The 57219-nt window shown below is 71.2% G+C and carries 51 protein-coding genes and 2 pseudogenes (1 of these 53 only partly in view); 25 read left to right on the top strand and 28 right to left on the bottom strand.

Going from position 1 to position 57219, the window contains the following annotated elements:
• Positions 1 to 105: 105 nt before the first annotated feature.
• Positions 106 to 2163, bottom strand: coding sequence for a DUF1996 domain-containing protein (locus ABT254_RS41230; protein ID WP_351482522.1), 2058 nt, complete (start codon positions 2161 to 2163; stop codon positions 106 to 108).
• A gap of 171 nt (positions 2164 to 2334) precedes the next feature.
• Between ABT254_RS41230 and ABT254_RS41235 the strand changes: the two genes are divergently transcribed.
• On the top strand, positions 2335 to 3189 hold the full coding sequence (locus ABT254_RS41235; RefSeq protein WP_351482524.1) for a class I SAM-dependent methyltransferase: 855 nt from the start codon (positions 2335 to 2337) through the stop codon (positions 3187 to 3189).
• Between the two features lie 174 nt (positions 3190 to 3363).
• On the opposite strand, the pseudogene ABT254_RS41240 reads toward ABT254_RS41235, so the two are convergent.
• Both ABT254_RS41240 and ABT254_RS41245 read right to left on the bottom strand, forming a co-directional pair.
• Positions 3364 to 3759: pseudogene (locus ABT254_RS41240) on the bottom strand (cytochrome P450); the annotation flags it as partial.
• A gap of 113 nt (positions 3760 to 3872) precedes the next feature.
• Complete coding sequence (locus ABT254_RS41245) at positions 3873 to 4652, bottom strand: maleylpyruvate isomerase family mycothiol-dependent enzyme (RefSeq protein WP_351482526.1); 780 nt, start codon at positions 4650 to 4652, stop codon at positions 3873 to 3875.
• Between the two features lie 47 nt (positions 4653 to 4699).
• Between ABT254_RS41245 and ABT254_RS41250 the strand changes: the two are divergent.
• Positions 4700 to 4909 (top strand): annotated as a pseudogene (locus tag ABT254_RS41250) (ThuA domain-containing protein); the annotation flags it as partial.
• A gap of 116 nt (positions 4910 to 5025) precedes the next feature.
• Complete coding sequence (locus tag ABT254_RS41255) at positions 5026 to 6756, top strand: dolichyl-phosphate-mannose--protein mannosyltransferase (protein WP_351482527.1); 1731 nt, start codon at positions 5026 to 5028, stop codon at positions 6754 to 6756.
• Positions 6757 to 6780: 24 nt separating this feature from the next.
• Here ABT254_RS41255 and ABT254_RS41260 read toward each other — a convergent pair whose 3' ends face one another.
• On the bottom strand, positions 6781 to 7413 hold the full coding sequence (locus ABT254_RS41260; RefSeq protein ID WP_351482528.1) for a GNAT family N-acetyltransferase: 633 nt from the start codon (positions 7411 to 7413) through the stop codon (positions 6781 to 6783).
• A gap of 217 nt (positions 7414 to 7630) precedes the next feature.
• Here ABT254_RS41260 and ABT254_RS41265 point away from each other — a divergent pair, with 217 nt between their 5' ends.
• The 3 genes from ABT254_RS41265 (at position 7631) to ABT254_RS41275 (ending at position 14076) form a co-directional block, all read left to right on the top strand.
• On the top strand, positions 7631 to 10168 hold the full coding sequence (locus ABT254_RS41265) for a PP2C family protein-serine/threonine phosphatase (RefSeq protein WP_351482530.1): 2538 nt from the start codon (positions 7631 to 7633) through the stop codon (positions 10166 to 10168).
• Between the two features lie 103 nt (positions 10169 to 10271).
• Complete coding sequence (locus ABT254_RS41270; protein WP_351482532.1) at positions 10272 to 13076, top strand: SpoIIE family protein phosphatase; 2805 nt, start codon at positions 10272 to 10274, stop codon at positions 13074 to 13076.
• 151 nt (positions 13077 to 13227) lie between these two features.
• Positions 13228 to 14076: a chitosanase gene (locus ABT254_RS41275; protein ID WP_351482533.1), complete on the top strand. Its 849-nt coding sequence runs from the start codon at positions 13228 to 13230 to the stop codon at positions 14074 to 14076.
• A 54-nt stretch (positions 14077 to 14130) separates the two neighbouring features.
• Here ABT254_RS41275 and ABT254_RS41280 read toward each other — a convergent pair whose 3' ends face one another.
• Both ABT254_RS41280 and ABT254_RS41285 read right to left on the bottom strand, forming a co-directional pair.
• Complete coding sequence (locus ABT254_RS41280) at positions 14131 to 15063, bottom strand: CU044_5270 family protein (RefSeq protein ID WP_351482535.1); 933 nt, start codon at positions 15061 to 15063, stop codon at positions 14131 to 14133.
• Positions 15056 to 15700 carry an RNA polymerase sigma factor gene (locus ABT254_RS41285; protein ID WP_450753043.1) on the bottom strand — a complete coding sequence of 215 codons (645 nt, stop codon included), beginning with the start codon at positions 15698 to 15700 and terminating at the stop codon, positions 15056 to 15058. The genes ABT254_RS41280 and ABT254_RS41285 overlap by 8 nt, the downstream gene beginning before the upstream one ends.
• A gap of 204 nt (positions 15701 to 15904) precedes the next feature.
• Between ABT254_RS41285 and ABT254_RS41290 the strand changes: the two genes are divergently transcribed.
• From ABT254_RS41290 to ABT254_RS41305, 4 genes are all read left to right on the top strand, one after another.
• The gene (locus tag ABT254_RS41290) at positions 15905 to 17269 is read left to right on the top strand and encodes an FAD-dependent oxidoreductase (protein ID WP_351482537.1); all 1365 of its coding nucleotides are present in this window, start codon (positions 15905 to 15907) and stop codon (positions 17267 to 17269) included.
• Between the two features lie 136 nt (positions 17270 to 17405).
• Entirely contained in the window at positions 17406 to 18584 is a 1179-nt protein-coding gene (locus tag ABT254_RS41295; protein ID WP_351482539.1) for an FAD-dependent oxidoreductase, read from the top strand.
• Positions 18585 to 18656: 72 nt separating this feature from the next.
• Positions 18657 to 19622 carry a DUF1152 domain-containing protein gene (locus tag ABT254_RS41300; protein WP_351482541.1) on the top strand — a complete coding sequence of 322 codons (966 nt, stop codon included), beginning with the start codon at positions 18657 to 18659 and terminating at the stop codon, positions 19620 to 19622.
• A gap of 112 nt (positions 19623 to 19734) precedes the next feature.
• On the top strand, positions 19735 to 20226 hold the full coding sequence (locus ABT254_RS41305; protein WP_351482542.1) for a lamin tail domain-containing protein: 492 nt from the start codon (positions 19735 to 19737) through the stop codon (positions 20224 to 20226).
• 46 nt (positions 20227 to 20272) lie between these two features.
• Here ABT254_RS41305 and ABT254_RS41310 read toward each other — a convergent pair whose 3' ends face one another.
• On the bottom strand, positions 20273 to 21274 hold the full coding sequence (locus ABT254_RS41310; RefSeq protein WP_351482544.1) for a hypothetical protein: 1002 nt from the start codon (positions 21272 to 21274) through the stop codon (positions 20273 to 20275).
• A complete protein-coding gene (locus ABT254_RS41315; protein WP_351482665.1) occupies positions 21271 to 21636 on the bottom strand; it encodes a PadR family transcriptional regulator in 366 nt (121 codons plus the stop codon). Before ABT254_RS41315 ends, ABT254_RS41310 begins: the two co-directional genes overlap by 4 nt.
• A 304-nt stretch (positions 21637 to 21940) precedes the next feature.
• Here ABT254_RS41315 and ABT254_RS41320 point away from each other — a divergent pair, with 304 nt between their 5' ends.
• Positions 21941 to 23110 carry a hypothetical protein gene (locus ABT254_RS41320; protein WP_351482546.1) on the top strand — a complete coding sequence of 390 codons (1170 nt, stop codon included), beginning with the start codon at positions 21941 to 21943 and terminating at the stop codon, positions 23108 to 23110.
• 119 nt (positions 23111 to 23229) lie between these two features.
• Here the strand turns inward: ABT254_RS41320 and ABT254_RS41325 are convergent, their stop codons facing one another.
• Positions 23230 to 24267: a hypothetical protein gene (locus ABT254_RS41325; RefSeq protein WP_351482548.1), complete on the bottom strand. Its 1038-nt coding sequence runs from the start codon at positions 24265 to 24267 to the stop codon at positions 23230 to 23232.
• Positions 24268 to 24507: 240 nt separating this feature from the next.
• Between ABT254_RS41325 and ABT254_RS41330 the strand changes: the two genes are divergently transcribed.
• The 3 genes from ABT254_RS41330 (at position 24508) to tgmB (ending at position 26132) form a co-directional block, all read left to right on the top strand.
• Positions 24508 to 24798, top strand: a complete 291-nt coding sequence (locus tag ABT254_RS41330) for a YkvA family protein (protein WP_351482550.1) — start codon at positions 24508 to 24510, stop codon at positions 24796 to 24798.
• Positions 24799 to 24930: 132 nt separating this feature from the next.
• Positions 24931 to 25122: a putative ATP-grasp-modified RiPP gene (gene tgmA / locus ABT254_RS41335; RefSeq protein ID WP_099933570.1), complete on the top strand. Its 192-nt coding sequence runs from the start codon at positions 24931 to 24933 to the stop codon at positions 25120 to 25122.
• Between the two features lie 17 nt (positions 25123 to 25139).
• Positions 25140 to 26132, top strand: coding sequence for an ATP-grasp ribosomal peptide maturase (tgmB, locus tag ABT254_RS41340; protein WP_351482553.1), 993 nt, complete (start codon positions 25140 to 25142; stop codon positions 26130 to 26132).
• A gap of 9 nt (positions 26133 to 26141) precedes the next feature.
• Here tgmB and ABT254_RS41345 read toward each other — a convergent pair whose 3' ends face one another.
• Positions 26142 to 26360: a hypothetical protein gene (locus tag ABT254_RS41345; RefSeq protein ID WP_351482667.1), complete on the bottom strand. Its 219-nt coding sequence runs from the start codon at positions 26358 to 26360 to the stop codon at positions 26142 to 26144.
• 150 nt (positions 26361 to 26510) lie between these two features.
• On the bottom strand, positions 26511 to 26750 hold the full coding sequence (locus ABT254_RS41350) for a DUF5133 domain-containing protein (RefSeq protein ID WP_351482555.1): 240 nt from the start codon (positions 26748 to 26750) through the stop codon (positions 26511 to 26513).
• 170 nt (positions 26751 to 26920) lie between these two features.
• Between ABT254_RS41350 and ABT254_RS41355 the strand changes: the two genes are divergently transcribed.
• Positions 26921 to 27256, top strand: coding sequence for a hypothetical protein (locus tag ABT254_RS41355; protein ID WP_351482556.1), 336 nt, complete (start codon positions 26921 to 26923; stop codon positions 27254 to 27256).
• A gap of 137 nt (positions 27257 to 27393) precedes the next feature.
• On the top strand, positions 27394 to 27618 hold the full coding sequence (locus ABT254_RS41360) for a hypothetical protein (protein WP_351482558.1): 225 nt from the start codon (positions 27394 to 27396) through the stop codon (positions 27616 to 27618).
• Positions 27619 to 27631: 13 nt separating this feature from the next.
• Here the strand turns inward: ABT254_RS41360 and ABT254_RS41365 are convergent, their stop codons facing one another.
• On the bottom strand, positions 27632 to 28489 hold the full coding sequence (locus ABT254_RS41365) for an aldo/keto reductase (protein ID WP_351482560.1): 858 nt from the start codon (positions 28487 to 28489) through the stop codon (positions 27632 to 27634).
• A gap of 259 nt (positions 28490 to 28748) precedes the next feature.
• Here ABT254_RS41365 and ABT254_RS41370 point away from each other — a divergent pair, with 259 nt between their 5' ends.
• Positions 28749 to 29642, top strand: a complete 894-nt coding sequence (locus ABT254_RS41370; RefSeq protein ID WP_351482562.1) for a Gfo/Idh/MocA family protein — start codon at positions 28749 to 28751, stop codon at positions 29640 to 29642.
• Positions 29643 to 29893: 251 nt separating this feature from the next.
• Here the strand turns inward: ABT254_RS41370 and ABT254_RS41375 are convergent, their stop codons facing one another.
• Positions 29894 to 30538, bottom strand: coding sequence for an AAA family ATPase (locus tag ABT254_RS41375; RefSeq protein ID WP_351482563.1), 645 nt, complete (start codon positions 30536 to 30538; stop codon positions 29894 to 29896).
• The gene (locus ABT254_RS41380; RefSeq protein WP_351482565.1) at positions 30535 to 30861 is read right to left on the bottom strand and encodes a hypothetical protein; all 327 of its coding nucleotides are present in this window, start codon (positions 30859 to 30861) and stop codon (positions 30535 to 30537) included. Before ABT254_RS41380 ends, ABT254_RS41375 begins: the two co-directional genes overlap by 4 nt.
• A 110-nt stretch (positions 30862 to 30971) precedes the next feature.
• On the opposite strand from ABT254_RS41380, the gene ABT254_RS41385 reads away from it, so the two are divergent.
• Complete coding sequence (locus ABT254_RS41385) at positions 30972 to 32084, top strand: PP2C family protein-serine/threonine phosphatase (protein ID WP_351482567.1); 1113 nt, start codon at positions 30972 to 30974, stop codon at positions 32082 to 32084.
• Here ABT254_RS41385 and ABT254_RS41390 read toward each other — a convergent pair.
• Positions 32056 to 34326: an MMPL family transporter gene (locus tag ABT254_RS41390; protein ID WP_502972141.1), complete on the bottom strand. Its 2271-nt coding sequence runs from the start codon at positions 34324 to 34326 to the stop codon at positions 32056 to 32058. The two genes, ABT254_RS41385 and ABT254_RS41390, sit on opposite strands and share 29 nt — an antisense overlap.
• Before the next feature lie 120 nt (positions 34327 to 34446).
• Between ABT254_RS41390 and ABT254_RS41395 the strand changes: the two genes are divergently transcribed.
• The gene (locus tag ABT254_RS41395) at positions 34447 to 34653 is read left to right on the top strand and encodes a hypothetical protein (RefSeq protein ID WP_115911539.1); all 207 of its coding nucleotides are present in this window, start codon (positions 34447 to 34449) and stop codon (positions 34651 to 34653) included.
• 10 nt (positions 34654 to 34663) lie between these two features.
• Here the strand turns inward: ABT254_RS41395 and ABT254_RS41400 are convergent, their stop codons facing one another.
• The gene (locus tag ABT254_RS41400) at positions 34664 to 35794 is read right to left on the bottom strand and encodes a sulfite oxidase (RefSeq protein WP_351482571.1); all 1131 of its coding nucleotides are present in this window, start codon (positions 35792 to 35794) and stop codon (positions 34664 to 34666) included.
• 233 nt (positions 35795 to 36027) lie between these two features.
• Here ABT254_RS41400 and sthA point away from each other — a divergent pair, with 233 nt between their 5' ends.
• Positions 36028 to 37431, top strand: a complete 1404-nt coding sequence (gene sthA / locus ABT254_RS41405; protein WP_351482573.1) for a Si-specific NAD(P)(+) transhydrogenase — start codon at positions 36028 to 36030, stop codon at positions 37429 to 37431.
• Positions 37432 to 37441: 10 nt separating this feature from the next.
• On the opposite strand, the gene ABT254_RS41410 is transcribed toward sthA, so the two are convergent.
• Positions 37442 to 37945 (bottom strand): DUF5709 domain-containing protein, encoded by a 504-nt coding sequence (locus tag ABT254_RS41410; RefSeq protein ID WP_351482575.1) that lies wholly within the window; start codon positions 37943 to 37945, stop codon positions 37442 to 37444.
• Between the two features lie 347 nt (positions 37946 to 38292).
• On the opposite strand from ABT254_RS41410, the gene ABT254_RS41415 reads away from it, so the two are divergent.
• Both ABT254_RS41415 and ABT254_RS41420 read left to right on the top strand, forming a co-directional pair.
• The gene (locus ABT254_RS41415) at positions 38293 to 39765 is read left to right on the top strand and encodes an APC family permease (RefSeq protein ID WP_351482577.1); all 1473 of its coding nucleotides are present in this window, start codon (positions 38293 to 38295) and stop codon (positions 39763 to 39765) included.
• A gap of 11 nt (positions 39766 to 39776) precedes the next feature.
• Positions 39777 to 40736 (top strand): hypothetical protein, encoded by a 960-nt coding sequence (locus ABT254_RS41420; protein ID WP_351482579.1) that lies wholly within the window; start codon positions 39777 to 39779, stop codon positions 40734 to 40736.
• Between the two features lie 21 nt (positions 40737 to 40757).
• Here the strand turns inward: ABT254_RS41420 and nicT are convergent, their stop codons facing one another.
• From nicT to ABT254_RS41445, 5 genes are all read right to left on the bottom strand, one after another.
• Entirely contained in the window at positions 40758 to 41915 is a 1158-nt protein-coding gene (nicT, locus tag ABT254_RS41425) for a Nickel transporter NicT (RefSeq protein ID WP_351482581.1), read from the bottom strand.
• A gap of 87 nt (positions 41916 to 42002) precedes the next feature.
• Positions 42003 to 42857: a proteasome subunit beta gene (gene prcB, locus ABT254_RS41430; protein ID WP_351482583.1), complete on the bottom strand. Its 855-nt coding sequence runs from the start codon at positions 42855 to 42857 to the stop codon at positions 42003 to 42005.
• Between the two features lie 114 nt (positions 42858 to 42971).
• Positions 42972 to 45308, bottom strand: a complete 2337-nt coding sequence (locus ABT254_RS41435; protein WP_351482584.1) for a glycoside hydrolase family 65 protein — start codon at positions 45306 to 45308, stop codon at positions 42972 to 42974.
• Positions 45305 to 46057 (bottom strand): HAD family hydrolase, encoded by a 753-nt coding sequence (locus tag ABT254_RS41440; RefSeq protein WP_351482585.1) that lies wholly within the window; start codon positions 46055 to 46057, stop codon positions 45305 to 45307. Before ABT254_RS41440 ends, ABT254_RS41435 begins: the two co-directional genes overlap by 4 nt.
• Positions 46058 to 46111: 54 nt before the next feature.
• Positions 46112 to 46507, bottom strand: coding sequence for a YybH family protein (locus ABT254_RS41445; RefSeq protein ID WP_351482587.1), 396 nt, complete (start codon positions 46505 to 46507; stop codon positions 46112 to 46114).
• Positions 46508 to 46611: 104 nt separating this feature from the next.
• On the opposite strand from ABT254_RS41445, the gene ABT254_RS41450 reads away from it, so the two are divergent.
• Positions 46612 to 47265 (top strand): nucleoside/nucleotide kinase family protein, encoded by a 654-nt coding sequence (locus ABT254_RS41450; RefSeq protein ID WP_351482588.1) that lies wholly within the window; start codon positions 46612 to 46614, stop codon positions 47263 to 47265.
• Here ABT254_RS41450 and ABT254_RS41455 read toward each other — a convergent pair.
• From ABT254_RS41455 to ABT254_RS41480, 6 genes are all read right to left on the bottom strand, one after another.
• A complete protein-coding gene (locus ABT254_RS41455) occupies positions 47255 to 49087 on the bottom strand; it encodes a hypothetical protein (RefSeq protein ID WP_351482590.1) in 1833 nt (610 codons plus the stop codon). The two genes, ABT254_RS41450 and ABT254_RS41455, sit on opposite strands and share 11 nt — an antisense overlap.
• 13 nt (positions 49088 to 49100) lie before the next feature.
• Entirely contained in the window at positions 49101 to 50807 is a 1707-nt protein-coding gene (locus tag ABT254_RS41460) for a hypothetical protein (RefSeq protein WP_351482592.1), read from the bottom strand.
• A 2-nt stretch (positions 50808 to 50809) separates the two neighbouring features.
• Positions 50810 to 51712 carry a carbohydrate ABC transporter permease gene (locus tag ABT254_RS41465; RefSeq protein WP_351482594.1) on the bottom strand — a complete coding sequence of 301 codons (903 nt, stop codon included), beginning with the start codon at positions 51710 to 51712 and terminating at the stop codon, positions 50810 to 50812.
• The gene (locus ABT254_RS41470) at positions 51709 to 52620 is read right to left on the bottom strand and encodes a carbohydrate ABC transporter permease (RefSeq protein WP_351482596.1); all 912 of its coding nucleotides are present in this window, start codon (positions 52618 to 52620) and stop codon (positions 51709 to 51711) included. The genes ABT254_RS41465 and ABT254_RS41470 overlap by 4 nt, the downstream gene beginning before the upstream one ends.
• Before the next feature lie 120 nt (positions 52621 to 52740).
• The gene (locus tag ABT254_RS41475; RefSeq protein ID WP_351482598.1) at positions 52741 to 54072 is read right to left on the bottom strand and encodes an extracellular solute-binding protein; all 1332 of its coding nucleotides are present in this window, start codon (positions 54070 to 54072) and stop codon (positions 52741 to 52743) included.
• A gap of 281 nt (positions 54073 to 54353) precedes the next feature.
• A complete protein-coding gene (locus tag ABT254_RS41480; RefSeq protein WP_351482600.1) occupies positions 54354 to 55499 on the bottom strand; it encodes an ROK family transcriptional regulator in 1146 nt (381 codons plus the stop codon).
• A 218-nt stretch (positions 55500 to 55717) separates the two neighbouring features.
• Here ABT254_RS41480 and ABT254_RS41485 point away from each other — a divergent pair, with 218 nt between their 5' ends.
• Together ABT254_RS41485 and ABT254_RS41490 are read left to right on the top strand one after the other, a co-directional pair.
• Positions 55718 to 56617: an N-acetylglucosamine kinase gene (locus ABT254_RS41485; protein ID WP_351482602.1), complete on the top strand. Its 900-nt coding sequence runs from the start codon at positions 55718 to 55720 to the stop codon at positions 56615 to 56617.
• Between the two features lie 328 nt (positions 56618 to 56945).
• Positions 56946 to 57219 carry the 5' portion of a phosphatase PAP2 family protein gene (locus ABT254_RS41490; protein ID WP_351482604.1) on the top strand. 1655 nt of this gene lie beyond the right edge of the window, so the window shows 274 of its 1929 coding nt (coding positions 1-274); its start codon is at positions 56946 to 56948; the stop codon falls past the right edge of the window.

A 57219-nucleotide genomic window follows, 5' to 3' on the forward strand; every position in this document is an offset into this window, starting at 1 on the left:
GGTAGTGTTTTTCAGCTGGTTGACCTTCCTATGGGTGGGGCGGGGGCCGCCGCCGGTCCGGCGGCGGCCCCTGCCGCTCGTGCTGCTGCGCAGCGCCCCCAGACGTCAGCGCAGGTAATTGCGCCGGGTACGGGTCAGCAGGAACAGCCCTGCGAGGAGCAGGACGGTACCGGCCGTGGCGGGCCACAAGGTCGTACCGGTCTCGGCCAGCGCGCCGCTCTGAGCCGCCTGCGGCTCGGTCAGGTTGCCGACCGCGCCGCCGTTCCCACCTGTGCCCTGGGGCTGGGCGGAGGTGTCGCCGGCGTTGGTGCCGCCGTTCGCCGGGGCGGCCGCGGCGCTGTGGGAGGCCTTGGACGTCGCGTAGACCCGCGGTTCCGACGTGCTGGAGATGGTGGGCTTGTCGTCGTTCGCGGGCTGCCCGGTCTCCGCGGCGGTGGTCGTGGGCTGCGCGTTCTGGCCGTCGGATCCGCTGCCGGAGTTCCCCTTGCCGGACCCGTCGCCCGAGTTGCCGTTGTCGTCGCCGGCGGGCGGCGTGGTCGGGTCGTCGGTGGGCTGGGCGGTCGGCTGCTGGGTGGGCTGGTCGGTGGCCGTGGGCTGTTCGGTGGGCTGCTCGCTCGGCTGGTCCGTCGGCTTCTCGGTCGGCTGCTGGGTCGCTCCGCCGCCGGAGCCCGGGTCCTCGCCGGTGCCCGCGCCGCACTCACGGCCGTCGTTGATGCAGGACACGACCTCCTTCATGAGGCCCTCGTCGAAGACGTTGATGAAGTCGCCGTGGTCGGTGACCGGCTTGTGCAGCTGCTCAGGGAAGGAGTCCACCGCGAACAGCGGGGTCGTACGGCCGCCGTCCTGAAGGCTCGGCGCCTTCACGTCGTAGACGATGCGCTGCACCAGTTGCGGGATGGCTTTGAAGCCGTTCTGGCAGTTGCCGGAGGCGTCGGCGAAGGCCACGTGGGTGCGGTGGTTGGCGCTGTCGATGTTGCGTCCGTCCCAGCAGCTCTGGAACCGGAAGGTGCGCACCACGTCGCTGCCCTGCGGGCACAGCGGGTACTTGTCCTTGAGCTGCCGGTCCTCGAAACCGGTGCAGCTCCAGGAGGCGTTGGCGTTGGCCGGTCCGTTCACGAACGCTTTCGCGTCACCGGTGATGATGCGCAGCAGACGGGGCATCTCCGTGACCTGGCTGCGCGGGCTGCCGATGAACGTCATCGTGACCTGCTTGGGCGTCACGATCTGGCCGGCGTTGCCCTCGATGCCGCCGCCGGGCGAGTTCGCGTCCTTGTCCTGGCTGCCGTTCTGCAGCCGCAGCACCGGCCAGTAGTACGTGGACTTGTCGCCCGGGTTCTCGCAGCTGGTCTGGGCGTTCGCGAGGTCGTCGTCGCTGGCGAAGGCATTGTTGGACTGGTTGCCCACGTAGTCGTGGAAGTGGTGGGCGCCATTGGTGACGCCCGGGGCGACGATCACGTTGTCGGAGTTGCGCAGGCCGTTCTCGTTCACACCGCAGCTGGTGGTGAAGGTGCCCTTGGAGACGAAGGACTTGAGGTCCGGCGCCGGGGCGTTGGGCTGCACCGTGTTGATGTCCTGGTAGTCCCCGACGACCGGCCCGTTGCCGGCCTGGCCTCCGTTGCCGGCCTGTTGACCGCCGCCGTTCTGCTGGTCGCCCTGTCCCTGCTGCTGGCCGCCTTCCGAACCCTGGCCGCCGTTCTGGTCGTTCCAGGTGCGCATCGAACAGTCCGCCATGGAGCCGAGCCCGTCGGGACGCCCGCCGGCCTGGTCCATGGCGTTGCCGATGCGGTCGAGGGACTCGCTGCGCTGCTCCTTGAGCGGCTTCATGACCTGTTCGTCGGTGTAGCCGCTGTCCTGGCGCTGTTCCGGCGTCGCGGCCTGCAACCGCTGGTATGCCTCCGCTATCTGCTGGTCCATCGAGGCGAGTTCCTTGTCGACGTCGCCCCGCGCCTGGTCCGGCACCTGCGTCAAATTGCTGCCGACATCAGGGCAGTCGATCGTGCCTGCGGCGGCACTGCGCGTCTGCGCGTCCGTGCCCGAACCGCCCTCCGTCGCGGAGGCGTAGACATTGGCCGCCACCAGCCCGCCTCCGCCCAGCATCAGCGCGAATGCCGCAAAGGTTGCGCGGCGCGGGCCTGTTGGGCGTCTGCGCGTGTTGCGTCCCACGAGAGTTCTCCTACGGATCACGGCGGTCGGGCATGGAAATCCCTCGCCACATACGGACGGCGGAACCGGCGTGTTCAAGCACCCCACAGATTCATACGAACCTCTCAGAAAGCGCGTGCCCCCACATCCCCACACGTGGCACAAACCAGGACAGCACGGCACAGTGGAAGCGTGGCCGGACAGGACTTCGAGGTGTGGACCGCCGGGGACGCGTACGAGCGGTACATGGGGCGGTGGAGCCGTCTGGTGGCCGACGAGTTCGTGGCCTGGCTGGCGTGTGCGCCCGGGGCTCGCTGGCTGGACGTGGGCTGCGGTTCGGGAGCATTGACGTCGACCGTGGCGCGCCGGTGCGGGCCCCGGACGCTGCTCGGGGTGGAACGGTCCGCCGGCTTCGTGGCCGAGGCGCGGGCGCACGGGTCCCCTCCCGCGCTCTTCGCCCGGGCCGACGCACAGGCCCTTCCCGTGGGCGAGGCCGCGGTGGACGTGGTCGTCAGCGGGCTGGTCCTCAACTTCCTCCCCGAGCCCGGTGCAGCGGTCGCCGAAGCCGCGCGCGTGGTGGCGCCCGGCGGGCTGGTCGCCGCGTATGTGTGGGACTACGCCGAAGGCATGGGGTTTCTACGGCACTTCTGGGACGCCGTGACCGTCGTCGACCCGACGTCGGCGGCCGAGTTGGACGAGGGCCGCCGTTTCCCGCTGTGCCGCCCGGCCCCACTGCGGCGGCTGTGGAGCGAGGCGGCGCTGGTCGAGGTGGAGGTCGTGCCCCTCGAAGTCGCCACCCGCTTCGCCGACTTCGCCGACCTGTGGGATCCGTTCCTGTCTGGGCAGGGCCCCGCCCCCGGTTACGTCGCCTCGCTCGCTCCGGCCGCCGAGGAGCAACTGCGGGAAACGCTGCGGGAGCGAGTGCCGACTCGTCCGGACGGCTCGATCGCGCTCCGGGCACGCGCCTGGGGCGTGCGGGGCCGCAAGGCAGGGGCCGCCGGCCGGCGGTCGGCCCGCGATGCCGCTGTTCGCCGCGCGGCTCAGTGACCGGCACGCCGTGGCGCCGCATGTCCCCGATGACAGGGTGCGGCCACGGCGGCGGACCGGCGACGCGTGAACCGTGCGTTCCGGCGCAGGAAAGGGGAGGGCCTGTCCGCGGTGGTCCGTCGTCTCAGCCGGCTTCCCGGGCCGTGCGGTGGCCGGGCCGACGGGGCGGACGATCTGACCCGGCGCCGGCTCCAGCCGCACCCGGCGCAGAATCGTGGCCGGGCTCGTGGTGAGCTCGGTCATCGCGAACCTGTCCCCCAGGCACTTGTGCTTGCCCGCGCCGAAGGGGAGGAAGCCGCCCGGCGGGGGCTTCTGCTTGTCGTCCAGCCACCGGTCCGGATCGACCTTCAGCGGTTCCGGGTAGTACTCCGGGTCACGGTGCAGGGCGTGCCGGCAGTACGCGAGCTCGGTGTCGGCGGGCAGGGTCCACTCGCCGAGCCGGGTCTCGGTGAGCGTGCGCCGGGTCACGATCCACCCCATGTGATGCGGGCTCAGGACCTCCGTGATGACCCGGTTCAGATACGGCAGGCCGGTGAGGTCGTCGAAGGTGATGGGCCGGTCGCCGCGCACCTCGGCCTCATGCTGCCTTCAAGGTGACCAATTCGCCTTCATGTCTGCCCAGCCGCGCACCTGGGGCAATCCGACGTGCCGCATTTCCTCCGCCACGCCCTGGCTGCCCCTTCTCATGCTTCCAGCCAGAACCCGGTGCGCTTCAGCCACAGTTCGAGCAGTTCCTCGTCACCTCCGGTGGTCACGGCCGGTGAGGGGCGGCGGTAGAGGAACAGGAGCAGGTCCGTCACGGGCCCCTTCGCGGTCGCTGCGGCCGCCGCGCGCCCGCTGTGCCACACGGGCCGGTCGCCGCCGAGGTCGACGTGCCACTGCCCGGCCCCGGTGGCCTCGAACTGGAGCGTACGGCCGGGGCCGAGCAGGCCGGGTGCTCCCGCCCGGGGCTCGTACGCCTCGGGGACCGTCGCGAACTCCATCCACTCCTGCACCGCGTCCACGGCCAGATCTTCGTCGAGCGTGAATGCGGCACCGGTCGCCAGCGCGGCATCGGCGCGGTGCACGAGGGTCTCGTGCGTCATCCTCCTGGCCCAGAAGAACGAGGTGTTCCGCTCGTGGGCCGGCGTCCACACCCGCGCATCGGGGCCGGCATCGCGCAGGGTGGCACCGAGTTGCGCGGCCCCCTCGGCGAGCCAGCCGTCCAGTGCGCCGTCGTCCAGCTGGGCGTATGCGGCCGGGTCGTCGACGGGGTCGCCGGGAACGGGTTCGACGGCTCGCGTCCGGACCACCTCCTCCGCCCAGCGGTGATCCCCACCCACGTGCCGCAGCAGCCGACCGAGATCCCAGCCGGGACAAGTGGAGACCGGGGTACTGGTGTCGGCTCCTTTGATGTGTGCTCTGAGCAGCTCGGTCTGGGTGACGATTTCGCGACAGAAACGATCGAAGGTCAGCGAAGTCATCCGCTCATGATGGGCGAACCGGCGCCTGTGCCGCACTCGGATTCCGCGAGAGCTGGTACAGCGGCTACTACCCGATCCTGTGGACGAACACCAAGTACCGGATGCTGTGCGGCAACTTCGGCCACAACGCGACGAACTACGACACCAACACCACCCTGTCGTCGACGTTCGCGAGCGAGACACAGAACCGCCTCCTGCTCGACGGACTGAAGTGGCTGGGCGGTACCGCGAGTTCGCACCTGCGCGCGCACTCCTGAGTCGATGCGCGAAGGGCCCCGACCGCCGCGCCGGTGCGGTCGGGGCCCCGCACCACGCCGCACCGCACCCCCGGGCGCCTAACCCCAACCGCACTGGCGTTCCCTACGATGATCCGGTGACGAGTGACACCCCCACACGGTCCGACGTCGACGAAGACGCCCGCACCACCGCTGTCCCCGAGGCGACCCCCTGGGCCCAGCGGCTGCGGCGGTTCGGGTACGCGGCAGCCCCCCGGACCGACACCCGGACCCGGCTGGTGCCGCCCTTCCCCGAACCGGCCACGAGAGTCTGGGAGTTGGCGGGCCTCGGCCCTCGGACAGCCCGCCGTCTCGCGCACTCCATGCACTGGCTGGGACCGGTTCTCGTCGCCGTGCTGGCGGGCGCACTCCGGTTCTGGCAGCTGGGCCGGCCACGGGCCGTCGTCTTCGACGAGACGTACTACGCCAAGGACGCCTGGGCGATGCTGCGGCTCGGCTACGAGGGCAGCTGGCCGGACCGCAAGATCGCCGACCCGCAGATCCTGGCGCACCCCCAGGTGATCCCGCTCTCCGACACGGGCAGCTTCGTCGCGCACCCGCCGATGGGCAAGTGGGTGATCGCCCTCGGCGAGGGGATGTTCGGACTCGACCCGTTCGGCTGGCGGTTCATGACGGCGGCGCTGGGCACCCTGTCCGTGCTCATGCTGTGCCGAATAGGGCGCCGGCTGTTCCGTTCGACGCTGCTCGGCTGTCTCGCCGGTGCGCTGCTGGCGGTGGACGGCCTGCACCTCGTGATGAGCCGCACCGCCCTGCTCGACCTGATCGTGATGTTCTTCGCGCTGGCGGCGTTCGGCTGCCTGCTGGTCGACCGGGACAAGGCGCGGGCCCGCCTGGCCGCGGCCCTGCCCGTCGGCGACGACGGCTTCGCGCGTCCCGATGCGTACACCGGCGAACAGGTCGGCATGGGCCTGCGTCCCTGGCGGCTCGCGGCCGGCGTCCTCCTGGGGCTGGCCGCCGCGAGCAAGTGGAACGGCCTCTACTTCCTCGTCTTCTTCACGGCCCTGACTCTCCTGTGGGACGTCGGCGCCCGCCGCGTGGCCGGGGCGGGCCACCCCTACCGGGCGGTGCTGCGCAAGGACCTCGGCTTGTCGATGGTCTCCCTGGTGCCGGTCGCCGTGGTGACGTATCTGGCGACCTGGACCGGATGGTTCCTGTCCGACGACGGTTACAACCGGCACTGGGCGGACGGCCGCGGCGGCACCTGGTCCTGGATACCGGCTCCGCTGCGCAGCCTGTGGCACTACGAACACGCCGTGTACGAGTTCAACATCGGCCTCCACGCCCCGCACCGCTACCAGTCCAATCCGTGGAGCTGGCTGGTCCAGGGGCGTCCCGTGGCGTTCTACTACCAGTCGCCCAAGGCCGGGCAGCAGGGCTGTCACGCCGCGACCGGCTGCTCGCAGGAGATCCTGGGCCTGGGCACTCCGCTGCTGTGGTGGGCGGCCTGCGGCGCGCTGCTCTATCTGCTGTTCCGGTGGGCGCTGCGCCGCGACTGGCGTGCGGGCGCGGTCCTGTGCGCGGTCGGCGCCGGATACCTTCCGTGGTTCGACTACCAGGACCGTACGGTCTTCTCCTTCTACGCCGTCGTGTTCGTGCCCTACCTGTGCCTGGCCGTCGCCATGATGGTCGGCGCCCTGCTGGGGCCGTCGGGGGCCGACGAGCGGCGCCGGCTGGTCGGCGCGGTGGGCGCGGGCGTGCTGGTGCTGCTCATCGCTTGGAACTTCATCTACTTCTATCCGCTGTACACGGGCACGACGATCCCGTACGGCGACTGGCGGGCCCGGATGTGGCTGGACACCTGGATCTGAAGCCGTGGCTGACGTGCCCGGTCGTCAGAGGGTGTCCAACTCACCTGTCGAGCGGCCGAGATACGTGACCGGTCCCGGGTCCGGCACGTCGATCCGGTGGAAGCCCAGGCGGTCGTAGAAGGCTCTGGCCGGGGTGTTTGCCGTGACCATGGAGAGGTGTACGGCGGCGACGTCCCGGTCGTGCAGGGCCCGCAGGAAGGTCCGCATCAGCTCGCGGCCATGACCACGGCCCTGCCATGCGGGGAGCAGGTCGATGTGCAGATGGGCGGGGTAGGCGGCGACCTCGGGGACGATCATCCGTTCCGGGTGGTGCAGCAGGGGGATCATGTGGTCGTCCGGGGTCCTCGGCGGTCCGGAGGGCTGCGGGTGACGGTCGGCGACCTGCGGCAGCCACTTCGTGCGGAAGGCCTCGACGAAGCGGGGCGTGTCCGCGGTGCCGAGGATGTAGCCGACCGCCCGGCCGTGCCCGTCGTCCAGGACGAAGGCCGACTCCGGCTCCAGCACGACATAGGGCGCCGCGAAGATCGCCGGGAAGATGGCGGGGTCCGCGTAGACGGGGCGGCTGTCCTGGCCGTTGTGCGCGGTGCGGATGCAGATGTCGTCGAGGGCTTCGCGGTCCTCGCAGCGGTAGGGGCGGATGGCGGGCGTCGCAGTCACCGCAGCATCCTGCACGCTTGGGAGCGCTCCCACAAGGTCCTGTACGGCTCCGCGTCTCTCTCACAGGCGGCGGGGAAGCGGAAGGCCGTCGTGCATGCGGCACCCGGGAGCCATGATTCGTCTGCGAAGACTGGGACCGACCAGGTGCGCCAGACGCCGGTCGTGGCGCATTCTTGCTGTGTCGCCCGCTGGACGGCGTACGGACGAGGTAGGGCCGATGACTCGCGCGCAGTACGCACACCGGACGCCCGGGCAGCTGGCCGCACTGCTGATCGACGCCTCGACGGAGGCGATCGGCGCGGCCGGCGGGCACTCGGGAGCGGTCTATCTGCGCTCCGGCACGCCCGGACTGCTGCGGCTGGCGGTGCTCACGGGGCTGCCCGGCCCGCTGTTCCGGCCCTGGTGGCGGCTGCATGCGGACCGCCCGTTCCCGGTGGCCGACGCCTACCGGCTGGGCGTGCAGGTGGTCCTGCCGAACGCTGCGGAGACGATGCGCCGCTATCCCCAGTTCGCGGCCGGGCTGCCGTTCCAGTTCGGGTCGATGCACGTACCGATCGGCTGCGGATCGACGACCTTCGGTGTGCTGAGCGTGCTGCGGCCCTCCACCACGGACGCCACCGAGCTGCTCCACCACCGCGACCGCATGGTGCGGCTGGCCGAGGACCTGGGCACGGCCCTGCGGCGGCTGGAGGACGGCGGCAGGTCGTCGGTCGCCTGGGACGGGGAGCCCGTGTGCGTACGGCCGCCCGGCGCGCGCCCGCCCGCGGGTCGTGCCGGGGGTTTCGCCTGGGACCCGGTGACGGACGTCGTGACCGTGGACGAGCGTCTGCCCGCCCTGCTGGGGGTGTCGATCGACGCGTTCGCCACCTCCGTGGAGGCGCTGGTGGAGGCCGTGGCGCCGGCCGAGACCCAGCGCGTGCTGGCCGCGCTGCGGGAGACGGCGGCGGGAAGACCGCCGCCCCTGCCGCTGTATGTGCGGGCCGAGGACGGCGCACTGCGCCTGGTGGAGCTGTGGAGCCCGTACGCGGCCCCCGCCCCGCCCGGCACGCCGTCCGGCGCGCATCCGGTCCGTGGTTTCATCGTCGATCCCGGTCCCGGTGCGGCGGCCGACGCCGCCGCCGATCTGCTGCCCGACGGCGTGCTCTGCCTGGACCGGCTGGGGCTGGTCCTCTACGCCAACCCGCGCGCCGGACAGCTGCTGCACTCCTCCCGGACGCAGCTGCTGAGCCGTCCCCTGTGGGAGGCCGTTCCGTGGCTGAACAACCAGCCCGCCTTCGAGGACCATCTGCGCAGTGCGCTGCTCGCCCCTGAGCCGGTGCGCTTCCATGTCGCGCGGCCCGCCACGGACGGCGCGCAGGACGAGGACCCATCGTACGAGGGCGCCTGGCTCGACGTCTGTGTATACCCCGGACCGGACGTGCTGACCTGCACCTTCCGCCCGGCGAACCGCGTGGCGGACGCGGCCGCCGACCTCACCCGGGACCCGGCCGACGCCACCTCGGCCAGGGTCCCGTCGATGGCTCCGCTGTACCGCCCCATCGTGCTCGCCATCGCGCTGACGGAGGCGGTCACCGCACGGCAGGTGGCCGCCGTGGTCATGCGGGAACTGCTGCCCGCGTTCGGCGGCCGCCGCCTCGCCATCTATCTGCTCCAGGACCGGCACCTGTACCTGGCCTGGGAGAACGGCTTCCCCAAAGGGTTCCTCACCCCCTTCGAGGGCGTGAGCCTGGACGCCCATCTGCCCGGGGTCGAGACGCTGACCAGCGGCCGGCCGATCTTCTTCGACTCGATGGAGCAGCTGGCCGCCGCCTATCCGGGCATTCCGCTGGACGCGGACGAGGGGGCCCGCGCCTTCCTGCCGCTGATCGCCTCCGGGCGTCCGGTGGGCTCCTGCATCCTGGGCTTCGACGGTTCACGCAGCTTCAGCACCGAGGAGCGCACGGCGCTCACCGCGCTCGCCGGTCTGATCGCCCACGCCATGGAGAAGGCCAAGCGCTACGAGAGCGAGGCGGCGCTCGCCCGCGGACTGCAGCAGGCCCTGCTCCCCCGCCGGCTCTCGGCCCACCCGCAGGTGGAGACCACCGGCCGCTATCTGCCGGGCACACAGGGCATGGAGGTGGGCGGCGACTGGTACGACGTCGTCGAGGCGGGCGACGGTCTGGCGCTGGTCATCGGCGATGTGCAGGGGCACGGCGTGCAGGCAGCCGCCACCATGGGGCAACTGCGCAGCGCGGTCAGGGCGTTCGCGCTCGGTGACCGGCCGCCCGACGAGGTGATGAGCGGCACCAACCATCTGCTGATCGACCTGGATCCCGGACAGTTCGCGAGCTGCTGCTACATCCGGCTGGACCCGGCCTCGGGCCTCGCGCGGGCGGCCCGCGCCGGACATCCGCCGCCGCTGCTGCGTCACCCGGACGGCCACACCGAGGTGCTTGACCTGCCCGGCGGCGTGGTGCTCGGGGTGGATCCGCACGCCCAGTACCCCGTCGCCGAGCTGTGCATCGAGCCCGGCGCCGTCCTCGCGCTGTACACGGACGGCCTGGTCGAGCGGCCCGGCGTCGACATCGACGAGGGCATCACCGCTCTGCGGGTGGCCCTGGCGAAGGTCGGCGCGCCTGCCGTCCGTCGGGGCCGGCGTCCGCTCGCCGGGGTCGCCGACCGCCTCACCGCGACGGCCAGACACTCCGCGGACCGTCCCGACGACATCGCGCTGCTTCTCGCCACGCGCCGTGCGGTGCACGGGAACCAGCAGTGACACGGCCTCACGCCCGTGCCATCGGCACTCGGACCGGGACGATCTCCGTCACTCGGAGTGACGCCTCTCGCCTCACGCGGCCCGGCAGTGTAGACATGGGCACATGGTCCGACTTCCGGACCGTTCCGGGACCCGGTCGCACCGCCGTCCCGGCGGTCCCCGTGCCCGCCGCGCGACCGATCGCGCCCACGCAGCGCACGGGCGGCACTCGACGCGGACGACGGGCAGCGCGCCCGCCCGGCGGACAGGGCACACGGGCGATACGGAACCGGGCCGCATCACGGCGTTGCGCTCCGCGCTGACCCAGCGCAGCATCGCCCGGCAGGTGTTCGTCCTGCAGGTGGTGATCGTGCTGCTGCTGGTGGTCGCCGCGGTGGGGGCGCTCTATTTGCAGGTCCGGCACGACAGCACACAGGAGGCCCGCAATCGGTCGGTCGCCGTCGCCCAGGCGTTCGCCAATGCGCCGGGCACCCGTGAGGCGCTCGACAGCCCGCACCCCACGGCGATTCTGCAGCCGCGGGCGGAGGCCGCCCGCAAGGCTACCGGCGTCGACTTCATCGTCGTCATGAACACCGACGGCATTCGCTACACGCACCCCAAACCGAACCGCATCGGCAAGAAGTTCGTGGGGACGATCGAGCCCGCCCTGGCCGGCGGAACGGTGGTCGAGGAGATCAACGGGACGATCGGGCGGCTGGTGCAGGCGGTCGTGCCGATCAAGGATCCCGACGGCAAGGTGGTGGGCCTGGTCTCGGCGGGCATCACGACCGCGACCGTGGGCGGCACCGCCGACCGGCAGCTGCCCCTCGTGCTGTTCGCCGCGGCCGGGGGGCTCGCCCTGGCCACGGGCGGCACCGCGCTGGTGAGCAGACGGCTGCTGCGCCAGACGCACGGCCTGGGCCCGCACGAGATGACCCGCATGTACGAGCACCACGACGCGGTGCTGCACGCCGTGCGCGAGGGCGTGCTCATCGTCAGCGGTGAGGGACGGCTGCTGCTCGCCAACGACGAGGCGCACCGACTGCTCGACCTGCCCGCGGACGCCGAGGGCAGGCACGTCCTCGACCTGGGCCTCGCCCCGGACACGGCCGAGTTGCTGGCTTCCGGGCGCGTCGCCACCGACGAGGTGCACCTGGTCAAGGACCGGCTCCTCGCGGTCAACCAGCGGCCCACGGACGTCCAGGGCGGCCCGCCGGGCAGCGTCGCCACGCTGCGCGACTCGACCGAGCTGCGCGCCCTGTCCGGCCGGGCGGAGACGGCGCGGGAACGGCTCAACATGCTGTACGACGCCGGGGTGGGCATCGGCACCAGTCTGGATGTCGCCCGCACCGCGGAGGAGTTGGCGGAGCTCGCCGTGCCGCGGTTCGCCGATTTCGCCACGGTCGACCTGTTCGACGCGGTGCTGGGCGGGGGCCAGCCGGAGGCGGCGACCGCCCTGCGCCGTACCGCGTCGAGCGGGATCCGCGAGGACGCCCCGCTGTACAAGGTGGGCCGGCAGATCAAGTTCGTCGACTCCTCACCGCATGGCCGCAGCCTGCACTCGGGGCAGGCCGTGCTGGAGCCGGACCTCGGCGCGGCGCCGGGCTGGCACGCGCAGGATCTGGAGCGCACCGCGCAGGTCGTCGAGTACGGCATCCACTCGCTGATCACCGTGCCGCTGCGGGCCGGGTCGCTGCTGCTCGGGGTGGTCAGCTTCTGGCGCTCCGAGAAGCCCGAGCCCTTCGACGCGGACGAACTGGCCCTCGCCGAGGAGCTGGTGGCCCGCGCCGCGGTCTCCATCGACAACGCCCGCCGCTACACGCGCGAGCACAGCATGGCCGTGACTTTGCAGCGCAGTCTGCTGCCCCGCCGCCTGCCCGAGCAGAGTGCCCTGGACATCGCCTACCGGTATCTGCCCGCTCAGGCCGGAGTCGGCGGGGACTGGTTCGACGTACTGCCGCTGTCGGGTGCCCGTGTCGCGCTGGTGGTCGGCGACGTCGTCGGGCACGGGCTGCACGCCGCGGCCACGATGGGGCGGCTGCGCACGGCGGTCCACAACTTCTCCGCCCTGGACCTGCCGCCGGACGAACTCCTGGCGCTGCTGGACGAGTTGGTCGGCCGTATCGACCAGGACGAGACGGCGGACGGCGGCAGCGCCCCGGTCACCGGCGCCACCTGCCTGTACGCGATCTACGACCCGGTGTCGCGGACGTGCACCATCGCCCGCGCCGGGCATCCGCCGCCGGCCCTCATCCGGCCCGACGGCGAGGTGGAGTTCCCCGACGTGCCCGCCGGTCCCCCGCTCGGCCTCGGCGGACTGCCGTTCGAGACGGCCGACCTCGTGCTGGAGGAGGGCAGCCGTCTCGTCCTGTACACGGACGGACTGGTCGAGGACCGGGAGCGGGACATCGACGAGGGGCTCGCACTGCTGCGCGGCGCGCTGGAGCGCGCGGGCGAGTCGCCGGAGGACACCTGCCGGGTGGTGCTCGAATCACAGCTGCCGGCCCGGCCGAGCGACGACGTCGCCCTGATCGTGGCCCGTACCCGCGGACTCGACGCCGACCGGATCGCCGAGTGGCAGGTGCGCAACGACCCGGCGGCCGTCGGGGAGGTACGTGCCTCCGTCAGCCGCAGACTCACCGAGTGGGGGCTCGACGAGCTGACGTTCACCACGGAGCTGATCCTGAGCGAGCTGGTGACCAACGCGATCCGCTACGGCGCCGATCCCATCCATGTGCGCGTGCTGTACGACCGCACCCTGATCTGCGAGGTCTTCGACAGCAGCAGCACATCGCCGCACCTTCGGTATGCGGCGATGACGGACGAGGGTGGCCGTGGGCTGTTCCTGGTGGCGCAGCTGGCCGATCGCTGGGGCACCCGGTACACCCCCGAGGGCAAGGTCATCTGGGCGGAACAGCCGCTGCCCTGACTCACCCCCTTTTGGTCCGTACCTGCTTCGTACGTCTCTACGAACTTCTTCCGCGACGGGTGTGCGTCACCCTCCTCCTCTGATAGGAAACCTTCCTATCAGTGTCGAACGCCATCAACTCGCCACCCCCCACCACCACTTGGAGCCCCCCGTGAGGCACCTCTCCAGCGACCCCGCACATCCCGCCCGCATCGCACGCCGCACCGTCCTCGTGGCGGCCGGCGCATCCCTGGCAGCAGCGCCGTTCCTGCGGCCCTCGCACGCCTCGGCCGACCCGGCCGCGGCGGGCTGCGTGGGCCTCGACGACCCGGCGAAGAAGGAGATCGCCATGAAGCTGGTGTCGAGCGCGGAGAACTCCTCGCTCGACTGGAAGGCGCAGTACAAGTACATCGAGGACATCGGCGACGGCCGCGGCTACACCGCCGGGATCATCGGCTTCTGCTCCGGCACCGGCGACATGCTCGACCTCGTCCAGCTCTACACCGACCGCAAGCCCGGCAACGTTCTCGCCAAATACCTTCCTGCGCTGCGTGCGGTGAACGGTTCCGACTCGCACGAGGGGCTGGACCCCAACTTCCCCCGCGACTGGCGCAAGGCGGCCCAGGACAGCGCGTTCCAGCAGGCACAGAACGACGAGCGCGACCGCGTGTACTTCAACCCGGCCGTCCGGCAGGGCAAGGCGGACCGGATCGGGACGCTGGGCCAGTTCGCGTACTACGACGCCATCGTCATGCACGGCGACGGCGACGACCCCACCAGCTTCCGCAACATACGCAAGCGCGCCCTCAACAAGGCCAAGCCGCCGGCGCAGGGCGGCGACGAGGTGGCGTACCTGAACGCCTTCCTCGACGCCCGGGTGTGGGCCATGAAGCAGGAGGAGGCGCACAGCGACACCAGCCGCGTCGACACGGAACAGCGGGTCTTCCTGCGCAACGGCAATCTGTGCCTCGACACCCCGCTGAACTGGAAGGTCTACGGGGACAGTTACCACATCGGCTGACCGGTACGCGGGGCTGCCGTACCGCCCCCCGCGCGGTACGGCAGCCGTCCGGCGCTAGGGGCGCTGGCCGATGCGGTCGACGACGGCCACCTGCTGCAGCCCTCTCATCTCGTGGTACCAGCCGACCTGCCGCCACTCGCCGTCGATCTTCTTCGCGCTGCTCCCCTTCAGCCGGAGCCCCAGGTAGGCGTAGGTCTTCGGGTCGAAGACGAAGGTGAAGGACATCATCGGGTACGAGACCGCGATGCCGTGGCGCCCGAGGGCGTCCACCTCGTGGTAGTCGAGCCTGATGCCCGGGATCTTCGCGACGGCCTCGAACGTGGCGGCCTCCAGGCCCGGTGGCATGACCCGCGGCCCCATCATCAGCATGCAGGCGTTCGCGAACGCCATCCGGTGGGCCTCCGGGGTGTTTTCGGGCCCCATGCCGAGCGCCTTGAGGAGCTTGTCCGGGTCCGTGGGCCACTTCGCCAGCTTGGCGTACTCGGTCGGCGGCCACCTGACCTCGTGCCTGCCCAGCGGCGGATCGTTGTGGATCTTGCCGAACTCCTGCCGCCTGGAGGGTTTGGAGCCGTCCACCGAGAGCCAGCTCTCGTCCGTCCAGGTCTTGGTCCTGCCGCCCTTCACGTAGGTCCGGGTGATGTAGGTCTTGGTGTACAGGTACTGGTCGTTGCGCGGAATCGGCATCCCGGAGCTGTCGGCCCGGGACCGGTCCGCGGCCCGGTGCAGGAGCTGCGCCGCGCTCAGGGTCGTCATCCGCGGGACGTCCGCGCCCCCGTCGTTGCGGGCGGCGACGACGATGCCTCCCGTGACGGCTGCCGCGGCGGTTCCGGCGACGGCGACTCTGATCATCAGCCGGCGGGACAACGGCGTGGGGCGGCGCTCCGCCTCGACGGCGCGCCGGAGCCGGGCGCGGGCGGCCGCGCGGGCCTCGTCGGTCAACGCGGGTACGTCGGCCCGCAGTTCGCGCACTGCGGTGAGGTCATCCACGATCGCTCTCCTCGGTCTCCTCGTGCAGGGCTGTGGGATCCGAACCGCCCAGCTCCCGGCGCAGTGCGGTCCGCGCCCGGTGCAGCCGTGAGCGCACCGTTCCGACCGGCACGCCAAGGGCCTCGGCGGCCTCCGCGTAGTCGAGATCGCCCCAGGCGATCAGCAGCAGCACGTCCCGGTGCCGGGCGGGCAACGCGGCGAGGGCGCCGGCCAGCCGGCCGCGGGAACTCTCGGCGCTGACCTTGGCGGCCACCCGGTCCGCGAGCGGCTCACCCTCGGCCGGGGAGGCGGTGGCGACGCGGGAGAGGGCCTTGAGGCGGCGGGCCTCCGCACGGCGGTGCTGGCCGACGAGGTTGGTGACGATCCCGTACAGCCAGGGGCGTGCCTGCGGCCGCGACACGTCGTAGCGCCGCCGCTGCTGGAAGGCGATCACGAAGGTCTCGGCCATCAGGTCGTCGGCGGTCTCGGTGCCGAGGCGTCTGGCCGCGTACCGGTGGATGTCGTCGGCGTAGCGGTTGAAGAGCACCGCGAACACGTCGGGCTCGTCCCAGGAGCGCTCGATGATCGAGGCGTCGGAGACGGAGTCGTCGGGCGGGCCAAGGGCGGGATGAACTCCGATGCTCGGCAAGGCGGTCACTGGTCGCCTTTCAGGTTCATGGACTTCCCTCGAGGTCGCGGGCAGGGTCGACTCTTGTTGGCCGATGCCCGTGTTCGAGTTCCCGCTTCCCGCTCATAAAATTGATTTATGAGCTCATAGAGCGGACCCGCGTACCGACTTAGGCTTGCCTTAGCTTAGGCTTCCCGTTCGAGTCGCCTGTCCTCGCTCGAAGGGAACCTGATCATGCCGCGCGCCCTGCGGGTAGCCATCGTCGGAGCCGGCCCCGCCGGGATCTACGCCGCCGACGCCCTGCTCAAGTCCGAGGTGGCCGCCGACCCCGGCGTCTCCATCGACCTCTTCGAGCGGATGCCCGCCCCGTTCGGCCTGATCCGCTACGGCGTCGCCCCCGACCACCCGCGCATCAAGGGCATCATCACGGCCCTGCACCAGGTGCTCGACAAGCCCCAGATACGCCTCTTCGGCAACGTCGACTACCCGACCGACATCAGCCTGGACGACCTGCGCGCGTTCTACGACGCCGTGATCTTCTCCACGGGTGCGACGGCCGACCGGGCCCTGCCGATCCCCGGCATCGACCTCGACGGTTCGTACGGCGCCGCCGACTTCGTGTCCTGGTACGACGGCCACCCGGACGTGCCGCGCACCTGGCCGCTGGAGGCGGAGAAGGTCGCCGTGCTCGGCGTCGGGAACGTCGCACTCGACGTGGCCCGCATCCTCGCCAAGACGGCGGACGAGCTGCTGCCGACGGAGATCCCGCCGAACGTCTACGACGGCCTGAAGGCCAACAAGGCGCTGGAGGTCCACGTCTTCGGCCGGCGCGGCCCGGCGCAGGCGAAGTTCTCCCCGATGGAACTGCGGGAGCTGGACCACTCCCCCAACATCGAGGTCATCGTCGACCCCGAGGACATCGACTACGACGCGGGCTCGATCGAGACCCGGCGCGGCAACAAGCAGGCCGACATGGTCGCCAAGACCCTGGAGAACTGGGCGATCCGCGACGTCGGCGACCGCCCGCACAAGCTGTTCCTGCACTTCTTCGAGTCGCCCACCGAGATCCTCGGCGAGGACGGCAAGGTCGTCGGCCTGCGCACCGAGCGCACCGCCCTCGACGGCACCGGCAACGTCAAGGGCACCGGCGAGTTCAAGGACTGGGACGTCAGCGCGGTCTACCGCGCGGTCGGCTACCTGTCGGACAAGCTCCCCAAGCTGCCCTGGGACCTCGACTCCGGCACCGTCCCGGACGAGGGCGGACGGGTCGTCCAGGAGTCCGGCGAGCACCTGCAGTCGACGTATGTCACCGGCTGGATCCGGCGCGGTCCGGTGGGCCTGATCGGCCACACCAAGGGCGACGCCAACGAGACGGTGGCCAACCTGCTGGACGACCACGCGAACGGCCGTCTGCAGACGCCGGGTTCACCCGAGCCCGAGGCCGTGGACGCGTTCCTCGCCGAGCGGGGCGTCCGCTTCACCACCTGGGAGGGCTGGTACAAGCTGGACGCCGCGGAGAAGGCGCTGGGCGAGCCGCAGGGCCGTGAGCGCGTGAAGATCGTCGAGCGCGAGGACATGCTCGGGGCGAGCGGCGCCTGACGCGGACCTACGCCGGTCGTGCCACGCCCCGCACGTGGCACGACCCGGCTTCGCACGGAACCCCTGCTGTCGCTCATGCGTTCCCCCCTGTGTGCGTGCGACCGCGGGGGCCGCGCGGAGACGAGCGGGGTGGGGCGTGGCACGCGTACTGGTCATCGGCGGCGGCACAGCCGGCACGGCGACGGCTCTGGCCCTGCACAAAGCGGGCTTCGAGGTGACCGTGCACGAGGCGCATCCCCGCTCGGCAGAGGATCTCGGCGCGTTCCTCACCCTGGCGAGCAACGGCATGCGCGCCCTCGCCCAGCTCGACGCCGCCGCCGCGGTCACGGCGCTCGGCTTCCCGCTGACCTCGATGCGGGTCCTGGACCACGCGGGCGCCGAGCTGGCACAAGTACCCCTGGGCGAAGCCGCCGACCCGCTGCTGCGGTACCGCTGTCTGCGCCGCGGCGACCTCACGACGGCCCTGCGGGCGGAGGCCGCGCGCCGCGGCATCGTCGTCCGGCACGGCGCCCGCCTCGCCTCCCTCCAGGACGGCGCAGAGGGCGTCACCGCGCACTTCACCGACCACAGCACCGCAACCGGCGACCTGCTGATCGGCGCCGACGGCCTGAACTCCACGGTCCGCAGGCACATCACCCCGCAGACCCAGCCGTGCCACGCAGGCGAGCGGGTCTTCTACGGCCGCACCGGCGCCGCCGACCGGTCCGGACCTCAGGCGCACATCACCATGGTGCGCGGCAGCACGGCCGCCTTCGGCTACGCCGTCTCGCCCGACGGGGAGACGTACTGGTTCGCGCGCGTGTCCGGCGCGCCCCTGGAGGCGGACGAGATCGCGGACGGTTCGCCCGCCGACTGGCGCGAACTGCTCGTTCCGCTGCTGCGCGAGGACGCCACGCCCGCCGCGGACATCGTCGCGGCCACCGGCGACGACCTCATGGTCACCAACGCCACCGAGATACCCGCCGGCACACCCTGGCGCTCCGGGCGCCTTCTGCTCATCGGCGACGCCGCCCACGCGGCTTCCCCCGCGACCGGTCAGGGCGCGTCCATGGCGCTGGAGGACGCGGTGATCCTCGCGAAGTGCCTGCGCGACACACCGGACACCGACACGGCGCTCACCCTGTACGAGGACCTGCGCCGCCCGCGCGTCGAACACAACATCACCGTGAGCGGGAACATCTCCCGGGGCACGCACTCCCCGTCTCCCGCCGGGCCTCGGCGTACGCCCCCTGCACGGCCCGGGGAGGACGGGCTGATACGTCTGCTGGAGTGGGAGTCCGACATCCGGGAAGGACCGTCGGCCCCGAACGCGTGAGCATGCCGGGCACCGCTCGGCAGCCGGAAAATGCACCGCCCCGACATCCTCCCAGCCTGTTACCGTCCCCCGGTGTTCTCCCTCACCGAGCCCCCTTTCTTCACCCGTCTCCGCGATGCCCGGCGGGTTCTCGTCGCCGGTGCGGGCGGCGGCTTCGACGTGTACGCCGGCCTCCCACTGGCCCTCGCGCTGCGCTCGGCGGGCAAGGAGGTCCATCTGGCGAACCTGTCCTTCGCCGACCTGTACGGGCTGGACCTGGACGTATGGCTGGAGGCGGACGTCGCGGCCATCGGGCCCGACACGGCGGCGCGGGGCGACTACTTCCCGGAGCGCACGCTCGCCCGTTGGCTGGAGGAGCAGGGCCTGCCGGCCACGGTGTACGCGTTCCCGCAGACCGGGGTGCGGCCGTTGCGCGCCGCGTACCGCGCGCTCGTCGACCACCTCGGCGGCGTGGACGCCGTGGTGCTGGTGGACGGCGGGACCGACATCCTCATGCGGGGTGACGAGCACGGACTGGGCACACCGGAGGAGGACATGGCGAGCCTGGCCGCCGTGAACGGGCTGGAGGAGATACCCCAACGGCTCGTCGCCTGCCTGGGGTTCGGGGTGGACGCCCACCACGGGGTCAGCCACACCCTGGTGCTGGAGAACCTGGCGGCGCTGGACCGGGAGGGCGCCTACCTGGGCGCGTTCTCGCTGCCGCGCGAGAGCCGGGAAGGTGCCCTCTACCTCGACGCGGTCGCCCACGCCCAGCGCGGCACGCCCGAGTACCCGAGCATCGTCAACGGCTCCGTGGCGGCAGCCGTGCGCGGTGACTTCGGCGACGTCCGCTTCACCCGGCGAACCAAGGACAGCGAACTGTTCATCAACCCGCTGATGGCCCTGTACTTCTGCGTGGACGCCCCCGGCCTCGCCCGCCGCAACCTCTACCTGGACCGGCTGGAGAACACCGCGCTCATGCGCCAGATCAGCTCCGCCATCGAGGAGTTCCGCGCCGGTCCGGCCCGCCAGCGGCCCCCGCGCGCCTACCCGCACTGAGTACAGGCGGACAACCGGACGGCACCATTTCGGTCAACTCGCCGCCCGAACCCACGCAGTTGTATACGCTCCAGATTCTTCACGAAACATGCACACAGGGGGGAAGATCTCCATGCGTATACGTCTTGTCGCCGCCACCGCCGCCGCGGGCACGCTCGCCGTGCTGGCCGCCGTCCCGGCCCACGCCACCGAGTACCGCTCCGCGCTGAAGATCAAGGGCGTTCAGTACGACGCTCCCGGCCGCGACTCCAACAGCTGCACCACCGGGAACACGGACGAGGAGTACCTGACGATCAAGAACTACTCGTCCGGTACGACCGTGAACCTCAAGGGCTACGTGGTGAAGGACAAGGCCGGCAACAAGTTCACCTTCAGCCACAACCACTACCTGGAGCCCGGTGACTACGTGAAGCTCCGCGGTGGCCACGGCACCGACTCCGACAGGAACAACGTCGCCTACCGCAACAACTGCAACTTCATGTGGAACAACGACAAGGACACGATCTACCTGTACAAACCGTCCGGCAGCGGCGCCGACTCGCACGCCTACACCAAGAGCGGCAACGACCCCGACGGCAACGGCTACATCACGTTCCACGGCTGACGGCTCGGGCCGGGCCGGCAGGACGTGCCGGCCCGGCCCCGCAGGGTCAGCGCCTGGCCAGGTCCCGCCTGGCCACCGCCGTCAGCATCACGGTCAGAAGCGCGAGCGCGGCCGCCTGACCCAGCGCGGCGCCGACATAGGCGGCGGGGACGGCAAGGCCCAGCCACGGATACAGCGTGGCGATCCGCACCGCCAGGAGCAGCAGGCCCAGCGCCGCCAGGGACAAGGCGCCGCCGGCAGGGCTCACATCCGTACGGCGACGGCGCAGCAGCAGCCAGCCGAGCGCCCCGAGGACGAAGCACGTGGCCGGCGCCCAGACCGCGTCGGGCGCGGCGGGCGGCACGACCTCGGACGCGCCCATCACCACACTGCAGGCCGCGAGGACGAGGCCGGGTGTGCCGACGGGCAGCACGGCCGCGGGTGCGTCCCGGTGGTGGGCCGCGCACAGGGCGAGCGCCGGCAGCCAGGCGAAGAGCGCGCCGGCGGTGGCGAACCACGGGTCCCACGGCACCGTTTCACTCACCAGCGGACCGGCGAACGGCCACAGCGTGGGCAGCGCGGCAAGCAGCACCGACATCCGGGCAAGGCGCCTGCGCCCGGTCAGCAGGGCGAAGAAGGCGACCGTCCACAGCAGCGGCAGCGTCCATTCGGCGGCCTCGACCGCGCCCAGGAGCGGGCCCCGGCCGGTGAATCCCGACCGGAACATCTCCCAGTCGCGCGCTCCGTGCGTCGTGGCCCAGGTCAGCTCCAGGACCCGGTCGACCAGCGCCGCGGCGGCCTGCAACAGCACGGCGAACAGGGCGAAGTGACGGACGGCAGACCCGAGCAGGAGGTACGGCCGGGGCGCCCCGGTGGCGGCCAGCCGGCTGCGCACGGCGAGGGCGGCGACGCTCGCCACCTCGCCCAGCGTCGGCCTGCTCTGGTCCTGGGTCTCCTGGTCGAGGTCCCACAGGTAGACCTCGACCATCTCCTCCTCCCTGTTGCGCCGGTAGTAGTCGGGCAGCAGGCGCAGCACCGTGCGGTAGCGCGTCTCGAGCAGCGTCGTCATGCCACGCCTCCCGCGAGTCCGGGACCTGCGGACGGTTTCACCGCGCCGGGGGCCCTGCGCCCTTCGGCGATGCGCGACTTGGCGGCACTGGCGCCGGCCGCCATGCGCTCCGCCTCCGCGTCGAGGGCCTGCATCCCCTCTTCGGTCAGGCGGTAGTAGCGCCGCAGCCGGCCCTCGTGCACCTCCTCGCGATCCAGGACGATCAGCCCGTCCGCGGTAAGCCTGTCCAGCACGCCGTACAAGGTGCCGACGCGCAACTGCACGGCGCCGTCGGAGAGTTCCTCGACCTCCCGCAGAATCCCGTAGCCGTGCCGGGGCTGGTCGGCCAGGGCGGTGAGGACGAAGAACGCCGCCTGAGTCATGCTCCTCGATGCCATGCCGCCATGATATCTCGGCTTCCGATATATAGCGCAAGGACGAGTCATACGGCGTGGCGGGACACGAACAGGACCCGCCCCTAAGCGGATGGTGGGCGGGCCCTGTTCGCGGGCGCCATTGTGGCGGGCCCGGTGCGCCGGGGATACGGGTGAACCAGGTGTCCTGGAGTGCGCTCCTCGCACCCCGAGTGCACCGCGCGCCTCCCGTGCGAGCACCCCCCGGGGGAACCCCGCCGACGCGCGGCGACGATACTGGTGGATACACGTGCCCCCGCCCTCAGATGGACTCATGCGTACTTCGCCCTCCGTCCGACCGACCCCGTCCCCCACCCTGTGGCTGGCCCGCGGCCGCCATACCGGACCCGATGCCGAAGACGTCGTACGCCGGACGCTGCACCGGCTCAAGGACGAGGGGACCATCGACGACCATCTCGAGGTGGCCGTCTCCGAGGCCTCATCGAGCAGTTCGGACTGCGTCTTCGAGGCGCGGTGGACGGTCACCGAGTCGGTGACCGTGCGGGCCCGGCTGACTTTGACACGCGATGCCGACACCGGCATGGAGTGGGTGCTGGCGGCGGAGGCCGAGCGCCCGTGGGAGCAGGGGTGGCCCTCCCCCGCCACCATGTTCTGGCCCGCGGAGCCGGACGTGCCCTGGGACCACCAGCCCGGCACGGGCCTTCGCCTGCGGGAGGCCAACCGCCTGCCCGCGGACGACAAGGACATCCGGCGCCTGCTCCGCAACTCCGTGCGCGGAGGCTGGCACATCAACCTCGTCGTGCACGAGGCGATGACACCCGACGAGCGCGGCCGGCTGCCGCTCGGCCCGCTGCTGCCGCCGAGCCTGCGCCATCGTGTGCTGGAGCACCGTGCCGCACCGGACCAGCTGCGCATCGTCAACCGGGTCCTGCGCGAGTTCGGGGTGCAGGTCCCGCGCGGCGGCGCCGTCCTGCTGCCCACCACGCCGGTGCCGGAAGGCTTCGACGCGGACGACTTCTCCGTACGCACCGTCTTCCTCGACGGCTCACGGCCCGGCCAACTCGTCGACGCCCTGGTCCGGTTCGCCGCACTGCCGCTTCCGCTGCCGGACGGCGCCGAGGAGGCCGTCACCGCCCTGCGGGACGACTGGCGGCTGATGACGCTCGAGGAGGAGCTCGCCCACGCACGCGGGCTCGTGGCCATGTACGCCGAGGCGCTCGAGGCCATGACCAAGTCGCGGGATCTGTACCGCGAGGCCGCCGAGCGCGCACACGAGGCGCTGGCCGTCTACCGCGAGAACGGCGACGCCCCGCCCGCCCGGCCACAGCCGCCCGCCCCGTCCCAGGGCTCCCCCTTCCAGCAGCTGACGCGGACGCTGGAACGGCTGAAGGACACCGCCAAGGCACTGCGTCCCGCGTCCGCCCCGGACGGCGGACGGGAGCCGGACCCCGCAGTCGAACCACCGGACTCCTCCGGCCGCTGAGCGCCTGTGCCCCACTCCCGAGGGCGCGGGGTTTCGCTCGCGGACGCCGAAGCGCCCGCGGTCCGGAGAACCGCGGGCGCGGGGCCACGACCCCCTGCGGGTGCCGGGGAAGCGGCGCATCAGTCCAGGCGCCGTGCCGTGGCCAGAGGACGGGCAGGAGCACCCCCCAGGGCGGGAGGGCGTGCTGCCGCGCGCAGGACCAGGGCCGTCACTGCCGTCAGTGCCGCGATCACGGCGACCAGGCCCGCGAGCCAGCCCGGGGCGAGCGTGAGGTCGAGTGCCCGGAACAGCGACCGCGAGCGGAACCCGCGGTACAGCTCGGCCGCGGCAAGAAGCCCCGGCAGCACCGCCGCGACCACGAGTACGGCCCGGACGGGCCGCAGGGTCACCAGTACGGCCAGCAGGGCGTACAGGATCGACACGGCGATGCCGGAGGCGTACACGTCGACATGCGTACCCGACTTGTACATCGGGAACCAGAGCAGCGCGCACAGGAAGAGCGCGGCCGCGACGAGCAGGCCCGCCCACGGTGGCTGCTCGGCGGCGCGACGCGGCGCACCGACGGGCTGCCTCGGCATGGTGTCTCCACCGTAGGAAGGCAGGACCGTGGGGAACGGCGGAAGGCCGGTGCCTGTGCCTTCCGGGCGCCAGTCCGCCTCACCGGCCTGCGGAAGCGACGGCTCCGTCTTCGGCGGGGCGGGATGGGCACCGCGGTCTGTGCTCAGCCGGCCGATGAGTTCCACGAGGTCCTCCACGGACCGCGCCGCGGCGACCGCCTTCGCGGCCTCCTGTCCGAAGCGGCGCTCCGTCGACGGCAGGTGCAGCAGTGCCATCAGCCGGGTCACTTCCTCCACCGGACGGTTCTCGGCAGCCGCCCGGATCACCTCGTCCGCGCTGGAAGGGTCGCGCGGTGGTTGGGTCAGCAGGGTGACCAGACGGGTGACGTCCTCCACGGAGCGGTCCGTGCCGACCGCGCGCAGCGCGTCGACGGTGGCTTTCGCATACTCCGGGGACTGCTCCAGCATGGTGATCAGGTTGGCGACTTCCTCCAATGGCCGGTCCGCAATGGCGGCATGCACCAGGGCGCTGGCCGGGTCGTCGTGCGCGCCGACTATGGAGGGGTCGTAGGGACGGGGTGATGAAGAGCGGATGCTCATGACTCTCCTCCATGGAATAGACGGAACGGTTCACCTGCTCTCGCATCTCCCGGCGCGTTTTCACGACGTTGCGATGCAGTGCCATTACTAAGCGCCGCTTCCGGTCCGTGCCAGTCGGGATGGGCCACAGGTGTGAGGCCCCGCCGCGCTTCTGACGGGGTGACGGAGGACGTACGAACGCCGGAAAGGGGAATCCGAGACAAGGGGCGCGCCGTTCGGCACGCCGGATGGAGGAGGACCGTGAAATGGACCACAACGGCGATCGTGGTCGCCGTTGCCCTCGCGGCGCTCGCCCTCGCCGTGGCCGTCGCCCTGCTGGTGCGGCTGGTGCGGGCACGGCGAGACCTGAGGCGCGCCGGGCTTCCGACCGGGCGGCGCTGGGTCTTCTGGGGTGCCGTCCTGTACTTCCTGCTGCCGACCGACCTGCTGCCCGACCCTGTCTACCTGGACGACATCGGCGTCCTTCTCCTCGCTCTGCGCAGCCTGCGCGGCCCTCTGGACGGGCCGAATCGTCACGAATCCTCCCTGTGACTACGCAGAGTAAGGAAACCAATCACTCGTTCGATTCGTATAAGTGACTGGAAGGGCAATGCAGTCGGCGGGCCGGGCGGCGCCGCGGGGAGCGGACCGCCGGGTCGGTGCTGCACTGACGAGGGAGACACGATGCAACCGTTCGCGCTCAACTACGCACGTCCGGCGGTGGAGTTGGAAGCCACGACTCCGTACGTCTACGACTCCGGGCTGCAGTTGAACGTGCTCATGGACGGCCGGGTCGCCGCCGGTGACCTCGCGCTGCTCCGAGAGTTGGGGACCACCACGTCCACCGCGGGCTCCAAGACTCACTTCGACGACTGAACGCGGAACCGCCCACTATGACCGTGCTGATCCTGACCTGTGAAGAGGACGTGACCGCCGACATGGTGGTCGTGCACCTGAACGCGTCCGGGGTCCCGGTGGTCCGCCTGGACCCCGCCGACCTCCCCGGTGGTGTCGCGCTGTCCGGTGAGTACGTGCACGGCCGCTTCCGCGGCCACCTCCAGTCCGCGGGCCGCCTGGTGAGCATCGCCGGGCTGCGGTCGGTCTGGGTGCGCAGGCCGGGGGATGCGGCCGCACGGGCGGCCCAGACCTCCGCCTGGCTGACCGAGGAGTCCGCCCAGGCGCTCTACGGCATGCTGCGCGGCTCGGACGCCCGCTGGATGAACCACCCCGACGCGGCCCGCCGGGCCCGGCACAAGCCGTGGCAGCTGCGGCTGGCCCAGCGCTGCGGACTGCCCGTGCCGGCCACCTTGATCACGACGTTTCCGCAGGCCGCCCGGGAGTTCGCCGACCGCTATCCGGATCTGGTGGTCAAGCCCGTCTCCGGGGCGCATCCACAGGATCCGCCCCGGGCGGTGCCGACCAGCCGGGTGGCGCCGGACGCGGACTTCTCCGCCGTCGCGTTCGGGCCGACCCTGCTGCAGCGGCGGGTCGGCAAGCGGGCCGACATCCGGCTGACCGCGGTGGGCGAGCGGCTGCTGGCGGCCCGCAAGGCGACTGCCGACGATCCGGATCCGGACGATCCCGGTGTGGTGGACGTGCGCTTCGCCTCGGCCGACATACCGTGGCGGGCCACCGATGTGCCGCCGCGCATCGCCGACGCCGTCCGCTCGTATCTGCGTGAGGCCGAACTGGCCTACGGTGCCTTCGACTTCGCCGAGGACGCCGACGGGACCTGGTGGTTCCTGGAGTGCAATCAGTCGGGACAGTTCGGCTTCGTCGAGGTGGAGACGGGTCTGCCGATCGCCCGGACGATAGCCGAGTGGCTGGCCCTTCCCGCACCGGAGCCGCAGACACGGGTCAACGGCTCCAGCACCACGGTGTGTTGAGGGCGGCGGTCAGTGGGGCAGCGAGCCGGGCAGCAGCGCGCTCCGCTGCCACCCGGCCCCCGGGGAGGCCTGGCGCTCGGGGGCGCCGGGCATGGCACCGAAGGACTGCAGCGGCCGCATGGCGTACTCCAGTTCCCGGCTCACGCGCTCGGCCTCCCGGCGAGCCTGAGTGGGGACGTCGCCGCGCTCGGCGACGAGTCGGTCGTAGATCGGGGAATCCTGGAACACCGACGCGCCTTTCGTGTGGTGGCCCATGCACTTGGGCACGGCTGTCGAGTGTATGCGCCTCAGGATACCTGGGTGTGAATTCTCCAGGAGCACTTGACGCCGGCAGGGCGTTGTGACCGGCCGATGTGCGTCATCCCGGCCGTCGTTGCGTCAGACGGCCAGTGACAGGCCGCCGTCCCCGCCCGCGGTCCTTCGCGAGGCGAGCAGCAGGGCGTCCGCCTTCGCGATCGCGTCCTCGACGCTCGAGGCTCCCATGGTGGCGCACAGCGCGCGGCTGACGTCCGCCAACTCCCGTGCCGCCTGCGCCCTCTCGCGCTCCGCCTGCGCGATGCGCAGCGACGCGTAGGTGGTGAGCAACGTTCTGACGACCTTCGGGTCCGGAACGAGCACGAAGTGCCCCTCTCTGTGGTTTGCGCCTCGCCTTCCCGGTCAGGCCCGGACCAATCGCATCTTCCGCGCTGCGGGCCTCAATTGACGCAAAAGCGCCGTCCGACCCGATTCCCAGCGCGCCGCGAGGCGTTGAACAGAGGGTAACCCCCTCAGCACGAACGGTGAAGCACATGAACCGCTCCGGCCGCCTCCTCTGCACCCTCTACCTCACCACCAGCGCCGAACTCGCCTGGACCACGGTCCTCGAATTCCTCCACGGCCCGCGGTGGGCCGCATGTCTGTTCGCCGCGGCGAGCCTGGTCCCGGTCATCGCCGTCGTCCGCGAGACCCTGATCCGCGACCTGCGCAGGGCCGCGGTCGTGGCGCGCCATCCCGCACGCACGGCCACCGACGAGATCGTGCGCGGTGAGCTGGACGCCGCGTGCTGCGAGCGGTGGTGGACGAGCCTGGGCATCCACCACGACTCGACCTGCCCGCACGGCATGCGCCGCAGCAGCGCCGCCTGAGGAGGCGGCCGCGGGGCGCACGCACGGCGGCTGAGGCGACCTGTCCGCCGTGCGGCTGTGTGTACGCCCCGGTGTCGAGGGCCGAGGTCGCCCCGTCCGGGGTCAGCACCTCGGGCTCCCGGATCAGGGCACGGGCGATGGCCGACCACGGTGTGCAGGCCTTCGACGGCACCGACATGAACACCCTCGACCTGCGCACCTACGGGCGTGCTGTGCCTGACGGTGAACACGCCGACCGCCGCGATCAGGTGGCGGCGGTCGGCGCGGAACAGGTACCCGAGGGTGCGGACCGGGTGTTCGTTGCGGTAGCGGTGGTCGAGGCGTCTTTCCGACGACGCCGGCGGCGGGGTCTTCCGTGGTGACCGGGTGGGCCTGTCAGACGGCGTCGAGCTGCGCGAGTTCCTCGGCGTCCAGGGTGAGTTCCGTGGCGGCGAGGGAGTCGAGGATCGTCTCCGGGCGGCTGGCGCCGGGGATGGGGACGACCACCGGCGACTTGGCGAGCATCCAGGCCAGGCACACGCGCTGCGGGCTGACCCCGTGGGCCTCGGCGATCCGTGCGAACGGCGCGTAGGCGGAGCCCAGTTCACGGGCCCGGGAGATGCCGCCGAGCGGGCTCCACGGCAGGAAGGCGATGCCGAGTTCGTCGCACAGTTCCAGCTCCGGCTCGCTGGAGCGGAAGGCCGGGGAGAACTGGTTCTGCACGGAGACCAGCCGGCCGCCGAGGATGTCGTTCGCCTGCCTGATCTGGTCGGGGTTGGCATTGGAGATGCCCGCCAGCCGGATCTTGCCCTCGTCCAGGAGATCACGGATCGCACCCACGGACTCGGCGTACGGCACTCTCGGGTCGGGGCGGTGGAACTGGTAGAGCCCGATGGCCTCCACCCCGAGCCGGCGCAGGGACGCCTCGCAGGCCTCCTTGAGGTGGCGGGGGCTGCCGTCGAGGGTCCAGCTGCCGTCGCCGGGACGCAGATGGCCGCCCTTGGTGGCGACCAGGACGTCCCGGCCGCGGTCGTGGGAGGACAGGGCCTTGGCGATCAGGGTTTCGTTGTGGCCGACCTCGTGGGCGTCCCGGTGATAGGCGTCCGCGGTGTCGATGAGGGTCACGCCGGCGTCGAGGGCGGCGTGGATGGTGGCGAGGGAACGGGCCTCGTCCGGCCGTCCCTCGATCGACATGGGCATCCCGCCCAGGCCGATCGCGCTGACTTCGACGTCACCGATGCGGCGGGTCTGCATGTGCTCGTGCCCTCTTCCGGTTGTCGCGCGGTACCGAATGACGTTCGGCCCACCGCACAGGGGGTGCGGGAAGCCGCAACGCATTCCAGCCTGACCCGCCCACGGGCCGCAGGTCCAATAGAGGAAAGAGAACGCATTCAGCAGCCACACCACTGAATCACCGCCTCCGCAGGATCTGCTTGCGCAGTCGGCCGGTCGGTGTGCGACGCTCGCTGGCGACCAGTCGCCACAACGGGCGACCCGGCGGAGAGGCGGCGGCATGCGGATAGGACTTCTCGGTACCGGTCCCTGGGCGGAGATGGCGCACGCCCCCGCCCTGCACGAGCACGCGGAGCTGGAGTTCGTGGGGGTGTGGGGCCGCCGGACGGAGGCCGCGAAGCAACTCGCCGACCGGTTCGGCACGCGTGCCTACGACGACGTCGACGCGCTGTTCGCCGACGTGGACGCGGTCGCGGTCGCGTTGCCGCCTGCCGTGCAGGCGGAGCTCGCGGTACGAGCGGCGCGTGCGGGGTGCCATCTGCTCCTGGACAAGCCACTCGCCACGACGGTCGCGCAGGGACGGGCCGTGGTCGACGCGGTCCAGGAGGCCGGCGTCGCCTCCGTCGTCTTCTTCACCAGCCGCTTCCTGCCCGAGACCGAGGCATGGATCACCGAACAGACGGCGGTGGGGGGCTGGTTCACGGCTCACGCCCAGTGGCTGGGGGCGCTGTTCGGCGGCGACAGCGACAGCCCGTTCGCGAACTCGCCGTGGCGGCGGGAGAAGGGCGCGCTGTGGGACGTGGGCCCGCATGCCATGTCCGTGCTGCTGCCGGTCCTCGGTGACGCCCGGCGGGTGGTGGCCGCGGCGCCCGGTCCCGGCGACACGGTCCATCTGGTCCTCGACCATGCCGGCGGCGCCTCGAGCACCGTGACGCTCAGTCTGTCGGCCCCGTCCGCGGCGGCGGGTGCTGCTCTGGAACTCCGGGGAGCGGCAGGGGTGTCGGTGCTTCCGCAGAGCGCCGAGGGAGCCGTCGCCGCACTCGGGCACGCCGCCGACGCCCTGCTCACCGCCGCCCGCACCGGGCGACCGCACGCCTGCGACGCCGCGTTCGGCCAGCGGGTCACCGAGATCCTCGTCGAGGCCGAGGCCCTGTTGGAGGGTGCCGCCGACTGATGCGACGTCACGGACCGTTCCACCGCAGTCTGTTTCGCCACGGCGCCGAGGACCCGCGCGCCGACGATCGGTGCGGTCGAGCCCCGGACCTGTTGGAAAGCGCCCCGGCTGACGCGGCGTCACGATCTGCCGGGGCATTCTGCTCCGGCACCGTGGCAAGGGCTGAGTCGACCAGCTCACCGACGGCCGGCCCCCTTCGGCACCGGCGCAAGGCCGACGCCCTACTGGAAAGTGCCGCCAACCGACGCGCGTCACGGTCTGCCGGGGGCATTCTGATGCGCCACCGCGGCAAGGACCAAGTCGACCAGCTCGGCGACGGTCCGGCCGGCTCCGGCATCGATGCGGTCGAGGCTCAGCTCGTCGAGGGCCTCGACCATCAGGGTCTGATAACGCTCCGTACGGGCCAGGAAGCGGTCCATCAGCATGCGTTCCTCGTCCGTTGCCGTCTCGTACCGGCCGCCCGCGTGCACCCGGGCGCGCAGCACGGCTTCGTCGGCCGTCAGCCACACGGCGGCGGTATGCGGTTCATCCAGTCCGGCGACGCGGACGGGCCACAGGGCCGAGCCCTCCAGGACGAGGCCCGCGCCGGGCCCGTCCTGGGCCGCATGGGTCGCGATCAGTGTGCGGATGCGGGGCCACAGCCTCTCGTAGTGGGCCAGAACAGAGGTGATCAGCTCGTCGACCGTGAGCGACGCATAGTGTTCGGCCACATGCGCGGGCACCTCCCGCTCCGGGGTTCTCCAGGGCCGCCCGGGGTGACGGGCCAGCAGGTCCGTCGCCCGGTACTCGAACCCGAGACGCTCCGCCACCGCTCGTGCGACCGTCGACTTGCCCACGTTCGACGTCCCGCCGATCAGCACCACTCGCACCCCGGGCGCCACCGCGCCTCTACTCATGCTGGAAACGGTTCGTCGCTCCAGCGGAACCAGGCCCGGTCGCCCTCGATGTGCAGCAGGAACTCGGGAACGGGTCCGTCCGGCGACGACAGAGTCACCCGTCTGGTGATCTCGTCGTAGGCCGTTTCCCACTCCCCCAGGTGCTCCTCGTCGTCCCGCTCGATCAGGGCGAGTTCACGGGCGAACAGCTCCCGGACCTCCGCAAAGGCCGGACCGGCGGTGAACCGGCCGGACAGCCACGGAAAGTCGGCGTCGTCGATCAGGATCTCCCCGACCGGCTCCGCGCCCGTGCGCACCTGCCAGACCTCGCCCTCGAACCCCACGCCGCGTCCCCCTTCGGCCGCCGTCGATCACCGCCGTCGACCAGCATGCCACCCGGCACCGACAGCCGGCCCGGCGTGCGGGCGGCGCCCCGCCGTAGGAGCGTGGTGCTGTGGGAAAGGTGCACCTCCTGTCACCGCGCCGGCAGGACCACGACCGGCGGGGCTGGCTGCGGGGCGCGCCACCGCCCCGGCTGGTACGGCTGCTCCCGCTCGGCCTGATCGTGGGTGTCTGTGCGGCCACCCTGGCCAGCGACGAACCCCTCGACATCGGTTTTCTGCTGGGCGCCATCCCGCCGCTGGCCGTCCTCTCGTACGGGCCGCTGGCGACCGCGCTCCTCGGCGGTCTCGTCGTCGCCGTGCTCAACATCCCGGCATTCCACCTCAACCACCCGGGCAACGCGGACCTGTGGACCATCACTTTCGTCTCCGTGCTGAGCGTGTTCGTCTCCTATGTGCGCAGCCGCCGCGACGCCCAGCTGGACCTGGAGCGCACCGTCGCCGAGGCCGCGCAGCGCGCCGTCGTCCCGCCGCTGCCCGACCGGGTCGGCCCGGTCCGCTGTGTCGGCCTGTACCGGGCCGCGCAGCGCGGCACGCTGGTGGGCGGCGACTTCTTCGACGTACGGCAGGGACCGCACGGGGTGCGGGCCGTGATGGGCGACGTCCAGGGGCACGGGCTGGCGGCGGTCGCCACGGTCGCCTCCCTGCTGGGGGCCTTCCGGGAGGCGGTGCTGGACCAGCCGGACCTGGAGTCGGTCGCCGCCCGGCTCGACCGCAGGCTGGAGCTGGACTCGGCGTCGTCACGGTACGCGGAGCTGTTCGCGACCGCCGTACTGCTGGAGTTCTCGCCCGACGCCCGGTCGGTACGGATGGTGTCCTGCGGGCATCCCGCGCCCGTGCTGCTGAGCGGCCGGCAGGCCAGCGAGATTCAGCTCGCCGCGTGGCCGCCGCTCGGTCTCGGCCTGTCCGACGGCGGCCCGCACACCGGGCTCACCCTGCGGCTGGAACCCGGCCACAGCCTGTTCCTGGCCTCGGACGGCGTGAGCGAGGCCCGCGACCCCTCCGGCGTCTTCTACCCGCTGACCGAGCGCCTGGCCGCGCTGGCCGACGGCGACCCGGCCGTACTCGCGGACCGGGTGTGGGCGGATCTCGTACGGTACTGCCCTGCCGTCGTCGACGACGTGACGATGCTCGTCCTCACGCCCGCGTCGCCGGACGCCGGCTGACGTCCGCCGCGGGGCTCTCCACCTGGTCGCCCTCCGCGTCGATGTGCGGCATGATCCGGTCGAGCCAGCGGGGCGTCCACCAGGCGTGCGGCCCGAGCAGCGTCATCACGGCCGGAACCATCAGCAGCCGTACGACGGTCGCGTCGATCAGCACGCTCACCGCGAGCCCCAGACCGAGCATCTTGACCACGATGTTGTCGCTGACGATGAAGGCCGCGAAGACGCTCACCATGATCAGCGCGGCGCAGGTGATGACCCGGGCGGTGATCTCCAGCGCGTGGGCGACCGAGGCCTTGGCGTCGCCGCTGCGCAGCCATGCCTCGTGGACGCGGGAGAGCAGGAAGATCTCGTAGTCCATGCTCAGGCCGAAAATGATCGCGAACATCATCATCGGCACATAGCTCTCGATGGGCACCTTGCCGTGCACGCCCAGCGCGGGCCCGCCCCAGCCCCACTGGAAGACGGCCACCACCACGCCGTACGAGGCACCGATCGACAGCACATTGAGGACCGCCGCCTTGACCGCGACGAGCAGGCCGCGGAAGACCGCCAGGATGATCAGGAAGGCGAGGCCGACCACGACGCCGATGATCAGGGGCAGCCGGCCGGCGACGATGTCACGGAAGTCGACCTGGGCCGCGGTGGTGCCGGTGACGTACCCCTTGGCCTTCGTTCCCGAGACCGCGTCCGGGAGGGTGGTGTGGACCAGCCGGTTGGTCAGGTCCGTGGTGGTGGCGCTCTGCGGGGACTGCTTCGAGTAGACGGTGCCGACCAGGACGTCCCCGTCCTTGGTGGGTGTCAGGGGCGTGACGGTGGAGGCGCCCGCCACCGCGTTCAGAGTCTTCTGTGCCTGGGAGGACAGGGCCGAACGCTGGGAGGACGGTACGGAGGTCTGGTCGATGACGACGGTGAGCGGGCCGTTGGAGCCGGGGCCGAACGCGTTCGTCATCAGGTCGTAGGCGCGGCGGTCGGTGAAGGAGGTGGGGTCGGCGCCGTCTCCGATGTGGCCGAGCTGGATGGAGAGCAGCGGGATGGCGAGGACGACGACGGTCGTGATGCCTGCCGCAAGGAACTGCCAGGGTCTGCGCTCCACACGTTGGGCGTAGCGGTGCCATGTGCCGGTCGGCTCGGTTCCGGGCTCGGCGTCGGTCTCGGCGACGGGACGCCGGACGTGGTAGCGGTCGATGCGTCTGCCGATCAGGCCGAGCATGGCCGGGAGCAGCGTCAGTGCACCGATGACCGCCGAGACGACCGTCGTGGCGGCGGCCAGGCCCAGTTTCCCGATGAAGCTCACGCCGGACGCGTAGAGGCCCGCGAGCGCGATGATCACTGTGCAGCCGGAGACGAGCACGGCCCGCCCGCTGGTGGCGGTGGCTTGCCCCGCGGCATGGACCGGATGGGCCCCGTTCATGAGGTTCTGGCGGTGCCGGGTGATCTGGAACAGGGCGTAGTCGATGCCGACACCGAGGCCGATCATGGTCGCCAGGGTCGGCGACACGGTCGCGAAGGTGAACGCCGCCGCGAGCAGTCCGAGGATCGCGAGCCCGCCGACGACGCTGACCAGTGCCGTGAACAGCGGCAGACCGGCGGCGATCACGCTGCCGAAGCCGATCAGCAGGACGACGATCGCGACGGCGAAGCCGATCAGTTCGCTCACCCGGTCGTCGGGGGCCGGCCGGCCCAGTTCGCCGAGCGGTCCGCCGTACTCGACCTGGGCGCCGGCCGAGCGCAGCGGCTGCACTGCCTTGTCCACGCCGCTCAGGTAGTTGTCGCCCAGGGTGGAGGGCTGGACGTCGAAGCGGACGGTGATGTAGCCGGTCTTCCCGTCGGAGGCGAGGGGGCCGACCTTCGAGGCCGGGGCGGACAGCGGGTTCTGGGCCGACAGGACATGCGGCAGTTTCTGCACGTCGCCGATCGCGGTGGACATCTGCGAGCTCAGCGCGGTGAGGGACTTCTGCCCGTCGTGCAGGACGATCTGGCTGCTGTAGCCGCCCGCCGCCGGGTCGTGCTTCTTCAGGACGTCCAGGCCCTGCTGGGACTGCACGCCCGGCAGGGAGAAGTTGTCGGAGTACTCCCCGCCGAAGGACCGGTTGAGGGTCTGCAGCGCCACAAGGGCCACCAGCCAGGCCAGGATGACGATCACGAAGTGTCTGGCGCACCACTCCCCCAGCCGCCGCAGAACCCCTCCGGTGACGGCCCCCGCGCCCCCCTCGTCGGTGCGGGCAGGTGACACGTCTCTCATTAGACGCCCGTCCCGTCACTCCGGCATCTCGTGGCACTTGTGTGCGCTTCCGGATGCACGCAGCGCTCCCGCGATGAATGGTGTTAGCAGTAGCGATCCTGACCCGAGGGAGCAGAGATCATGCCGACGTTGCAGCCCGACGCGTCCAGGCCGTCCGAGGACCGCGTCACCCCGGACGACCTGCTCCACACCCGTACCGGAACCGAGGTGTCCCCGGAGGACCTCGTCCTTGCGACGGGCAGGGACATCACCCCCCACAACCTCGAGTGGGCCCGGCGCAAGCTGGAGACGGAAGGCCCCGCCGCCATGGAAAAACTGCTGCCGTAACCGGCGCGGTTCAGTCCGCCTCGTCGGGCTCCAGGCACAGCACCCGCACCCGCTGGACGAGGTTGTTGGTGAAGCCGCCGCGGTTCCAGTGCTGCTCCAGCGGCTGGGTGTGTCCTTCGGCGTCGGTGGCCCGCGCGCTCAGCACATGCTCTCCGGGGGTCGCCGTCCAGTCGAGGTGCCAGTGGCGCCACGCCCAGCGGTGCCCGCCGTCGGGCTCCAGTTCGGCCTCGCGCCAGCTGCGCCCGCCGTCCGTGCTCACCTCAGCCCGTGCGAGCGGTGCCCGCCCCGACCAGGCGCGGCCCTCCAGCGTCACCGGGCCCGGCCGCACCACACGGGAGCGGGACATGAAGTCCGGGAACCCGGGCGGGATCAGCAGGGCGCGCGGCTCGATGCGGGTGACCGGCCGGCCCTCGTCGGTGGAGTCCTGCCGGAGCCGGTAGGCCACGGCCTGCTGGAAACCCGTGAAGGGCGCGTCGGTGACGGTGATCTCGCGCAGCCACTTCACATGGGCCATGCCGTACCAGCCGGGCACGATCAGGCGCAGCGGGCGGCCGTGCTGGGGCGGCAGCGGGGCGCCGTTCATCGCGTACGCCACCAGCACCTCGGGCTCGCTGCCCGTGGCCACTTCCACCGGCAGTGAGCGCTGGTAGTCCTGCTCGACGCCGCGTTCCACGCCGTGGTCGGCGCCGGTGAAGACGACGTCGACGGCGTCGGGTTCCACGCCGGCCTCGGCGAGCAGGAGCCGCAGCGGTACGCCGGTCCACTCGGCGGTGCCGACCGCCTCGACGAGCCAGGGCTGGCTGACCGGACGGGGCGTCAGCAGGGCCCGGCCGTTGCCCGCGCACTCCATGGTCACGCGCGTGGTGACCTGAGGGAGGGCACGAAGTTCGGCCAGGTCCAGCTGCAGCGGACGGCGGACCCGGCCCCCGACGCCCAGCGGCCAGGGCGTGTCGTCGGGGACGTAGGGGATGTCGTAGTGCGTCAGCAGGTAGTGCAGGCCCGGCGGGGTGACGTCGTAGCGCAGCGCCTCGAGCGGGAGGCCGTGGTTGCGGGTGGCGAGCGCCAGTTCGTCCCGGCCGATGCCCTCGTCGGGGGCGGCCAGCCGGGCGGGGGTGCTCGCGTCGGCGAGTCGGTGGCCCATGTCGGCATTATCGCTCCACCGGGTTGTGCGGCGATGGGGTGTGCCGCGATGTGCCGTCGGTTGTCCGCGGGTTCGTCGTGGATGATCGCGCCCACGCGGCGGAGCCGCATGTCGATGCAGCCCCGCGCCCCTTACGGGGCTCGGCAACTGCCGGGTCCGCCCCGTCACTTCGTGGGCGATCGTTGCCCGTTCAGTCTTTCGAAGCGGGGCCCCGGGCTGACAGACTCCGGAGGGTGCCCGACTTCGACATGCTTGTCATCGGATCCGGCCCGGGTGGCCAGAAGGCCGCCATCGCCGCGGCCAAGCTCGGCCGCCGGGTCGCCGTCGTCGACCGCCCCGACATGGTCGGCGGGGTCTCCATCCATACCGGCACCATCCCCTCCAAGACCCTGCGTGAGGCGGTGCTGTACCTGACCGGTCTCACCCAGCGGGATCTGTACGGGCAGAGCTACCGGCTGAAGGAGGACATCACCGTCTCCGACCTGACCTCGCGCACCCAGCACGTGGTCGGCCGGGAGGTCGACGTCATCCGCAACCAGCTCTCCCGCAACCACGTCTCCCTCTTCGCCGGCACCGGCAGTTTCGTGGACCCGCACACCATCGCGCTGCGCGAGGTCACCGGCAACGAACGGCTGCTCAGTGCGGAGCACATCGTCATCGCCACCGGTACCCGGCCGGCCCGGCCCGACAGCGTCGAGTTCGACGGCCGTACGATCATGGACTCCGACAACGTGCTGGCGCTGGAACGCGTGCCGCGCTCCATGGTCATCGTGGGCGCCGGGGTCATCGGCATGGAGTACGCCTCCATGTTCGCGGCGCTCGGCAGCAAGGTGACGGTCGTCGAGAAGCGTGCCGGGATGCTCGACATGTGCGACGTCGAGGTCATCGAGTCGCTCAAGTACCACCTGCGGGACCTCGCCGTGACGTTCCGCTTCGGCGAGACCGTCGCCGCGGTGGAGCGGCATCCGCGGGGCACGCTGACCATTCTGGAGAGCGGCAAGAAGATACCGGCCGACGCCGTGATGTACTCGGCGGGCCGGCAGGGTCTGACCGACGAACTCGACCTGGACAAGGCCGGACTGTCCGCGGACAAGCGCGGGCGGATCACCGTGGACGAGCACTATCGCACCGAGGTGCCGCACATCTACGCGGTCGGTGACGTGATCGGCTTCCCGGCGCTGGCCGCGACCTCGATGGAGCAGGGGCGGGCGGCCGCCTACCATGCCTGCGGTGAGCCGGTCGGGCAGATGCACAACCTGCAGCCCATCGGCATCTACACCATCCCGGAGATCAGCTTCGTCGGCCGGACCGAGGACCAACTCACCGAGGACTGCGTGCCGTTCGAGGTCGGCATCTCCCGCTACCGCGAGCTGGCCCGCGGCCAGATCATCGGCGACTCGCACGGCATGCTGAAGCTGTTGGTCTCCCCCGAGGACCGCACCCTGCTCGGCGTGCACTGCTTCGGCACCGGTGCCACCGAGCTCATCCACATCGGCCAGTCGGTGATGGGCTGCGGCGGCACCGTCGACTACCTGGTCGACGCGGTCTTCAACTACCCGACGCTGGCGGAGTCCTACAAGGTCGCCGCCCTCGACGCCACGAACAAGCTCAGGCAGATCGACCGCATCGGCGACTGACCGGCCGGTGTCAGCGCTCCTGCTCGGCGTCGGGCAGCTGCGTCTCGTCCTCGACGACGTGGACGGCGGCCTCCTCGGCGCCGGCGGCACCGCCGTCGATGCCCACGTCGTCGGCGACCGTCTCCTTGGTCCTGTCGGGGTGGGCGCCCTCGTCCGGAGCGACCAGTCGGCCCGCGCGCTCCGTGCCGGCCTCGGGGTCGACGGGTTCGCCCTCGCCCCCGGGGAGGTCGCCGACCTCGTCACCGGCGGGCACGGCCGCGTCGGGGACCTCCTCGGCGAGCCGTTCGTCGAGGCTCTCGCCGGTGCGCTGCTCGGCGGCCGTCGTGCCGTGTTTGGTGACGCCGAGCGGCTTCTCCGGCGGAGAGTAGCCCTCGTCGAGGGTGTCGTCGTAGGTGCGTTCGTCGACGGCGTCCTGCAGGTCGAGCGGCGCCGCGTCCTCCTGCTCCTCGTTCGTGCCGGTGGGCTGGTAGGCGTCGTCGGCCATCGGTTCGGGGCTCGTGCGTTCGCTGCCCATGAGTGCCTCCCTCGCGCGCTGCGGCGGGTCGTTCTCCTTATGGTGTCCCGATCCGCGTTTCCCGTTGGGCGCCGTCCAACCACAGCAGTCCCCGGCGGCGCAGGAGGTTACCCCTTGGTCATCTTGAAAGGTCAAGGAGTAGGGCTATCATCACTCGCACACACGGTGTGACCGAACGACAACGCAGGCAGCCGTGCGCTCTCCACCACCCCTTTGTCCATTCGCTGCCCTTGATCTGCTCCGAGGCCAACCCTCGGGGATCCGGGGCGGGTTCATCACCCCCCACCTCCCCTACGCCGTCGGGGCGGGTCGCCCTCGCGTCGTGCAAGACGGAAAGCAGCGCAACCATGAGCAACAGCAGGGGCAGAGGGCTGCAGGCCAATGCCCTCGGTACGTTCGACACCGTGGTGATGGCCGTCGCGGGCAGCGCTCCGGCGTACTCGATCGCCGCGACCACAGCCGTCCTCGTGGGCGCGGTGGGCCTGGCCAGCCCGGCCGCGCTGCTGTACTGCGCGATACCCATGCTGGGCATCGCGCTGGCGTTCAGCTATCTCGGCCGTATCGACGTGAACGCGGGGGCCAGCTACTCCTGGGTGGGGCGCACCCTGCATCCCTTTCTCGGGTTCATCAGCGGCTGGGCGCTGGTCATCTCGGCGACCATATTCATGGTGGCCGGCTCGCTGCCCGCAGGGTCGATGACGCTGGCCCTGTTCGACGACGGCCTCGCCGGCAACACCGCGCTGTCGACGGTGGTCGGCGCGGCCTGGTTCATCATCATGCTGCTCGTGGTGCTCGGCGGCGCCCGGCTCACGGTCCGGGCGCAGCTCGTCATGTCCGGCGTGGAGCTGGCGATACTGGCGCTGTTCGCGGTCCTCGCCGTCTTCCACACCGGCAACGCCCGCGTGTTCGACTGGTCCTGGCTCGGCTTCTCGCACTTCGACGGCGTGTCCGGCTTCGCCTCGGGAGCACTCGTCGCCGCCTTCTACTACTGGGGCTGGGACGTCACCAGCAACCTGAGCGAGGAGACCCGCAACAGCCGCCGTACGACGGGACTCGCCGGTCTGATCGGGGTGGGGATCGTCTTCCTGCTGTTCGAGGTGTTCACCATCGCGGTGAACGTCATCCTGACCTCGAAGCAGATCGAGGCGAACGACGCGAACGTGTTGGGTGCGCTCGGTGCGGAGATCTGGCCGGGCTGGGGCGGCAAGCTGCTGATCGTGGCGGTGATGCTGTCGACCATCGCCACCCTGGAGACCACGCTCATCCAGGTCACGCGCTCGCTGTTCGCGATGGGCCGCGACCGTACGATGCCCTCCGCGCTCGGCCGGGTGCACCGCACCTGGAACACCCCGTGGGTGGCCATCACGGTGGTCGGCGCGGTGGCGCTGGCGATGTTCATCGCCTCCAACGCGCTCGGCTCGGTGGGCGAGATCCTCTCCGACGCGATCTCGGCGATCGGCCTGCAGATCGCCGTGTACTACGGCCTCGCGGGCCTCGCGGTGGTCGTGGCGTACCGCAGGATGCTGCTGAAGTCGCCCGCCAACTTCCTGCTCGGCGGGCTGTGGCCGCTGTTCGGCGCCCTGTTCATGTTCTGGATCTTCGCCGAGTCGCTGAGCTCGCTCGACACCGCGGCGATCGCGATCGGCATCGGCGGGCTCGCCGTCGGACTGGTGCCGATGTTCTGGTACTGGCGGCAGGGCAGCGACTACTACCGGCCCGCCCGCCTGGACGCCAGCCGCACCGTCGAGGCGGAGTACGTCCCCGACGAGCTATCCACCACGAACTCCCGTGTCCACGAAGGTCTCTCCACCGACTTCTGAGGCAGACCCCGATGGCGAGAGACCGATTCACTCCCGACTACGACCCCGACTGCGGGGACGCGGCCCTGACCAACGCACGTCACGACATCGTCATCGGCCGCTGGCAGGGCCTCAGGGACCTGCTGCGGGACACCGGCCCGAACTGGCTCGCGCGCGGCCACCGTGTCCGGATGCTCGCGCAGGCCTGCGCGGGCAGTTCGACCGTGGAGTCGTGGCTGGCGGCCGAGCCCCACAGCGGTGACGCGCTGGTGCTGCGGGCGGCGACGGAGACGGCCCGCGCGTTCAACCTCGCCATCGCAGCGGGCCGGGGCGTGCCGATCGACCATCAGCGCATCGACACCGCGGTGACGGCGTGTCTGCAGGCCGCGGAGGCGTACCTGGACGACCCGACGCCGTGGATCTCCCTGATCTCGGTGGCCCGGCTGTACTCCTCGGGGGTGCGCCGGCAGGAACTGTCGCGCTGGTGGGACGAGTTGCACCAGCGCGACCCGTACAGCGTGGAGGGCCACCTGCAGGTCCTGCACTACTACTCGGCACGCTGGCACGGCTCCCACGGCCTCATGTACGACTTCGCCCGCGACGCGGCCGGAGTGGCGCCCACGGGCTGCGCACTGCCGGTTCTGGTGCAGTACGCGCGAGTGGAGGAGTACCGCTACGCGCTCGACGCGGCGCAGGGCAGCCAGTCCGCGGTGGGACTCGGGCAGCACTGGAACCACGACGGCGCGGTCAGCGACGTACGCCGCACCTGGCAGCGGTGGATCATGGGCCGCACGGACAACGGCATCGCCCCCGGCGAACTGCGCGACCTCAACTACCTGACACACGCCGCCTGCAACGCACGCGTCCCGGACGTCGCCGCCACCCTGATGCGGATGCTGGGCCGCCGGGCCACACGAACCCCCTGGTCGTACACGGGAGATCCGGACCAGCAGTTCGTGAGGTGGCGCAAGGAGCTGAAGCTGCGGGGCTGAGGGCCTGACGGGACGGCGGGTCTAGTCGGCTGGCTGCTTTGCGGGCCGGGACAGGCCCTGCGTCCACTTCTCCTCGATGCGGCCCAGCTTCCACACCAGCAGCGCCACGATCCAGGTGGCGAGGAACAGGCCGACGATGGCGAAGCCCACGGCGTTGAGGTCGAGGCCGGCGATCCACTCCCAGAACGCGCCGCGCAGATGGAGCTTCTCGGCGAGCAGGCCGAGGAGTTCGACCGTGCCGATCAGCAGGGCGACGGCGACCGAGAGGCCGGTGACGGTGAGGTTGTAGTAGACCTTGCGGACCGGTTGGGAGAAGGCCCAGTCGTAGGCGAAGTTCATGAACGAGCCGTCGATGGTGTCGAGGAGCGACATGCCCGCGGCGAACAGGACGGGCAGGCACAGGATCGCGTACCAGGGAAGTCCCGAGGCGGCGCCGGAGCCGGCCAGCACGAGCAGGGCGATCTCGGTGGCGGTGTCGAAGCCGAGACCGAAGAGCAGGCCGAGCGGGTACATGTGCCAGGGCTTGGTGACCGACCCCATCACGCGGCCCAGCAGGCGGTTCATGAAGCCGCGGTTGCCCAGCTGCTCCTCCAGGGCCGCCTCGTCGAAGTCCCCGGAGCGCATCCGCCGGAACACCTTCCAGATCCCCGCCATGATCACCAGGTTGATGATCGCGATGAGGCAGAGGAAGGTCCCCGAGACGGTCGTGCCGATCAGGCCGGTGATGTCGTGGAGCCGGGAGTTGTCGTCGCGGACCGGTCCGGCCACGGCCTTGACGCCGAAGGAGAGCAGCAGCGCCAGGCCGAAGACGACGCTGGAGTGCCCGAGCGAGAACCAGAAACCGACCGACAGGGGCCGCTGCCCCTCGCCCATCAGCTTGCGGGTGGTGTTGTCGATCGCGGCGATGTGGTCCGCGTCGAAGGCGTGCCGCATGCCGAGCGTGTACGCGGTGACGCCGATGCCGACACCGAAGGACTGCTTGCCGACGCTGTAGTGCTCGGGTGCCACGATCCCGACGAGCGTGAACCAGCCGACGAGGTGCAGGGCGAGGACGAAGGCGGCCATCCCGCCGACCCTGGTCCACTCCTCCCGTGTCATCGCGGTACGGACACGGTGCCAGGCGGAGGCCTTGGCGGCGTCCGGGGCGAGAGGTGGTGCGGTGTCTGGAGCGGCGGTCACATGCGCCATCATCACGTACTTGCAACTCATGTGCAGTAAAGGGCGGGACAGCTCTTCGCCATGGAGGAGAAAAGGCGGGAGGGCGACTCAGGGAGTGGCGGTCGGCCCGTCCGGCCGGCTGCGGCGCTGCTCGACCATCTCGCGGCTCAGCGCCTCCGTCTCGGGCTCCGACAGCCGCTCGAAGCCGTCCTCGGTGATCACCGACACGATGGGGAAGATACGGCGGTTGACGTCCGGGCCGCCGGTCGCGGAGTCGTCGTCGGCCGCGTCGTAGAGCGCCTGCAGGGCGGCCAGGGCCGCCTCCCGCCGGTCCATGCCCTTGCGGAACAGCTTCTTGAGCGCGCCCCGGGCGTACGGCGATCCGGAGCCCTCGGCGTGGAAGTCCGTCTTCTCGTACAGGCCGCCGGCGACGTCGAAGCTGAAGATGCGGCCCTTCTCGCCCTCCGGGGCCGCCTCGTCGTAGCCCGTGAGGAGCGGTACGACGGCGAGTCCCTGCATGGCCTGGCCGAGGTTCTGCCGGATCATGCCGGCCAGGCGCCTCGCCTTGGCGTTGAGGGTCATCGGGATGCCCTCGATCTTCTCGAAGTGCGTCAGCTCGACCTGGTACAGCTTCACCATGTCCAGGGCGAGTCCGACGGAGCCGGCGAAGGCCACGGCGGTGTAGTCGTCCGCGGGGTGCACCTTCTCCAGGTCGCGCTGTGCGATGAGGTTGCCCATCGTGGCGCGGCGGTCGCCGGCGATCAGCACGCCGTCGCGGTAGGCGAGGGCCAGGACGGTGGTGCCGTGCGGGAACCTGCCGGGTTCGGCGCGGACACCGTCCGGGAAGGGGGGTCGGGTGGGCAGCAGTTCGGGGCGGTGGGCGGCCAGGAACTCGGTGAAGGACGCCGTTCCCGGAGTGAAGAACTCCTCCCCCAGCTGACCCCCGGTGTCGCTCGCTGTCATGCCACTCCCCCTTCTCGTCGGCCGGACATCCGACTCCTACCTGAACCGGGGTCCCGGGAAACGCCCGTCCCGCCGTCCGCCACCACCTGCCGCCCGAGCCGGACGTCTGACGTCCTAGCGCGGGCTGCGGTGCGGCGGCTGTTCCGGGGCCGGGCGGGCCGGGAGTTGCGGGATCGCGCGGACGACGGGGCCGTCGTCCCGCAGGGTCACGGGGCTGTCATGGTGGCGGATGGTCAGGGGCGGGCCGGACAGCAGGGTGTACGTGGCCTTGTCGGGGCCGACCTCCACGCGCAGGCGGCGGCCGAGGAGTTGCAGGGAGAAGGCCAGGCGGCTGAACCGCTCGGGCAGGCGCGGGGCGAAGCGCAGCGTGTCGCCGTCGCGGCGCAGTCCGCCGAATCCGGCCACCAGGGCCGTCCAGGTGCCGGCGAGGGACGCGATGTGCAACCCGTCGCGCGTGTTGTGCTGCAGGTCCGCCAGATCCATCAGCGCCGACTCGGCCGTGTAGGCGTACGCGAGGTCCAGATGGCCGGCCTGGGCGGCGATCACGGCCTGGACGCTGGCCGACAGCGAGGAGTCCCGGACGGTGAGGGGCTCGTAGTAGGCGAAGTTGCGGGCTATGTGCTCCTCGTCGAAGTGGCTGCCGCAGGTGTACATCGCGAGCACCAGGTCGGCCTGTTTGACGACCTGTTTGCGGTAGAGGTCGAAATAGGGGAAGTGCAGCATCAGCGGGTACTGGTCCGGGCGGGTGCGGGCGAAGTCCCAGCGCTGGTAGCGGGTGAAGCCGGCGTGCTGCTCGTGCACGCCGAGTTCGTGGTTGTACGGGATGTGCATCGCCTCGGCCGCGTCCCGCCAGGCCGCGCTCTCCTCGTCGTCGACACCCAGCTGCGCGGCCCGCTCCGGGTGCCGCTTGCAGGCGTCCGCGGCCTCCAGCAGGTTCGCACGCGCCATGAGGTTGGTGTACGTGTTGTCGTCGGCGACCGCGCTGTACTCGTCGGGCCCGGTGACGCCGTCGATGTGGAAGGCGCCCTCGTGGTCGTGATGGCCCAGCGAGCGCCACAGCCGGGCCGTCTCCACCAGCAGCTCGATCCCGGCGTCCCGCTCGAACTGCTCGTCCCCGCTCGCCGCCGCGTACCGCACGACGGCGTCGGCGACGGCGGCGTTCACATGGAAGGCGGCGGTGCCGGCCGGCCAGTACGCCGAGCCTTCCGAGCCCTCGATGGTGCGCCAGGGGAACGCGGCGCCGTTCAGGCCGAGCTGGGCCGCGCGTTCCCGGGCGGCGGGCAGGGTGCTGTGCCGCCAGCGCAGCGCCTCGGCCACGGCCTCGGGCGCGGTGTAGGTGAGCAGGGGCAGCACGAAGGCCTCGGTGTCCCAGAAGGCGTGGCCGTCGTAGCCGGAGCCGGTCAGCCCCTTGGCGGGGATCGCGCGCTGCTCGGCGCGGGCACCGGCCTGCAGGACGTGGAAGAGGGCGAAGCGGACGGCCTGCTGGATCTCCTCGTCGCCGTCGACCTCGACGTCGGCGCGCGCCCAGAAGTCGTCGAGATACGCGCGCTGTTCCTCCACGAGGCCCGCCCAGCCGCCGACCGCGGCGGCCGCGAGGGCCGCGTCGACCTGGTCGCTCATCGCCGGTTTGGAGCGGGTGGCGGACCAGCCGTGGGCGACGAGCTTCTCCACGCGCAGCCGCTCGCCCGGTTCGAGGACGGAGGTGACGGTCAGGCGGGCGACGTCCTCGTTGCTCTCGCTGCCGGTGCTGGTCGCGTCCGGGCCGCAGACGACGTGGTCGGCGCCCACGGCGACGCGCTGACCGGTGCGCCGGGTGCGGTGCACCAGGCGCAGCCGGGATCCCTCGGCGAAGGCCTCCTCCGCCTCCAGGGGCGACTGCAGGGCCATGGCCGCCCGTGGGTCGCCCTTGCGCTCGGGCAGTTGCTCGTTGGCGACGAGTTCCGACTGGACGACCACCCGCGTGCGCGTGCCGACGGCCTCCACCTCGTAGGCCACGGCGGCGATCGCCCGCTGGGTGAGGGAGACGAGCCGGGTCGAGCGCACGCGGACCGTCGTACCGGCCGGCGAGACCCACTCGCAGACCCGCTCCAGCACTCCCCTGCGCAGGTCGAGGGTGCGCTCGTGGGAGACGAGGCGGCCGTAGCGCAGGTCGAAGGGCTCGTCGTCGACCAGCAGGCGCAGGACCTTGCCGTTGGTGACGTTGATGACGGTCTGCCCGGACTCCGGGTAGCCGTAGCCGGCCTCCGCGTAGGGCAGCGGGTGCAGTTCGTGGACGCCGCCGAGGTAGGAGCCGGGCAGGCCGTGCGGTTCGCCCTCGTCGAGGTTGCCGCGCCAGCCGACGTGGCCGTTGGACAGCGCGAAGACGGACTCGCTCTGCGCCAGGACGTCGAGATTGAGTTCCGTCTCGCGCACGGCCCAGGGTTCGACGGTGTACGCCCGGTCGGTGATCACACCCGGCCTCCCAGTTCGGCGAGGTCCTTCACGACCACGTCCGCGCCGTGTGCGTACAGCGCGTCGGTCTGTCCCACGCGGTCGACGCCGACGACGTATCCGAAATGACCGGAGCGGCCGGCGTCCATGCCGGCGAGGGCGTCCTCGAAGACGGCCGCTCGCGACGGCTCGATCCCGAGGTCCCGGGCGGCTTCGAGGAAGGTGTCGGGGCGCGGTTTGCCGGGCAGTTTGCGTTCGGCCGCCACGACACCGTCGATGCGCACCTCGAAGAGGTCCTCGGCGTGGATCGAGCGCAGCACGTCACGGGTGTTGGCGCTGGAGGAGACGATCGCGGTGCGCAGACCATGGGCTCGTACGGCCTCGATGTAGCGCAGGGTGCCCTCGTAGGCCTCCACGCCCTGGGTGCGGATCCTCTCCAGGAGCAGGACGTTCTTGCGGTTGCCGAGCCCGTGGACGGTCGCCTTCTCGGGCGGGTCGTCGGGGGATCCCTCGGGCAGTTCGATGCCCCGGGAGGCGAGGAAGGCGCGGACGCCGTCGGCGCGCGGGCGTCCGTCGACGTACTCGTCGTAGTCGGCTACGGCGTCGAAGGGCCGGAAGCCCTCGCCGTCCCGCCCGCGCAGGAAGGCGTCGAAGGTCTCCTTCCAGGCGGCGGCGTGCACGACGGCCGTCCGGGTCACGACCCCGTCGAGGTCGAAGAGGCAGGCCTGGATGCCTTCGGGAAGGCCGAGGGGAGGACCGAGCTGCGTCATACGGGTCCGGTTCCCCGTTCGAGGACATCCAGCTTGTGGCGCACGCCACACAGGTCAGTCGTGCGGGAACGAGTGGTGCTCGTGTGCGACCAGCCAGCGGTCGCCTTCCTTGCGCAGGCCGAGCGTCAACCGCAGCCGGAGGGTGGGGCGTTCGGCCAGCTCCTCGGGTGTGCCGCAGCGCAGCAGCGCGTGGGCGTAGGCGACGTCGGTGCCGGCGGTGACGTCCAGGGACTCGATGTCGAAGCAGGCGCCCTGCGCCTGCCACTCGAAGAACGGCGGCCAGGTCGCGCGGTAGGCGGCGAGGCCGTGCAGCCCCTGGTGCGGCGGGGGGACGTCGTACATCACGATGTCCTCGGCGTGGTCGGCCAGGACGCCGTCCAGATCGCCGCGGTGGACGGCCTCGGCCCATTTCTCGATCAGTGTGCGGATCTGCGCTGCGTCGTCGGCCACGGCACCGGCTCCCTTGCTCATCACGTACGTGTCCCGTACTGAGGGACGACTCCCCGTGCCGCCGTAGTTCATCGCACCGCCACCCGGGTGACAGACTCTGCCGTGTGCCGCTGACTTTCGACGACCTCCTCACCCGTGCCCGCGCCCTCCCGCGCGGTGGGCGCCGCGCCGTCCTGGGCATCACCGGCAGCCCGGGGGCGGGCAAGTCGACCCTCGCGGAGAACCTCGTACGGGAGCTGAACGGCACCGGGGAACCCTGGGTCGCGCACGTCCCCATGGACGGCTTCCACCTCGCCGACGTCGAGCTGGAGCGGCTGGGCCGCCGGGACCGCAAGGGAGCGCCGGACACCTTCGACGCGGCCGGCTATGCGGCGCTGCTGGGCCGCCTGCGCGAGAGCGACGAGGCCGACGTGGTGTACGCGCCCGGGTTCGAGCGGGTGCTGGAGCAGCCCATCGCGGGCGCCGTCGCCGTCCCGTCCACGGCCCGGCTGGTGGTGACCGAGGGCAACTACCTGCTGCTGGAGACGGGGGCCTGGCCGCGCGTGCGCAGCCGGCTCGACGAGGTGTGGTTCTGCGAACTGGACGAGGAAGAGCGGCTCCGCAGGCTGATCGCCCGGCACGAGGAGTTCGGCAAGGGGCACGAGGAAGCGGTGGAGTGGGTGCTGCGCAGCGACCAGCGCAACGCGGAGCTGGTCGCCGCGACCCGCGACCGGGCGGACCTGGTGGTGCCGGTGGGCGAACTCGCCCTCAAGAACTGACGGCGCGCAGCGTCAGCTCCGGCTCCCCCCGCTCGTCCTCCGCGCCGATCACCGCGGTGAAGCCGGAGGTGGCGATGCGCAGCCCGTCCCCGTCCCGTTCGACCGACACCGTGAGCGGCGCCGCGGAGCCGTACCGTACGGCGAACACATGCAGGTCGTCCGGTGCGTCCGGGACCGGGCCCGCCTCCAGGGCGGTGGAGCTCACCAGGTGGCGCCAGCCGTCGTCGGGGTTGCCGTAGCCGCGCGAGTCGGCGGCGAGCGCGAACGCCGCCTGTTCCTGGGTGAGTTCCGCGCGGGCGTCGAAGTGCTCCGCGCCCTGCGCCTCCGGATGGGTCAGACGGAGGGTACCCGCCGACGCCACCGCGCCCTCGGCCGTCCGGCGCACCCGGTCCCCGTCGTCGGCCGCGTAGGGCAGGCCGGCGAGCAGATACGGCTCTCCGGGCAGGCGTTCCACGGCGACGGTCGTCCACAGGCTCGTGCCGTCGGTGACGTACAGGGAGCGCACGTGCCGCAGGACATGGTCGCGGCCCACCACCGGCTTGGTGACCAGCTTCGCCGCCAGGGCGTCGGTGCGCAGGTCCCTGACCCGGACCTCGCCCATGGGACGGCAGAACACGAATCCGTCGAGCACCGGGCCGAAGCCGTGCTGGCGGTTCACGGCCGCCGGCAGGTAGTAGGTGCCGCCCGCCTCGACGACCGACGGGGTCATACGGTCGTCGAAGGCCACCGAGACGGTGCCCGACCGCAGTTGATGGCGGGCGGGCCCGGTCGCGGGCGTGCGGTGCCAGCGCGTGGGGTCCTGGATCTGCCAGACCAGCATCCAGGCGAAGTGCCCGTCGACGCCGCCGTCGGGCCCCGCCGCGTGCCGCGCCCAGCGGCTGTCGCCCCGGTAGCGGCCCAGGTCGGAGCCGATACGGCGGCTGAAGTAGCGCAGGCCGAGGACCGATTCGAAGGCGGAGTGCTGCTCGCTGTAGCGCGGGCCGCCGTTGTCGAAGCCGCCGTTCGTCAGGCGGGCGTCGATGTAGCGGGCGAGCGCCTCGCCGTCCTCGGCGAACATCTCCGCGCCGCTGACCCGGTGGGCCTGGGCGAGGAAGGACAGGGAGATCGGGCCGTAGTTGTTGTCGTACGCCCCGCCGTGCTCGGGCGGCAGCAGCGCGCCCCGGTCGGCGATCCGGTGGTCGCGGATCTTCTCGACGTACAGCCCGATCGCACGGGCGCGGACCGATTCGCCTTCCTCCGGCGGGAGATGGCGGGCGAGCATCAGGCCGCCGACGACACAGCCGATGGCCTGGTTGCCGGCCTCCTGCGGGTTGAAGAACGTCGCCTCGGTGAGCCAGCGCCAGTATCCGCGGGCCGTCTCGAGGAGTTCGGCGCGCTGCGCCTCCTCGACGAGACCGTCGGCCACGTCGAGGAGGTTCACCGCCTGGAGCAGCGCCCACACCGTGCTCGGCCAGTCGCCGATGGGATGCGCACCGGCCGCGAGGGTGTAACGGGCGTACGGCAGACCGGAGTTGCGGACCTTGAGGTTCGGGTAGCCGGGGTTGTCGTCGGTGTACACCCGCTCGCGCAGATGGAAGGCGAGGCTGCGGCGGACCGCCTCGGGCAGTCGGTCGTCCTTGGTGCGCTGCCAGGCGAAGGCGAGCAGTGAGGTGATGCCGAGGGAGGTGTCGCCGATGTCGTCGTCGCAGTCGGGGTGTTCGAGGTTGCCCTCGGGGGTGAGGCGGGCGAGGGCCTGCTCGGTGACGTCGGCGAGCACGGCGTCGTATGCCTCGGGGGTGTCCGGCAGGTCGTGCAGCGGGCCGAGCTGGCGTGGGAGGTGCAAGGAGATCAGCCCTTCATGCCTGAGAGGTGGCGCGCAGTGTGAGGGTCAGTGTCTGCGGCCCGTGCCCACCGAGGTAGACGCGGTTCCCGGTCGTCGCGTCGGTGCCGCCGACCACGGTGTAGTCCTGCCCGGGGTCGTAGCGCAGTACGTCGCTGCTGTCCGGTCCGGCGAGCGGTTCGCCCGTCTCGACGGCTGCCTCGACCCGGATCTCGTCGTCGCCGACGCGGTAGGTCAACGGCTCGGTCGTCAGGCACCAGCGTCCGTCGCCGAGCGGCACGGCGCCGTGCGGCTCGCCGCCGGGCCGGAAGGTCAGTTCGAGGGCCCAGGGCACCGATGGGCCGCTGATGTCGATGCGCAGGTCGGCCCCGTCGTCCCGCAGGTCGACCTCGACCCGGGTGGTGTGGGAGACCTCGTCCTGGGGGCGGTCGGGGAAGGCCATCGCCGCGGAGAAGCGGCCCTCGTCCACCAGGCGGTAGGCGCCGTCGTCGCGCCTGTGGTCCTTCGGGAGCGGCTGGTAGTAGGCGGTGGTGAGGGTCTGGGTGAGCCGGTACCGGTTGTCGGCGAGCCGTTCCATGTCGGCGGCGCGGAACGGGCCCAGGTCGAAGAACACCCGCGAGAGGCGGACCGCGTCGAGGACGGCGGCACCGGCGAACAGGCGCAGGAAGGTGGGGTTGCAGGCGAGGCCCGAGCGGATGCGCCGGTGTTCGGGCACGTCGGAGCCGCCGTACACCACGGTGTGCGCGGTGGCCGAGGCGTGGACGGCGAGGCGTGCGGTGGGGAGGTACCGGTCGCGCGGGAGCTGCTCCGCGTCCGGGGCCGGCAGGGCGCGGCACAGATCCGGGGTGAGGAGGGTCTGGGCGAGCAGGTCGGGGTCGTTGATGCCGTCGGCGGCCGCCAGGCGGGCCGCGCGGGCGAAGTCGCCCCGGCCGGTGCGGATCGCGAGCAGCCGGTAGTGCGGCAGGTAGGGCCACAGCGCGAACGATTGCCTCTGGTCCTGGCGGCGCGAGTGGACGGTCTCCACCGTGCCGTCCGGCCTGATCAGGTCCAGGGTCGCGGTGAGGTTGCGTTCGACGGCGTCCAGCAGGTCGCCGCGCCCGAGCACCTCGGCCAGCAACAGCAGCGACGGGTTGGTGACGATGGACGCGTAGACGGCGCTGCGTTCCGAGTACAGGCCGTCCGCGTCGATGTCGACGCCCTCGGCGAGCCACTCCTCGACACGGGCGAGCAGCCGGTCGTCCGGGAACGACCGGTGCAGCCGGGCCAGCGCCGCGGACAGCTCCCAGCGGTGGTTCGGGGTGTGCACCCCGCCGGTCAGGAGAGGGCCGGTGGCGGCGCCGGCGATCTCGGCGAGCGCCGCCGTGACCTCGTCCAGTTCCGGCCCCGCGCCCGCGGCGAGGACGTGCGCGTCGCACACGTCGTTGACGGTGAACGCGGAGTCCGGCGGCGACTGCACGTTGTCGCCGCCCGCGAAGAGGCCGGAAGCCGTCTGCAGGGACCGCAGGGTACGGAGGTGGGTCAGCGCGGCGGCGACGGCCCGCTCGCTGCCGTGCAGGGCCGACTCCGGCGAGCGGTACGCCGCGACCAGGGTCTTCACCCGCCGGGCCAGGGCGCGGTGCGGCCCGATGAATTCCGCCGACGGGTCGGCCGCGAGCAGGGCGGCCGATCCGTCGGCGGCGAGCGCCGCCGCGCGGACGAACTCGTGGTCGAGCGGGGTGGGCAAGGTCAGTCCTTCAGTCCGGCATTGATGTCGGCGCCCATGACGTAGCGCTGGAAGACCAGGAAGATCACGATCAGCGGGATCATGGAGATGACCGAGGCGCCGAGCAGGACCGACCAGTTGATGTTCTGCGCGCCGACGATGCTCTGGATACCGATCTGCACGGTGAACTTGTTGGGGTCGTTGAGCATCAGCAGCGGCCAGATGTAGTCGTTCCACCGCCACTGGAAGGACAGGATGGCGAGGGTCAGCATGATCGGCCGGGACAGCGGCACCATGATCCGCAGGAAGATCGACAGTTCTCGGGCACCGTCGATGCGGGCGGCTTCCACGAGTTCGTCGGGGACCGTCAGGAAGAACTGGCGGAACATGAAACATCCGGTCGCGGTGAGCACGGCCGGGAGGATGATGCCGGCGAACGAGTTGTACAGCCCGAGGTTGCGGACCACCAGGAACTCGGGGGCGAGCATGACCTCGCCCGGCAGCATCGTGGTGGCCAGGATGCAGAGGAAGAACGCCTTCAGCCACCGGTTGTCGTACTTGGCCAGCGCGTACCCGGTGCAGCAGCTGACACCCACCGTGAGGATCGTCGTGATCACGCACACGATGGCCGTGTTGATGAAGTACTGGGAGAAGTTGGCGCTGTCCCACGCCGCCTTGAATCCCGACAGGGTGGGGTTGTGCGGGACCAGCGTCAGCGGATAGGAGAACAGGTCGCTGGCCGGCTTGAAGGCACTGAGGATGAACCACAGCACCGGGAACCCGTAGAGGAACGCCAGGATCCACAGCAGGGTCGTCGCGGGCACCGCCCGCCGGATCCCACCGCGGGCCGCACTGCGGGGGCTTTTGTTGGGAACGGGCTGTTTGGCGTCGGCGTCGAGCGGGCGTGGCATGTCTGTGGTAGTCATCGGTTCTCCACCCGCCGGTTGACGATCAGCTGGATGATCGCGACGGCCATCAGGATGATCATGAGCACGAAGGACGCGGCGCTCGCGTAGCCGATCTGGCCCCGCTTGAAGCCGGTTTCGTAGATGTACTGGACGAGCAGGTTGTTCGACGATCCAGGTCCGCCGTTGTTGAGGGCGACGAACACCGGGTATTCCTTCATCGCGTTGATCGTGTTGAGCAGGATGACGATGAACGAGGTGGGCGCGATGCTCGGCAGTGTGATGCTGATGAACTGGCGCCACGGACCGGCGCCGTCGAGCGAGGCCGCCTCGTAGTACGACACCGGTACGTTCTTGATCGCCGCGATGAACAGCAGCATCGTGAAGCCGGTCCACATCCAGGACGCCGCCATGACCACGACGAGCAGTGACAGGTCCGCGTTCGACTGCCACGGAACGGCGCCGCCGCCGAGCTTCTCGATGACGTAGTTGACCAGTCCGAAGTTCTCACCGAACATCCACCGCCACAGGACACCCACGACGATGGGCGACAGCAGCCACGGGATGAAGAAGATGACGCGGGCGAGCGACGAACCCTTGGCGTGCTTGCTCACCACCAGGTTGGCGGCGGCCAGTGACACCGCGAAGTTCAGCGGGACGAACAGGACGGTGTAGAGCACGGTCCTTGTCAGCGCGTCGTAGAACGTGGAGTCCCCGAACAGGTTGTGGTAGTTGTCCAGTCCGACCCACTGGAACGCCCCCACGCCGGTGTAGTTCGTGAAGGAGTAGACAAGCCCGATCACCGCAGGCCAGACGAAGAACAGCGCGAAGAGCACGACATTGGCCGCGATGAGGACGAGCGGCGCAACGGTGTACTTGCTGCGTTTCCTGGGCGGGCTCGCGGACACGGCCGGGGAGTGGGTGGTCATCTTCCTGACTCCGTGCTGGTGGAAGGGATTGCGGGTGGGCTCACGCCATGAGCCCGTGATCAGGGGGCGCGTACAGGGCCGGGCGGCGGTGTCTCAACCCCCGCCGCCCGGCCCCGCGGCCTAGGAAACGCCGCCGACCTGCTGGTTGTAGCCGTCCACGATGTTCTGCAGGGCCTTGTCGGCCGACTGCTGGCCGTTGATCGCCTTGCCGAGCTCCGTCTTGGTCGGGTCCTCGGTGAGGCTCTTGCCCTTCAGCACCCACTCCGTCTGCGCGTTGTTGAAGTAGCCGGAGATCGGGTCGTAGAGCGGGATCTCCTCGTTGTAGAGCTTGAACGCCGCCTGCGCCGCCTCGGACTTGAAGGGGTAGGCGGGGTTCAGGCCGCTCTCGACCGGCAGGAAGCCGGACGTCTCGCACAGCACCTTGTAGTGGGCCGGCTCGTACAGCCAGGACAGGAACTTCGTCGCGGCCTTCGCGGCGTCGCCGTTGTTGTTGAAGCCGACCACCATGCCGCCGGCGTTGACGTCACTGGCCTGCACCGGCTGGGCCGGGGTCGGGACGCTCGCCCACTCGAACTTCTTGATGCTGTCGGCGAAGGCGGGCACCTGCCACACGCCGGACCAGTAGGCGACGACGTCGCCGCTCTGGAACATGGCGGACGGGTCGGCGCCGCTGGTCCACACCGACTTCGGCATGGTCTTGTCGTCGTTCCAGCCGACGAAGGTGTTCACGGCCTTCTTGGTCGCCGCGTCCACCGAGAACTTGCCGGAGTCGTCGGCGTGGACGTACTTGCCGCCCAGCTCGTACACCATGGCGCGCAGTCGCGACGGCGACTGGTCGAACGTCAGGGAGTACTTGGCGTGGGTCTTCTCGCGGACCTTGTTCGCCGCCTTGATGAACTCGTCCCAGGTCCAGGTCTTGGCGGGCGAGGTCGGGTAGTCGACGCCGGCCTTCTCGAACAGCGACTTGTTGATGTACATGCCGGACGCGGTGACGTCCGAGGGGATGGACAGAACCTTCCCGGACGAGTCCTTCGCGAGGAAGTTCGGGTTGATGTTGTTGCTCTTCTTGTCGGCGATGGACTTGAGATCGATCAGCTTGTTCGACCAGATCGGGTCCAGCGCCGGCACGGCCGCCACGTCGGGCAGAGCATTCGCCTGCGCGGAGTTGTGCAGCTTCGTCGTGTAGCCGTCGTAGGGGATGTTGACGAGCTTGACGGCGACGCCGGCTTCCTTCTTGTACTGCGCCACCAGCTTCTTCCAGCCCGCGTCCTGCCCCGGAACCGTGGAGATCCAGAAGGTCAGCGACTTGGAGTTACCACCCGAGCCGGACCCCGACCCGCCACAGGCGGTGAGCAGGAGAGCACCTGCCGTGGCCACGGCAGCGAGGGGAACCACACGGCGTATGCCGCCGCGGCCGAGTCGGCGGGAGCGCCGCACACCCACACTGGTCATTTTCTTCCCTTTTCGTCGTACTGGACGGAGCACGGCGCCAGCCGAGGCGGCACGGGTGCATTTTGCAGGAAATTTCGAATTTCGCTTTCCGGGGCACGGCCTCGCCCGGCCGTGTCGCCTGGAGCGGGTGGCGTCCCCGGCCATGAGGGCCGTCGTCGCACAAGCACGCCCTCGTGCGACTGCCGTACTTCGTGTACGGGCGGGAGGCTCACCCGGAGTCGGCGTTCCCGGCCGACTTAGAAAGCGCTTGTCCGGACATTGGCAGATCGAGTCGGAAGCCGTCAATCCTTCGCCCCCGCGGCCTCGGTCACGGTTTGGACTCCTCGCGAAACCGCGAGCCGGGCGGCACCCACGACCGTGCCGAGATCGCCGACCGTGCTGCTGACGACTTCGGTGGGCCAGCTCAGCCGGGCGAGTTCCGCCCGCACACCGGGCAGTACCTGCGGGTCCGCGCCGGTGCTGCCTCCCAGGACGATCAGCCCCGGGTCCAGTACGGCGGTCACGGCGGCGGCAAGGCGACCGACGTCGGTGGCATGCCGGGCGACCACGGCGCGGGCCGCAGCCCTGCCCTGGCCGGCCAGGGCGAAGAGCTGCTCGGCGGTGTGCGGGCAGGGCCCGTCCTCCTCCTGCCAGGCCTTTGCCGCCCGCCGCAGCAGCGAGCGGGCGCCGATGTACTCCTCCAGGGCCTCGTGCCGCGGCTCGCGGCCGTCGTCCCAGGGATAGGGCAGCCGGGCCAGCTCACCCGCGGCGCCGTTGGCACCGCGCAGGACCTGGCCGCCGACCACGATGCCGAGACCGATACCGACGCCGATCCGCAGATAGCCGAAGGTGTGCCGGCCGCGCGCGGCGCCCTCGTGCAGTTCGGCGAGCGCGGCGCAGTTGACGTTGTTCTCGAGGTGGACGGGAACGCCCGGCGGCAGGGCGACGGCCATGGCGTCGAAGACCGGGCCGGCCTTGGCCGTGGCGGGGCGCATACGTGCGCCCTCCTTCTCCCGCGCCGTGACATCGCCGACGGCGACGACGACGGTGCGCAGCGGGGCGCCGGCCGGAAGCGCGAGGAGTGCCTCCCGGACCACGTCGGCGGCCTCCTCCCGGGTGCCGGTGGCCTGGGCGAGCAGGGTGCCGTCCAGGGCGCAGCCGCGCACCCGGGTCAGGGCGGGGCCGAGGTCGACGGCGAGCACGGCACCGGCGGCCGGCCCGAGACCGTAGACGGCGGCGGAACGGCCCGTGCCGCCGGAGGCGGTGCCGGAGTGGGCCGCCAGCCGTGCGCTCTCCAGCTCCGCGACGGCGGAGGACACGGTGGGTTTGGACAGGCCCGCCAGGCTCGCGAGCTGCGGCCGGGTCGCGCTGCCCGCCTCGGCGAGCACGGCGAACACCGCGCTTGCGCTCTCGGTCAGACGGGGGGCTTCCGCCGCGTCGTGTATCACAGTTCTCCCACGGGTCACGGGCCGCTCAGTGGTCGGGTGCGCGATGCCTCTTGACGCACTGTACTTCGTTAGTTAACTTCCTAACGAACTTCACGGTACTCGCCTGCCGTGTCCGCCAGAAGTCCGTCCCGGGGCTTCCCTAGTTCACCAACTCCCGTAATTTCAGGCACGGTTCGCCCGACCGTCGCGCCCAGTGCAACGACGAAAAAAGAGGTTCCGTGCAGGACTTCACGCCCCTCGTGGTCGGCATCGACGTGGGTGGCACCAAGACACACCTGCGTGCCTACGCCGATACGGAGCTTGTCGCCGATCATGTCCGGACGAGCAGCGGCTGGCGGCCGCACGAGCCCGTGGCCGCCGCCGGCTGGCTGGCCGCGCTGGCCGCCGACGCGCTGCCCACGGGCGCACGCCCGGCGGCCGTCGCCGTGGGCGGCCACGCCTGTGAGACCCCGCGCCAGTGCGCCCGGATACGCACCGGCCTGCAACAGCACTTCGACGCGCCCGCGCTGGTCGTGGGCGACGCCGAGCTGCTCGTGCCGGCCGCGGGACTGGACAAGGGGGTCGGCCTGGTCGCCGGCACCGGTTCCGTCGCGGTCGGCCGCTTCTCCGACGGGACCTCCGTCCAGGTCGGCGGTTGGGGTGCGGTCCTCGGCGACGAGGGCGGCGCGGCCGGTCTCGTCCGCGAGGCCGCGCGGGCCGCATGGGCGGCGCACGACCGCGGGGAGGAGCCCGACGAACTCGCCCGGGGCCTGCTCGCGTCCTTCGGCGTCTTTGAAGTACCGGCGCTCGGCGCCGCGTTGGAGGGGGCCACGGACATCTCCGCCGAGTGGGGCCGGCACGCGCCGGTCGTGTTCGCGGCCGCCGAAGCGGGCTCGCCGCTCGCCCGAGCCGTGATCACCGAGGCCGGCCGTTCGCTGGCCGCGCTGGTGGAGCGGCTCGCCGCGCGCGGGGTCGTGGTGGACGACGTGGTGGTCGCGGGCAGCACCGTCCTCTCCCAGGCACCTCTGTACGGCGCGTTCGCGACGGCGCTCGCGAGGTCGGTGCCGGGAGCACGTCCGCAGCCGCTGCGGGAGCCACCCGTGGAAGGTGCCGTGACACTGGCGCGTTCGCTCTTGTGAGCAGGACGCCGCCAGGCGCCGCGCCGAAGCGCCACGACCGGCCTTCGATCGGCTGCGGCGCCGTCGTGGCTGATCGCGCCCGGCGGCGCAGGCGCTGATGTCACAGCCCCGCGCCCATTGAAGGGCCTTGCCGGCCCGCTTAGTTCACCTGCACGACACGTCACGGCCGCCGGGCAACCGCCGACGGGACAGGACCCGGCCGTAGATCTTCGCTCAAAGCTTCACGGGACGCACCGGATTCGCACATCCCATGCGTCCCGCGGGACATCTCTGATCGCACGATCTCCTCCCCGGCCGCAGGGCCGCAGAACTGAAGAGAGGCACACGCATGCCGTCACCTGCCGGGCACCGCTCCTCCTCGAAGGCCGGTCGACTCACCGTCAACAGGCGGGGGTTCCTCAAGACCTCGCTGGGCGCCTCGGCCGGTGTGCTGGCCGCGCCCACCTTCGTGACGTGGCTGGGTGCCGCCGACGCCAAGGCCGCCACGGCTCCCGCGGCGTTCGTCGACGACTACAGGACCAACCTCCCGACGAACCTCACGCCCGAGACCAACGCGGTCGTCCGCGTGCTCGGCGGCTTCGCCCAGATATGGAAGACCGGCG

Origin of the sequence: Streptomyces sp. NPDC001137, assembly GCF_040298885.1 — a bacterium.
Classification (GTDB): Bacteria; Actinomycetota; Actinomycetes; order Streptomycetales; family Streptomycetaceae; genus Streptomyces.

Coding starts and splice junctions, on each gene's coding strand:
- ABT254_RS41245 (WP_351482526.1), bottom strand. CDS start 4,652: ATGACTTCGCTGACCTTCGATCGTTTCTGTCGCGAAATCGTCACCCAG.
- ABT254_RS41265 (WP_351482530.1), top strand. CDS start 7,631: ATGACTCGCGCGCAGTACGCACACCGGACGCCCGGGCAGCTGGCCGCA.
- ABT254_RS41270 (WP_351482532.1), top strand. CDS start 10,272: ATGGTCCGACTTCCGGACCGTTCCGGGACCCGGTCGCACCGCCGTCCC.
- ABT254_RS41290 (WP_351482537.1), top strand. CDS start 15,905: ATGCCGCGCGCCCTGCGGGTAGCCATCGTCGGAGCCGGCCCCGCCGGG.
- ABT254_RS41305 (WP_351482542.1), top strand. CDS start 19,735: ATGCGTATACGTCTTGTCGCCGCCACCGCCGCCGCGGGCACGCTCGCC.
- ABT254_RS41310 (WP_351482544.1), bottom strand. CDS start 21,274: ATGACGACGCTGCTCGAGACGCGCTACCGCACGGTGCTGCGCCTGCTG.
- ABT254_RS41315 (WP_351482665.1), bottom strand. CDS start 21,636: ATGACTCAGGCGGCGTTCTTCGTCCTCACCGCCCTGGCCGACCAGCCC.
- ABT254_RS41320 (WP_351482546.1), top strand. CDS start 21,941: ATGCGTACTTCGCCCTCCGTCCGACCGACCCCGTCCCCCACCCTGTGG.
- ABT254_RS41325 (WP_351482548.1), bottom strand. CDS start 24,267: ATGAGCATCCGCTCTTCATCACCCCGTCCCTACGACCCCTCCATAGTC.
- tgmA (WP_099933570.1), top strand. CDS start 24,931: ATGCAACCGTTCGCGCTCAACTACGCACGTCCGGCGGTGGAGTTGGAA.
- tgmB (WP_351482553.1), top strand. CDS start 25,140: ATGACCGTGCTGATCCTGACCTGTGAAGAGGACGTGACCGCCGACATG.
- ABT254_RS41355 (WP_351482556.1), top strand. CDS start 26,921: ATGAACCGCTCCGGCCGCCTCCTCTGCACCCTCTACCTCACCACCAGC.
- ABT254_RS41360 (WP_351482558.1), top strand. CDS start 27,394: ATGGCCGACCACGGTGTGCAGGCCTTCGACGGCACCGACATGAACACC.
- ABT254_RS41365 (WP_351482560.1), bottom strand. CDS start 28,489: ATGCAGACCCGCCGCATCGGTGACGTCGAAGTCAGCGCGATCGGCCTG.
- ABT254_RS41370 (WP_351482562.1), top strand. CDS start 28,749: ATGCGGATAGGACTTCTCGGTACCGGTCCCTGGGCGGAGATGGCGCAC.
- ABT254_RS41375 (WP_351482563.1), bottom strand. CDS start 30,538: ATGAGTAGAGGCGCGGTGGCGCCCGGGGTGCGAGTGGTGCTGATCGGC.
- ABT254_RS41390 (WP_502972141.1), bottom strand. CDS start 34,326: ATGAGAGACGTGTCACCTGCCCGCACCGACGAGGGGGGCGCGGGGGCC.
- ABT254_RS41395 (WP_115911539.1), top strand. CDS start 34,447: ATGCCGACGTTGCAGCCCGACGCGTCCAGGCCGTCCGAGGACCGCGTC.
- ABT254_RS41400 (WP_351482571.1), bottom strand. CDS start 35,794: ATGGGCCACCGACTCGCCGACGCGAGCACCCCCGCCCGGCTGGCCGCC.
- ABT254_RS41410 (WP_351482575.1), bottom strand. CDS start 37,945: ATGGGCAGCGAACGCACGAGCCCCGAACCGATGGCCGACGACGCCTAC.
- ABT254_RS41415 (WP_351482577.1), top strand. CDS start 38,293: ATGAGCAACAGCAGGGGCAGAGGGCTGCAGGCCAATGCCCTCGGTACG.
- ABT254_RS41420 (WP_351482579.1), top strand. CDS start 39,777: ATGGCGAGAGACCGATTCACTCCCGACTACGACCCCGACTGCGGGGAC.
- prcB (WP_351482583.1), bottom strand. CDS start 42,857: ATGACAGCGAGCGACACCGGGGGTCAGCTGGGGGAGGAGTTCTTCACT.
- ABT254_RS41440 (WP_351482585.1), bottom strand. CDS start 46,057: ATGACGCAGCTCGGTCCTCCCCTCGGCCTTCCCGAAGGCATCCAGGCC.
- ABT254_RS41465 (WP_351482594.1), bottom strand. CDS start 51,712: ATGACTACCACAGACATGCCACGCCCGCTCGACGCCGACGCCAAACAG.
- ABT254_RS41470 (WP_351482596.1), bottom strand. CDS start 52,620: ATGACCACCCACTCCCCGGCCGTGTCCGCGAGCCCGCCCAGGAAACGC.
- ABT254_RS41475 (WP_351482598.1), bottom strand. CDS start 54,072: ATGACCAGTGTGGGTGTGCGGCGCTCCCGCCGACTCGGCCGCGGCGGC.